This is a genomic window from Paenibacillus sp. RUD330, assembly GCF_002243345.2.
In the GTDB taxonomy this organism is placed as follows: Bacteria; Bacillota; Bacilli; order Paenibacillales; family Paenibacillaceae; genus Paenibacillus_O.
Genome location: NZ_CP022655.2, coordinates 275,001 through 332,671, shown reverse-complemented (window position 1 = coordinate 332,671; position 57,671 = coordinate 275,001). Strand labels below are relative to the sequence as shown.

Here is a 57,671-nt window from a genome sequence, read left to right as displayed (position 1 = left end):
CGACGCCAACCGCAAGCTTCCGCCTGATCACTTCTTCAAGAGCCCTGCGACTTCCGCCGTGATCTCATCCCCGCCTTGAGCCTTCCAGTCCTTCACGAATTTGTCGAAGGAATCGATAGGCGCCTGGCCAAGGATGATTTTCAGCACCGTCTCATCCTCCATTTTCTTGAGGTTGGCCCACTTCGTTTCCATGGTAGGGGTCTGGTTGTAGGTGACGCTGAAAACCTTCTTATCGATGGGAATCGTCGTGAACGGTCGATCGCCGATCAGGATGGAATACAAGCGCTGGAAGTCGCCGAAGTTGGATGTGTTGAAGTTCCCGACATTCAGCTCCTCATACGGAGGCTTGATGACGCTCTGCACCTTTTTCGCATCCGCATACATCAATTTGTACAGGCTGTTGGGCTTATTGTAATCCTCGGGCTTGGTCTCGCCCTTCAGCACTTTCAGAAGCTCGGCATACTCGTACTCCGTCTCGTTGGCCGCAGCCAGCACGTTGCGAAGCGGATACCAGCCCACGCTGACCGACAAGTCAAATGTCGCTTCGTCGCGCACGAGGGCATTGTTCATGATGAGGATGGCCTTGACGACATCCGGCTTGGCGTTTTTGCTGATTACGGTGTAGGTGCTTCCCGTCGTTTTCATATGCGCATTCCACTTGCTGTCGTCGGTGTAGACCGGATAGGCCTGCCAGTTCGCAGTCGGATCGTTCTTGAAGGAGTCCCCGTTGCCGTAACCGCCGTTCCACCATGGACCGAAGAATATTCCCGTCTGGTTCGCGTTGATGGGATCTCCTACGTTGTCGCGGGTGCCCACCTCGGGATCGATAAGCCCTTTTTTGTACCAGTCCGCCAGCAATGCCAACGTTTTTTTCGTCGTATCCGTCGTCGTTCCGTACGTGACCGAGCCGTCGCCATTGTCGAGCCAGTATCCCGGGTACGCATCCATTGCGCCAAAGATAGGATCAAAACCTCCCATATTGTTGGAGGATACGAGGAAGGTGGAATACGGGTAGGTGTTTTTGGAAGGACCGGCAATGCCGATCGTTTTGTTGCCGCCAAGCTTGCTGTCCATGAAAGCCTTTGCCGTCTTTTCGATATCCGCCACCGTCTTCGGCACAGGCAGCTGCAGCTTGTCGAGCCAATCCTTGCGGATCCATAGGACGTGGACGCCGTCCGTATCCACCGTAATATTCGGAATCGAAACCATCTTGCCTTTATAGCTGGCGTTCTCCAATGCGCGGCCGTCGGTGCTTGCCATAATGTCCTTCACCTGCGAGGACTGGTACTGCTGGAACAGATCGGTGATATCATACAGCAGCCCCGAGCTGGCCGCCTTCGTCATGAAGGAGCGGTCGTCGACGACCATGCCGTCCGGCAGCTTGCCGGATGCGATCGTCAAGCTGACCTTCTGCTTGAAATCATTGCCGGTAGCCGCGGTCCAATCCACAATCACGTTGATGTTGTACTTGTCCTTGAGGTAGCGCGTGTACTGGTTGTTGCTCACACTGTCGCCTTCAGGCAGCGTTTTGTCTGTCGGATCCACCATCATGCCGATGTGGACGTCAACAGGCTTGGGGAATTTGGAGAAGGCGAGGTCGTCTCCGGAAAGTGCCGGGGCTGCAGAATTTGTTCCCGGATCTGAAGACGCTTTCAAATCATCCGACGAAGAATTGGAGCTACATGCGGCTACGCTTAGGCCAAGCATTGCGACGGAAAGCAGCTTTGCCATATTCCTTTTCATCCTGGTCCCTCCCCGTGGTTCCTTGCCCTCTCATTGTACCTGTGAAGCGGGGAAAAAAAGTCGGACGGATGTGCCGTGTTTTGCGGCGGATACGGGGATGAGGCAGGCATTTGTGCGATAGATTGCCATCATTCATCCCCCTTATGGAATTGGGCCCGGAATTCGGAAGGCAGAAGACGGGTCTGTTCATAGAAGAGCTGGGAGAAATACTTGGAGTCGTTGTAGCCTACGGCATGAGCGACCCAAGCGATCGATTGGTTGGTCTCGCAGAGCAGCCGTTCCGCCGCTCTTATCCGCTCTTGTCTCAAGTATTCGTTGAACGTCGACCCGGTCAGCTTCTTGAAGCATTGGCTGAAATAGCTTCGGCTCATGTGGACATGATCGGCTACGTCCTCGGCATGCAGCGTACTCGAAGCCTGCTCGCGGATGAACAGCGCCGCCTTCAGAATGCTGATGGTCGTATTGGCAAGATCGGCGGAAGCCGCGACCTGCTCATGGACACGTTTCCTGAAATCGCGCAGCCATTCAATCGCCGACCGGACATCGTTGACATCCGACCGAAGCTCGGCACTCAAGGCGAAAGCAGACTCCAGCTGCGACAGCACGCGCATCCACAGCCCTTCCAGACGGCGAAAGGAAACCTTGGCTTCTGCGGTCTGCTTGCATAGGCGCTGGAAGACCGATTCGTTATAGAGCCAGTAGAGAGAGCGCCATTCCTGCTCCAATGCGCTCCATGCTTCCTCCTCCTGTGAGCCGTTGTTTTGCTCGGGGGCAGGCGCTGGCGAGGCTGACGCCGAAGGCTTGGATGAACGATGCGGCATTTCTCCCGCCATTTGCAGCCGGATCCGCTTCAATATCTGCTCGTCGTCCTCCGATTCCAGACGCACCTTGGATATATAATCGAGCACGCCCATGCGGTAGGCCGTCTGCACATTCTCAAACTCTTCATGAAAGGATAAAATCACGGAGCGCAGCCCCGGGAATCTTTGTCTCGTTACTTGAAGCAGCTCCATTCCCGACATGACCGGCATCGAGAGATCCACGAACATGAGATCCACCTCATGCCTGTCCATGAACTCCAGCGCCTTCGCGCCGTTCGCCGCTTCTCCAACAACAATCATATCGTGATCGGACCAAGGCATGATTGAGATCAGGCCTTTGCGGGCAAGCTTGTCATCGTCGACAATCAATACACGGATCAAACCGCACTCTCCTTTCTGGGATGGAGAAAAGGAAGCTCCAAAGTGACCGTCGTGCCTTGGTTCGGCGTGCTTTCTATCGCCATGCGGGCTTTATAGCCATAAAAGGATTCCAGCATGGACCGAACATAACGAAGCCCGATCCCCCAGCCCGTCTGCTGCTGATCCGGCGTGTCGCGCTGCAGCAAGGCCAGCGTCTCCTGGCTCAGGCCTTTGCCGTCGTCGCGGATGACGATGCGCACCATCTGCGCCGTTTCATCCGGCCATATGCCGATTTCCAGCTTGCCGTGGTCGTCAAGGCCGTGGCAGACGGCATTTTCCACGATGGGCTGCAGAATGAATCTCGCCACAGGGCTGTCGAGGTAGGGACCTTCCGCAACAGCCAGCTCGACCTCGAAATCATGCCGCATCTGCTGCAGCTCCAGATAGGTCCGCATGACCTCTATTTCCGACCGGAACGTAGCCCTCTCCTCCGACTTGCCCAGGTTGTAGCTCAATAAAAAAATGAGCGAGGAAACAAATCTCTCGATCTCCGCCTGCTTATGCATGACCGCCAGCCAGCGGACCGAATTGAGCGTATTCATCAGAAAATGCGGATTGATCTGATAGGCGAGCTTTTCGATTTCCAGCTGATGGCGGCGCTTCTCCTTCTGCTCGACATCCAGGAGCAGCTGTTGAATTTGCCGTTTCATGACATTGAACTGATCGAATATTCGGTCAAATTCATCGATTCCCGTATGATAGTGGCTGGTGCCCATGTATCCCTTGCCCAACGTCCTCATTTCCTTCTCGATCAATAGAAACGGTCTGTTGATGAGGCGCCGCAACAGCAGGGTGAGCATGAACATCATGAGGAGAGCAACCGCGAGAATCCAATACATATGGTTTTTCCATGTATAGAGCTCGTGGTTGTAGCTGGAGACGGGAAGCAGCAGCGTGATGTCGTAGCCGTATTCTCCTTGCATCCGGTTCCACACATACCCGTCCGACATCCCGGATGGGCCGCTTAGGCGGAGCTGCTGCCCAACCGCATAAGCCGTTGAATTGCTGCTGTAGGTCACCGAACCCGTCCTGTCGGTGAATATAAGCGTGTAGGGGATATTCAAGCTTTCCGCCAGCGAATTCATATCGGTGATCATATCCGATCTGGCTTCGACATAAACGACCAGCTGCGTTCCGTCTGAAAACCGAATTTCCCGTGTCACCGACACAACCTGATCATCGCTGAATCGGCATAGGGATTTATGCGGGGACTGGTATCTCAACTCCCCCATGCCGGCGACATCAGGCAAGGATTCCCGCGTGAAGCCTCCGCGCAGCGGCAGATTCGAATAAGAAGCATTCCCGCTTGCAGGGTCGTAATACATCACCAGTTCCATGGCCGGGTTCGAAAACGTGATCAAGCCGATATTGTACGAAATATCCCGCGAGAGAAGACGCTGGCTGTACGTATCCGTGGCGGAGATATACGTCTCCATCAGGTTGCCGACCGTGCCTTCCGGCGTCATCTGCTGCGTGACCTGAAGCAGGCTGCTGTACATCTGGTTCACCTTCGACGTTTGCTGGTGCAGATCAAAAGCCATGGAGGTCTTGATTTTATCGCGCTGCATCGTGTAGATCGCATTATAGGACACAGACGCCATCAAGACGGCGCATCCCACAAGGCCGACGGTCAGAAGCATCATAATCCGCTTGCGAAGAGAGGAGAACATGAACCGGCTGCGCAGCATGCGCAAGAACCTTGTCTTCCTACGAGCAGGCTTCATCCAATCATCACCGCATCTCCAGCTCCTCCCGGCAAGTATGGGATCAATATTCGCTGTTCGGCATGATCATCCTTCTTCTCAGCAGCAAGGAAAGGAGTATGGGCGCATCATGGACGATCCGGGGAAAAGCAAACACCCACAGCCGATCGAGGCTGTGGATGTTCAGGATACGTCTTCATTAGTGGAGCTTTTATTGCTGCAGGCAGCATTTCTTATGTTTTTTCCCGCTGCCGCATGGACAGGGTTCGTTTCGCCCGATTTTCGAGGAGGCCGATCGAAATTGAACCCCGTTGCCGGCATTCCCGCTCCGGCTCGGCTTCGGGCTCAGCTCAGCAGGAGTAAAGCCGCGATTGGACCACATTCTCGTCGTATGGCGAACATCAACCATGAGCGGCATCATATCGGTCAGCTGCTTTTTGCTCAAGCGAATCTTGCGGTCCTCGAACGCTTCCATGATGACGTCAAGCGGCTCTTCCGTCGAGCATGCGAGCTGGATATCATCCACGATCGCGTCAGCCATCCGTTCTCCTTCGCCCAGCTGCCCCATGATATAGCTCTTCAATGCTTTCAGCTGAGGCGTCATCTCGAAATAATCCATTTCCGCGTAACGAAGCAGCTCTTCCTTGGGAGGGATGTAGTACGGCTTGTCGGACACACTCTCCAGGAATGCTTCATAATCGCCCAGGCTTTCTCCATCCAGCCCCTCGCTGTATAGAAATCCTTGCTGAATGTCCCAGGTCAACCGTTTATCCGAGACGGAGGATCGGATCCTATTGAATTGCTCCTCCGTCAAGCCGCCTCCGTTTTGGTCATTGATGATCTCGATTACTTTCGAAACGGGACAGATGCCGTACAGATTGGCCGCAGCTTCAATATACCGAAGCACTAGTTGGGTTCTGCTGCGTTCTTCCCGGAATGATTTCGGATCAAGCCCCTTGTATGCGGCCTTGACCTCCTCCGGCATGACAAAGAACAGCCGGTCCCGCTCCATGAAGCTGAACACCAAGCCTTTATCCATCAAAAACAAATAAGCATCCGCAAAAACAGCATTATCCTGAATATACGGGGCTTCCAGAAGCCGGCACACAAGCTCCCACTCCTGTTCTTCCGCTGTAAGGAAAGCCATACGCACTTGATTCCCATCCGCAATCCGCTCGCAAAGCGCATCCGCGAGCTCCTGCTTCTTCAGCTTGGAGCGCCCCGTCAGCGCGCAATTCGCAGCAATGAAATTCAATCGATCTTTGTTCAGCCGTGCAAGAATATCCTTCAACCTAGTCTCGACTGAACCTTTGATCGCATGGTTGATGTTCAGCTGCTGCATTTCTTTTTCCAAATCCAAATCCATTACATAACTCCTTTACATTCCAAGCCGTATGAATGAATTGTACCTTAACACGGCTCGCAATTGAACAACATGAACGTATTCCTTCGATATAGCGAACCTTCCCCTCCAACGGTTTTGTTTAACAGACTTCGTCCCTTTTGAGTTTACTCTTCATAGGATCGCCTTTAATAATGGTTAGTTGTGGAATAAATGTCTTAGCCGAGCGGAATGAATATAAGAAGACTCTTCGCAAGTAAACGAGGGCTGCTTCCCGGAGGTTCAATTTGTGCCTGGGGACAATTACATATGAAGTGAATTTACATTAGAATACAAGCTGTACCATCCACTCCATTCTGAATTTATCTATTCAATCATTCTAAGCAGCCTAACTAGAGGAGCTGGACAACCATGACCAAGGTGCTCGTAGTGGATGATGAAGGAAGCATTGCCAGCGCTGTGGCTTACGCGTTGCGTAGAGAAGGATATGCTGTGGAGACCGCCAGCGACGGAGAACAAGCGCTTGAGCGTGTAGAGACCTTTGATCCGGATGTCATGGTCCTCGATGTCATGATGCCTCGGCAAAATGGCTATGAAGTCTGCCGCAGACTGGCTGAACGACAGCGCCCCGCCATTCTTCTATTAACCGTCAAGAACGATATTGTCGACAAGGTGCTCGGTCTGGAGCTGGGAGCGGATGACTATATGACGAAACCCTTTGATATCCGTGAGCTTCTGGCAAGGGTGAAGGCATTGGCACGTAGATCCGGAACAGAGACTTCCCCCCCTGCCGCCTTCGATCCGGAAGTACTCCAATTAGCAGGACTTACGGTAGAGATGTTCAGCCGCACTGCTCGCATAGGGGATCAGACGCTCGATTTAACGCCGAAAGAATTCGATCTGCTCGCCTTGCTTGCACGCAATCCAGAACGAGTCTATTCGCGTGAGGCATTGCTGTCCCAAGTATGGGAAATGGACTTTGCCGGCGGCACACGCACCGTAGACATTCATGTACAGAGACTTCGGAAGAAGTTAGGCGACTTACAGGGATTTATTCAGACCGTGTATGGGATTGGGTACAAAAGCACGGGGAAATTCTGAGATGAACAAACCTATTCGTCTGGGCCTCAAGGGGAAAGTGGCTATTCTTCTAGCGTTGCTGCTAGCCTCCGTACTGGCTGTGCTCAGCTTTTTGGTGCTGACAGGGATCAAGGAAGATCAACGAAGACGGCTGGAACAGTCGTTCGCTCAGCAGACGGAAATGGCTAGCCTCAAAGTGCAGCAAGAATACTTGACGGGGCAGAAAATCCCTGTGAATGCGTTCATGGAACGCAGCGGACAGCGGCTAGCTGTAGATCTAGGGGCAGATGCTGGAATGGCCGTCACACTTTATCAAGCAGATGGCGGATTTGCAGGCAGCTCCCTGCCCGCTGAATCCAAATGGGACGCCGAGGATGCCTTGACCTATACCGCCAAAGGACAGGCGGCCTACATTACGCAAGGAGATCGCGTCTTGTATTTAGCACCGCTTTATTTGGATGGAACACGCGCAGGAACCATTCAATTTCATTCGTCGCTTGCCGAGCAGCATGCTTTTTATGACCATATCCAATCGTTATTCCTCGGTACAGGCGCTTTGGTGCTGATAGCGGGTTTTCTGATCGGCTATGGGTACGTATGGCGTCAGGTGAACGTGATTTCGAAGCTCAACATAGCTGCGCAGCAAATCGGCAGAGGACATTACTTGGCCTCCCCTCTTGTCCGCAGGTCTGATGAGCTTGGACAATTATCCGATGGAATTTATGAAATGAGCAGCAGCATTTCTTCCTCTGTGGCCCAGCTGACCGAAGAGAAACTCAAACTGCTGGAAGCCATTGCAAGGCTGCAGGAGTTAGAACAACAGCAAAAACAGTTCATTGGCAATATCAGTCACGAGCTGAAAACACCACTGACCTCAATTCGGGCCTACACCGAATTATTGCATATGTATCAAGACGACCCTCTTCTGCTGGAAGAAGCACGCACGCACATCGGAATCGAGTCCGAGCGTCTCTACGCTCTAATAGAGAAAGCCATTCAACTGTCGGCTATGGACATCTACGATTTCGAGACCCGTGCAGAGTCTGTTCCGATATCGGCCTTTATGGAGGAAGCCGTGAATCGCCTGCAGGTCAAAGCACAGCTGAGCGATGTCGCCTTGGAAGTCCGCGCCGCTGCAGGTTATGCCTGGGCAGATCCCGAGAATATCATGCATATGATCGTCAATTTAGTCGATAATGCCGTCAAATACAATAAGCCCGGCGGTACCGTGACGGTCTCCAATTATGTGGAGAAAGATGACTCCGGCCAATCCGGATGGATGGTGATTGAGGTGGCTGATACTGGCAAGGGGATCCCGGCAGAGTCCGCCGACAGGATCTTTGATCCCTTTTATACGGTCAGTGGAGATCGTTCCCGAGCATATGGGGGTACGGGTCTAGGGTTATCGCTTGTACGAAGCTTGGCGGAGAAACAACGAGGCTCCGTCCATCTCATAGAGTCTGGTCCTGAAGGATCAAGATTCGTTTTGCGTCTGCCCCTTCAAGATTCCGCTGTGGAAGGATCTTGATTGTTTACAACTTGGATACAGGATGGAGAAAGTTTCGAAATATTTTCATCCTATACTGAGTTCATACCAAAGAAATCTAACAGGAAAGGAAATTAAGGGAGCTGCATGAGAAAAGAGTATCGTATGTTGAGCGCTCTAACCATTACCTTGACTCTCGCCGCAGCCCTCTCCGGATGCCAGTCGGGCCAAGACCGGATTACTTTGGTGAAGCCGCCGTCTGACCAGGCACCCTCAAGCTCAGTGAACCCCTCCCATCCCTCCTCGAATAAAGGAGACCGTACGCTTACGGTTGTGGATGGAGCCGTACAAAGCGCCAATCCCGAGGCCATTGTAGACCGAATCCATCGTCTAGATGATGCACACATCGAGAAATGGATATCCGATAATGAGATTCAAGTGGAGGTAGTGAAGGTCACGAAGCCTGCGACCCGAACTGAGGAAGCCGAGTATTCGTATACCTCCGCGATCGTGGATTTGGCGCAGGATCAATTTCGGACTATTTCTGCGGGAGAAAACAAGGGACAACCCACGGTAAAGGAACAGCCTTCACCTGACGGCAAGCTCATCTTCATTCAGAAGTGGAAGGACAAATACACCGCCTCTAATTTTATCAAACAAGTCAGCACGGGGTCGCTAAGTGAGGTTCCGGGGGATAACTACATGGAAGTGGGCGACTGGCTGGATAACAGGACCTATGTGCTGGCAGCAGGTTCTACCCAAGGCAGAGGGGAAATTCGCCGCATCTCGTCGGATGGAACGTATACTCCGCTTGAACTGAATGATCCCGACACGGAGTTGTTATCCCAAATAGGAACCAGCGGAGGCCGTATTTATTACACGGATGTCCATCATCAACTCAAGGCCTTCGAGCCGGGAAACAGCATGCCGACTCTCATCGCCAAAAACGTAGGGGATTTCCAGATCTCGCCTGATGGACAGCGAATTGCCGCGGCGACTGCTGCCGCTAATGATCAAGGAAATACGCAGATTCTAATCTATGCCCCCTCCGGGCAGGTGCAAGGTTCCATGATTGGCAAAGGAGATATGATGCTCTATCTGGCCTGGTCTCCAAACTCGGCAAAATTGGCTTTTGCCCTCTACAGCGAAGAGAAGAGTGGAATGAACGGACTGTATATCTTTGATTCCAATACGGGCAGTGTCTCCCCTCTTGGCCCAACGTATTACCCGGTGTCCCCTCTGAGCTGGAGTCCTACGGGCAAGCGTCTCGGCGTAACCATGCAGAATGAGAGCAGTGGCATTGTGACTCAAATCCTGGATTTCAAATAAGAATGGAGAGCTAACGATGAAAAAGACAATGGTATCCATGATGGTATTAGGCATGACCGTAACAGGTGTAGGCGGAGTGTACGCCGGAACCAATATGCAGAAAATAACCGCATCTCTGAATCATAATATCGGCATTCAGGTCAACGGGTCAGCCTACACCCCTACCGATGGAAAAGGCAACAAGCTCGTCCCGATTACGTATAAGGACACCACGTACTTGCCTGTGCGTGCCGTAGCGGATGCGCTTAATGTTCCCGTATCCTACGACGCCGCCTCTCACCAGGTGAACATCGGCAGCGGCTCGTCCGCCACGTTGTCCAAAGTAACTTACAGCAGCGCTCAGGTTGCAGACATTCGCAAGGAATTTGCCAAGTTCAAATCATTTGAGACCGCGTATGCTCCTCAACTCATGACAAAAGGCGATGCTTACCAAAAAGCCGGAGCTTCGGATGACAGCGTATACCTCATGTTCAAGCATATGCGTGTCGGCATCTCGCCAAAAGATTACTCCGATGGATATACGAGCAAACCTGTGAAGCTGTCCAACGGCATTCAGGCCAAGTGGTATACGCCAGACAAGACTCCCCTGCTCGGCTTCAAGCTTGACGATCGTTACGTGACGATCAGCTCCGAGGATCATGCCTTGAGCCAGGCTCAAATCGAACAAGTGGCCGCGAGCGTAGCCAAGCTGAAGTAAAGACGATTGAATCAATCCTATCCTCGGCAATACAATGGTCTTTATCGTCGTTCTTCATAGAAAAATGATACGTTCAAACGACAGACACTGGCACTCCACCAGAAAGTGCTTGAAGGCGAAGCGGCAGCAAAAAAAGCAGTTGTGGCAGAGGATACTCTGCCACAACTGCTTTCTAAGTTAAACGAATGAAATGGAGGCGAGGGGATTTGAACCCCTGTCCGAAGGCAACGGCACACAGGCATCTACGGGTGTAGTCACGGATTTGATGTCACCCAGGCCGACGCCCCGTAACCGGCTGCGATCTGGGTCAGCCTGATTGTCTTCTTCAGCACACCCCAGGCGGAGATGTGACAGCGTAGCCTACTAAGGGTGAGCCCCTACATCCGGCACATAGGCGATGCTGGAGAGGAGCTTAGCGTGCAGTTTCTTAGGCTGCTGCTAAAGAAGTACGTTGGTTGCCATTTAATAGGCTTTAGCGTTGATAAAGCGGACGCGTCCCCACTACCCGCAACCCATGCTCGAACTACCCCCGTCGAATCCATAAACGCCCCCGAACAGATCCGTCCAGCCTTATCCTGCACCTAAGCTGCAGGGTAAGCGCGGCGGTCCGAAGCGCAAGGACTGTGACGAGACAAACGGCACAGCATTGCAACAATAATCAAAGACCAACGTATTGCTATGGACTTAGTATAACACAGATGACGCCGCAATTGCGAAGGAAGTGCTGGGAACAAGACTGATATCTGGTGATGGAGCCAATCCACGATCCAGCCGGTCATGAGACGACCGCCTTCTCAGCCTGATGGGCTGATCATGGTCATTGGCAAGCGAGTCTCATTGCTCCTTGCGTGAGCTTCCTGAGAGCAGTCCGCAGAAGGCAATCCAACGAATGGGCGCAGCGCCCTGGACAACCGGCTGCTACCTGGCCACCTTCTGCTTCTCGCGCAGAGCCCGCTGGATATCGCGCTGGGCATCCCTCTTCGCAGCCGTATCACGCTTGTCGTACTGCTTCTTGCCCTTGCCGAGCCCGATCAGAATCTTGGCGTAACCGTTGCGCACATAAATTTTAAGCGGCACGATGGAGTAGCCTTCCTGCTTGGACTGCCCGTAAAGCTTCGCGATCTGCGACTTGTGCAGCAGCAGCTTGCGGGCACGCGTCGGATCGGTCGGATTGTGCCGGTTGCCCTGCTCGAACGGACTGATATGCATGTTGTTCAGGAACATCTCGCCATTGCGGATCGTGGCGAACGCATCGTTGAGATTGGCGCGTCCGGTCCGCAGGGATTTGATTTCCGTACCCATGAGCACCATGCCGGCTTCGTAGGTTTCCTCGATGAAATAATCGTGGGAGGCCTTTTTGTTCTGAGCCAGCGGCTTCTGGGACTGGTCCTTCTTCGGAGCCATGGTGCTTCGCTCCCTTCTGTCGTCGGAATGGGTTGATTCACTGCTTTAAGTTCTATCGGATCTTATTGTAGCAAAGGAAATCGCCGCTCAGCAATCGCTATGACTTGTGCAGGAGCGTTCTTCTTGATGCCGATGGCTCAGGCAACGGCTACTCGGCGGATGCGAATGACATCGCTCGAGAAGGCCGAGCTGTTTATGCGCGGCTGCCGCCATCTTCTTCCGAGATGAAAAACCGGGGATTGCCGCATCGGCAATCCCCGTGTTCATACCCGCCATCGCGGGGTATCGAATCATTCACCTGACGGATAAGGCTTGTCCTGCGCCATAAGCGATACCTTAAGCTTCCGGCGTGCTGCCGCCCTCGTTCGCGCCGGCATCGCCGCCGCTCACAGGAGGAGCTCCCGCGCCGCCTTTGTTCTTCTTGCGGCGAGAACGGCTGCGCTTGGAAGGGCCGCCCTCGGCAGCGGCCGGAGCCGCCGCGGAGTCGCCTTCATTGCGGTCGAAGTCCGCGAAGATCTCTTGGATATCGACATCCGTCACTTGGCGGATGGAAGGCGCCGTGCTGCCGCCCTTGCGCTTCTTGCGGCGCTGGCGGCTGCCTGCGGACGTGCTGTCCTGCGGCGCTGCCGCCGTCTCCTGAGGAACGGCGGAAATGCTAGGTCCGCGTCCGCTCTTAGGAGGACGGGAGCCGCCGCGAGGAGCCTCTCCGCCGGCTGCCGGACCGCGGCCTTTGCCGCCGCCCGGAGCGCCTGCGCCCGGACGTCCGGCGGCACGGTTGCCCATGCTGCTCGGCGGAACCGGAAGGCCCCACATATCGGTGCGCTTCGAGCTCTCTGTCTTGCCGCCCTCGCGCACGCTCCACGGATTGTCATCCCGTACATTCGGGATGTCTTCCGGCATGCTGCCCCGCCAGCCATTCGGCCCGAACCCGCTGTCGCGGCGGCCTCTGCCGCCGCGATTGCGGTTGCCCCGCGCTCCGCCCTGCTGGGCTCCTGCGCGATTGCCGCTCTCGACCATGGCGAAATCGATCGTATGGTCATCCATATTTACACGCTCCACGCGCACTTTCACCTCGTCCCCGATGCGATACATGTTGGAGGTGCGCTCACCGATGAGGACCATTCTCTGATCGTCAAAGTGGTAATAGTCGTCGCTCAGATCGCTGAGTCGAATCAGACCTTCTACCGTGTTCGGCAGCTCCACGAAAATTCCGAAGCCGGTCACGCTGCTGATGATGCCCGTGAACTCTTCTCCTACTTTATCAAGCATAAATTCACATTTCTTGAGCTGATCGGTATCCCGCTCCGCGTCTACGGCGGCCCGCTCGCGCTCGGACGATTGCTGCGCAATCTCCGGCATCCGGGCGGTCAGCGTCTCCAGACGCGACTCGGATAGCGTACCGCCGCTCTCCAGCACCTCTCGGATCACCCGGTGGATGACCAGGTCGGGATAACGCCGGATCGGCGACGTAAAGTGGCTGTAGAACTCCGCGGCAAGGCCGTAATGGCCAAGGCTCTGGGCGTCGTAGCGCGCCTGCTTCATGGAACGGAGCATCATCGTCGAGAGGATGGTCTGTTCCTTCGTTCCCTTGATCTCTTCCAGCAGCGATTGAAGCGCCTTGGGATGGACCGCGTTGCCTTTGCCCTTGACGGCGTAGCCGAAGTTGGAAGCGATCGTGATGAAGGTCATCAGCTTCTCGTTGTCCGGGTTCTCATGGACCCGGTACAGGAACGGAACCTTGAGCCAGTAGAAATGCTCCGCTACCGTCTCGTTGGCCGCCAGCATGAATTCCTCGATGATCATCTCGGCGACGGAACGCTCGCGCTTCACGATGTCGATCGGCTTGCCCTCGTCGTCCACGATAATCTTGGACTCCTGGAAGTCGAAATCGACCGCGCCGCGCTTCATGCGCTGGCTGCGAAGCTTCATCGCCAGCTCCTCCATGAGGTGGAACATCGGCACGAGATCGGCATAACGCTCCGTCAGACGGACCTTCTCCTCGCGGCGCTCGGCGCGCTCCTGACGTTCGGCAGCTTCCCGAGCGGCCCGGTCCTCCTCGCTTTCTTGAGGAACGGAGGCTTCTCCGGCTGCAAAAGCATCCAGCTGGTCGAAGTCCTCCGGACTGCTCCGGACAACCTCACCCTTGCGGTTGCGGTTCCGGTTGCGGGTAGGCTCCGGCGTTTCCGACAGCCAAGGATTTTGCGGTCCGGGACCGGACTTGTCCAGCGCGGCGGAATCACCTGCAGCAGCCTGGCCTTCGTCCTGGGCATGGCCGTCCTCGTCGGAGGCGAACTCCGAATCCTCCGGCAGAGGACCGGCATCGCTGGTCTCGATGATGAGGCCCATGCCGCCCGGAGGCAGCTTCTCGGCCTGCAGCAGCTCGGCCGCATCCTCTTCGTCCTCCAGGTAGTCGGCCGAATGCTCGTCCGTCTCCTCTTCTTCGGGAATGCCGGCGTCTCCGCCTTCGACGATGAGACCCATTCCGCCATCAGGCAACCGCTCGGCATGGCCGCGCAGGCTCTCGTCCACTTCCGATTCCTCATCGGAACCGGCATGGCGGAAGTCCTCGCCCTCATCTTCTTGGGCGCGGCGATGGGATTCCTCCATCAGCGCGTTCGTGCTGACGACATCCTCCTCCGCCTCGTCCGGAGCCAGAATCTTGCGCACGTTCGTATAGGACATGCGCTCCGTGGTCCGGATGACGCTCGTGAAGATGTCATGGCGGACCCGCTTCAGCGTGCTGGCGTCGAACTCCATCTCGCAGGACATCGTCAGACGGTCCACCTGCGGATGCAGGGAACAGATGCCGTTGGACAGACGGTGCGGCAGCATCGGAATGACCCTGTCGGTCAAATAGACGCTTGTCCCGCGGCGGTAAGCTTCCTGATCCAGGGCGGACTTGTCCCGGACATAGTAACTGACATCGGCAATATGAACGCCGAGCAAATAATTGCCGTTGGGCAGCCGCTCGACTTGAACGGCATCGTCGAGGTCCTTGGCGTCCTCGCCGTCGATCGTGACGATCGTCTTGCCGCGCAGATCGCGGCGGCCCTGGCTGACGATCTCTTCCTCGGTAATGGCGTCCGGAGCCGCCTCGGCTTCCTCCATGACGTCATCGGGGAAGCTCTCCGGCAGCTGGTGCTTGCGGATGATGGAGAGGATGTCGACGCCGGGATCGTTCTTGTGCCCGAGCACCTCAACGATCTCGCCTTGAGCTGCCGCCCGGCCTTCCGGATAATTCGTAATGCGGGCTACGACCTTCATGCCGGTCACAGCGCCGCCGAAGGATCCCTGGGGCACGAATATGTCGCGGTTGATGCGCTTGTCGTCCGGCGTGACAAAACCGAACGTCTCATGGCTCTCGAACGTTCCGACGATCTGGGATACGGCGCGTTCCACGATCTGGACGACTTCGCCTTCCATGCGGCCTCCGCCAGGAGTCCGCTCCGTCACTTTGACGAGCAGAATATCGCCGTTCATGGCGGTGCCGAGGTCATTCGCGCCGATATACACGTCTGCATGGGTCTTGTCCTCCGGAATGAGGAAACCAAAGCCCTTGGCATGCGCCTGCAGACGTCCTTTCAACAAATTCAGATGCTGAGGCAATCCATAAGCCCCGCTGTCGGTGCGAAGCAAGGTGCCTTCGTCTTCCAGCTCATTGAGAAGCTTGAGAAAAGCTTTGAAATCGGAGGCATTGTCGATGCCCAGCTGTCTTTCGAGCTCTTGATACGTCATCGGCTTGTACGCCGGCTGGTTCATCAAGTCCAGCAAGTCTTGTTTCGTTGTCATCGTTCTCCTTCTCACCTCTTGCCGTCGGGCGCCCGTAGGTGCTGGCAGATCCAACCACTTTCTCTATACCATGTAGTATACACGAAATACGGCTTCATCAACCCACCTGCGCGACAATAAAAAGAAAAAGCGGGGATCTCCCCCGCTTTATCGATGCATTCGGCTTGCTATTTCAGGTAAGCGACCAGAAGCGCCAGGATGAAAAATCCGGCTGCCAGTCCAATCGTCAGGCGCTGCAGGAACAGATCCAGTCCGCGAGCTTTCTGCTTGCCGAACAGGTGCTCCGCTCCGCCGGAGATCGCTCCGGAGAGGCCTGCGCTCTTGCCCTTTTGCAGCAATACGACCGCAATCAAACCAAGGGAAAAAATCACGAGCAGAATTTTCAGAAATGTATCCATGCGTTTGTTACCTCCCAGCTTTCGTACAGCCTCCCGGCTGCCTGCCGCTAATGAATAGCTGAAGTTTTGCACATGCAGATCGCCTTCCACGCCGCGGAAAACGGTTTGCATGGGCAAAACCGTTCATGAACAGCACTCTGATTGTACCATAGGCATCCGCCCGAGAACAAGAGAAAGCCGCTGGACGCTTCCGGGCCGGAAGGTCGGGCGGCTATCGGCGCTTCTCTTAGTAGCCTTTGCTGCGCAGGTAGTCGAGGCTGAGCTTCGCGCTCTCGAGCGACGAGCTGGCGAACTCCTCCTGCTCCACGATGAAATACTCGACGCCGGCTTTCTCGGCAATGGCGAAGACGCTCTCGAAATCAACGACTCCGCTGCCCACTTCCGTATCGCGGCGGCCGTCCCCGAAGTCCTTCAGATGGATGACCGGAGTGCGCCCGGCATATCTCTTGACGTATTCCGCAGGCGATTGGCCGCCCATATGCACCCAGCCGAGGTCGAATTCCATGATCATCAGATCGGCGGGAATCTTGTCCAGCAGAATGTCGATGAGCGGCTTGCCGTCCACCAGCTTGAATTCAAAGTCATGGTTGTGGTAGCCGTACGTCAAGCCCGCTTCCTTCACCTGGCGAGCCGCCCGCTCGAGAGTCAGCGCGAGGCTTTCTACATCGGCCATTGTAGGGCTTTCAGGCAGCGGAGCCCACGGAGTAATCATATACTTGAGTCCGATTTCCTTGGCGAATTCAATCTGCTTGGCGAGATCGGCTTCGATCTTGTCCGGTTCGTTGAAGCTCAGGCCGACGTGGGCGGACACCGCCTTGATGCCGGTTTCCTCCATCACCTTCTTCAGGTCTGACGCGCTCGTGTTGAAATATCCGGCGAATTCCACGTACGCATAGCCCATTTCAGCTACCTTGCGAATCGTTCCGAGGAAGTCCTTTTCCGTCTGGTCGCGGAGCGTGTACAGCTGCAATCCGACTTGAGGTTTTGCCATCGTTCCTAACACCGCCTGTTCAATTGGGATAGGTACAGTATAGCGCTTTCAACAAGGGGCAGCTATGCCCGTTTTTGTGCCGTTTGTTTGTGATTTTGGCACGAGCGTCCTGAGCCTATACTCACGGTATGGCTGCGATTCCGGCACGATTGTCCCGAGCCTCCATTCAGGATCGCCGCTATTCAATGGGGTTCGGCGCTGTTTGGAGCCATTGATGTCGTTCCTTTTTTCGCCCCGCCGCATAGTCTTCGTCCCGAGCATCAAAGACACGTTTGAGGACATGACCTCCTTCATTTGTCCCGGTTTAGCTCTTTTCAAAACTTATCGGACATACGATCCGTTATTTGTTTCGATTCAGCTCTTTTCAGATCGTATCGGACATACGATCCGTTATTTGTGAACAATTATCCCTTTCCCGATTAAAGATGAGGAAATAACGGAACGTATGTCCGATAAAAATGAAATTCCGGGATATCCTCGAAAATAACGGATCCTATGTCCGATAGCTTGATCCAGCCTCGATTTTTCAGCTTATCCGCGTTGAAGCTACTCTGCGTCTATGTCCTCATTCTCATTCTATGCCTGATTCATTCCGCCCTTCATTCTACTCCGTTGTCTAGCCCAATTCCTACCCTTGCCGCTACCTTGGTTACCGCTGCCTTGCCGATGCCGCTAGCCTTGCCATTGTCGTTACCATTGCCGTCGCTGTTACCTTGCCGTTGCCCGCTATCTTGCCATTGCCGTTACCTTGTCGCTATCTTGGTTACCGCTGCCTTGCCGTTGCCGCTAACCTTGCCATTGTCGTTACCATTGCCGTCGCTGTTACCTTGCCATTGCCCGCTATCTTGCCCCGTTACCATTGCCGTTGCAGTTACCTTGCCGTTGCCGCTATCTTGCCATTGTCATTGCCTCGCCCTTGTCGTTACCATTGCCGTTACCTTTCCGGTTCCTTGCCGCTGCCTTCCCGATCCTCTTGCCGTTTCCCGGCCTTGACCAATCCCCCCCCCTTGCTCCACCGGTCCAAAAGAATGGTTCCGCCTCTTTCTCGGCTCGCTCAAGCCACTAAAAGGCTATTGCGCCCCATGACCGCCCTTGCCGTCATTCCCTAATCCAAACCCTTCACTCCCCGGCCGCTTAAAATGGCAAAAACCCAGCCAAATGCAAAAAATCCCCCGCGCTTCCACGCAGGGGATTCCGATGAACCTGACCGGCCGGCATCAAGCCAGCCCGAAATGTTCTTATTTCTTGAGGTTCTTGAGGTTGTAGAACGCGCTGCGGCCGGCGTATTGAGCCGTAGAGCCGAGCTGGTCCTCGATGCGGAGCAGTTGGTTGTACTTCGCTACGCGGTCCGTACGGGAAGGAGCGCCCGTTTTGATCTGGCCGGCGTTCGTCGCAACGGCGATGTCGGCGATCGTGCTGTCTTCGCTCTCGCCGGAACGGTGGGAGATGACAGCCGTGTAGCCGGCGCGTTTCGCCATTTCGATCGCGTCGAAAGTCTCGGTCAGGGAACCGATCTGGTTGACTTTGACGAGGATCGAGTTGCCCACGCCTTTGTCGATGCCGTCGGAGAGACGCTCGGTGTTGGTGACGAACAGGTCGTCGCCGACGAGCTGGACTTTGCCGCCGAGCTTATCGGTCAGCAGCTTCCAGCCTTCCCAGTCGTCTTCGGAGCAGCCGTCTTCGATCGTGAGGATCGGGTACTTGTCCGCCCAGCTTGCGAGCAGGTCCACGAATTCAGCCGAAGTGTAGGATTTGCCTTCGCCTTCGAGGTGGTACTTGCCGTCTTTGTAGAACTCGGTGGAAGCAACGTCCATGCCGAGGAAGACGTCGACGCCCGGCTTGTAGCCCGCGCGCTCGATTGCGGAGATGATCGTCGTGATCGCCTCTTCGTTGGAGCCGAGGTTCGGAGCGAAGCCGCCTTCGTCGCCTACAGCCGTGTTCAGGCCTTTGTCCTTGAGGACGGACTTCAGGTTGTGGAAGATTTCTGCGCCGATGCGCAGAGCTTCCTTGAAGCTTTCAGCACCGACAGGAAGAACCATGAACTCCTGCACGTCGACGTTGTTGTCGGCATGCTCGCCGCCGTTGATGATGTTCATCATCGGAACCGGCAGTACTTTGGCGTTGAATCCGCCGAGGTACGTGTAGAGCGGGATGTCCAGAGCGTCCGCAGCCGCGCGGGCTACAGCCATGGACACGGCCAGGATCGCGTTCGCGCCCAGCTTGCCTTTGTTGTGCGTGCCGTCGAGCTCGATCATCTTGCGGTCGATCAGCACTTGATCGAGAGCGTCGAGGCCGATGATTTCCGGAGCGATCAGCGTGTTTACATTTTCAACGGCTTTCAGAACGCCCTTGCCGAGGTAGCGGCCTTTGTCGCCGTCGCGAAGCTCTACAGCCTCGTAAGCGCCGGTGGATGCGCCGGACGGTACGATGGCGCGGCCCTTGCCGCCGGATTCCAGGGATACTTCCACTTCAACCGTAGGGTTGCCGCGGGAGTCGAGCACTTCGCGTGCGTATACGTCAACGATGATAGACATAATGTTTGAACACTCCTTATCGAATGTGGGGTTGCAGACAGATCCGTCCGCATGGCTGGCACTGAATACAGTATACCAGCCACAGCGCTTCGGGACGAGTTTCCGCCTTTGATTTTTGGCAAAAGGAGCGCGGAATATCCGATCGGGCCGGTTCGCTCCGGCTCCCTTTGCACTCTCTTGAGCATAAGCCGCCTGGCGGCCTATCCCTTGTTGGTCAGGCTATAACCGTCCATCCGCCATAAAACCGCCTGGCGGCTTGGCCCCGCTTGAAGGCGGCTTAAGTCTTGTTGATCAGGCTTTGGCCGGTCATTTCAACCGGCTGCGGCAGCTCGAGCAGATCGAGCAGCGTCGGCGCGATGTCGGCCAGAATGCCGTTCTCGCGAAGCGTGACGCCCTGCTTGGTGACGATCAGCGGCACTGGGTTGGTTGTATGCGCCGTGAACGGGCGTCCGTCCGGTCCGATGACCATGTCCGCGTTGCCGTGGTCGGCCGTGATGAGCACGACGCCGCCCTTGGCGAGCACGGCGTCGACGACGCGGCCCATGCACTCGTCCGTCGCCTCGACCGCCTTGATCGTCGGCTCCAGCATGCCGGAGTGGCCGACCATGTCGGGGTTCGCGAAGTTCAGGATGATCGCGTCATGCTTGTCGGAGTTGATCTCGCGCACGGCGGCGTCCGCCACCTCGTAGGCGCTCATCTCCGGCTGCAGGTCGTAGGTCGCGACCTTAGGGGAGTTGATCAGGACGCGGGTCTCGCCCGGCAGCTCCTGGTCGCGTCCGCCGCTGAAGAAGAACGTCACATGCGGGTATTTCTCCGTCTCGGCGATCCTCAGCTGCGTTTTGCCCTGCTGCACGAGCACCTCGCCGAACGTGTTGTCGAGGTTCTTCGGCTTGTAGGCGACAAAGCCCCCGACCGACTCGCTGAACAGCGTCAGGCAGACGAAGTACAGATCCTTCGGAGCCTTGTCGCCGCGGTCGAAGCCGCGGAAGTCTTCGTTCATGAACACTTGGGACAGCTGGATGGCGCGGTCCGGGCGGAAGTTGAAGAACACGACCGCGTCCTCGGACTCCACGAGCGAGACCGGCGAGCCGTCTCCTTCCGTGATGACCGTCGGCATGACGAATTCATCCATGACCGATTTCTCGTACGATTCCCGCACGGCGCGGATCGGATCGGTGTATTTCGGACCGTCTCCGTACACCATCGCGCGGTAGGACTTCTCCACGCGCTCCCAGCGCTTGTCGCGGTCCATCGCATAGTAGCGGCCTTGTACGGTCGCGATGCGGCCGATTCCGAGCTCCTCGATCTTCGCCTGCAGCTCGGTCAGATAGCCGACGGCGCTGTCCGGAGCGACGTCGCGTCCGTCGAGAAAGGCATGGATGTAAACCTGATCCAGCCCTTCCTTCTTGGCCAGCTCGAGCAGCGCGAACAGATGCTGGATATGGCTGTGCACGCCGCCGTCGCTGAGCAGGCCGTACAGATGCAGCTTCTTGCCGTTCAGCTTGGCATGGCGCACGGCGCCGAGCAGCGTATCGTTGTCGAAAAACTCGCCGTCGCGGATCGACTTCGTGATCCGGGTGAGGTCCTGATAGACGATGCGTCCCGCGCCGATATTGAGATGGCCGACCTCGGAGTTGCCCATCTGGCCTTCGGGAAGGCCGACAGCTTCGCCGCAGGCGGTCAGCGTCGTATGGGGGAACTGGGCCATGAAGCGGTCGTAGTTCGGCTTATTGGCCTGAGCGACCGCATTGCCCACGACATCATTGCGGAGGCCGAAGCCGTCCATGATGATCAGTGCGACCGGTTTGGGAGCCATGTTACTTCGCCCCCTCGACCAGAGCGATATAGGAAGCCGGTTCCAGACTTGCGCCGCCCACGAGAGCGCCGTCGATGTTCGCCTGGCCCATGTATTCCTTCACGTTGGCGGGCTTCACGCTGCCGCCGTATTGGATGCGGACCGCATCTGCCGTCGCTTGGCCGTACAGTCCGGCAACGACTTCACGGATGTAGGCAATGACATCCTCGGCGTCTTCGGCCGTGGAGGATTTGCCGGTTCCGATCGCCCAGATCGGCTCGTAGGCGATGACGACTTCCGCAGCTTGCTCGGCGGAGAGGCCTTGGAACGCGCCTTCCGTCTGCACTTTGCATACGTTTTTGGTCTCGCCGGCTTCGCGCTCTTCGAGCTTCTCGCCGACGCAGAGAATCGGGGTCAGGCCGTGCTTGAACGCGGCCGCGACTTTCTTGTTCACGATCTCGTCCGTCTCGCCGAAGTACGCGCGGCGCTCGGAGTGGCCGACGATGACGTATTTCACGCCCAGATCGGCCAGCATGAGACCGGAGATCTCACCCGTGAACGCGCCGTTGTCTTCGAAATGAAGGTTTTGCGCGCCGATGGCGATTTTCGTTCCTTTTGCCGCCTCGACGAGGGCAGGCAGCGTCGTGTACGGAGCGCAGATGACGCTCTCGACGCCGTCGACCTCGGCTCCGCCTTTCACTTCGCTGAAGAAGGATACGGCCTCGGATACCGTTTTGAACATCTTCCAGTTGCCTGCGATGATTGGAGTTCTTGCCATGACGATCATTCCTCTCCTGAAAGTCTCCGGGCGTGCTCCATATCCGGCTCCGCGTGCAGGAAGTCCCTCCGATCGCTGTTGAAGAAGGATTCCCTGATTCGATCCGCTCAGCGGTCGGAATCCATCTTCAAAGGCGAACGCCCACCCCGTTCCAGCTTCCATCGGGCATTGCCGATGAAAAGAAACGGGATGAGCTTCTACAGGACCATCCTGCCCTCTGCGCCTCCGGAGCATCGCCTAAAGCTTTTCCCTCGCTCCACTCGGGAGAAAGAGATGTTACTTATCGTTCAGGGCGACTACGCCCGGAAGAACCTTGCCTTCCATGAACTCCAGGGAAGCGCCGCCGCCCGTGGAGATATGGTCCATCTTGTCGGCCAGATGGAACTTCTCGGCTGCCGCAGCGGAATCGCCGCCGCCGATGACCGTGTAGCCTTCCGTCTCGGCGCAAGCTTGCGCAACGGCGCGGGTGCCGTGCGAGAACGGCTCGATCTCGAATACGCCCATCGGGCCGTTCCAGACGACCAGCTTGGATTCCTTGATGACTTTGGCATACAGCTCGCGGGTTTTCGGCCCGATGTCGATGCCTTCCCAGTCGGCCGGAATGCCGTCCACGTCGACGATCTTCGTGTTGGCGTCCTTGCTGAAGTCGTCGGATACGACGATATCGACCGGAATCAGGAAGTTCTTACCAAGCTTCTTGGCTTTCTCGATGAATTCCAGAGCAAGGTCCAGCTTGGAGTTGTCCACGAGGGATTGTCCGATTTCATGGCCTTGAGCCTTGAAGAACGTGTAGGACAGGCCGCCGCCGATGATGATGTTGTCGGCGATCTCGATCATCTTGTTGATGACGTCGATTTTGTCCTTGACCTTGGAGCCGCCGACGATAGCCGTGAACGGACGCTCCGGATTGTTCAGCGCCTTGCCGAGCACATCCAGCTCTTTCTCCATCAGAAGGCCGGATACGGCCGGAAGCAGATGGGCGATGCCTTCCGTAGAGGCATGGGCGCGGTGAGCGGCGCCGAAGGCGTCATTCACGAACAGGTCGGCCAGCGAAGCGAGCTGCTTGGCGAACTCCGGATCGTTCTTTTCCTCGCCCGGGTTGAAGCGGGTGTTCTCAAGCAGCAGCACGTCGCCGTCCTGCAGCGCGGCGGCTTTCGCCTGCGCATCGGGACCGGCGGTATCGTCGGCTTTGGCGACCGGCTTGCCGATCAGCTCGGCGAGGCGCGCAGCGACCGGAGTCAGGCGCAGCTCCTCCTTCAATTCGCCGCCAGGACGGCCGAAGTGAGCGGCCAGAATGACGCGGGCGCCCTTCTCGATCAGGTACTGGATCGTAGGCAGCGTTTCCCGGATCCGGGTGTCGTCGGTAATCGATCCATTTTCCATCGGCACGTTGAAATCGACGCGTACGAATACGCGCTTGCCCGCTACTTCCACATCACGAACGCTCTTCTTGTTCACAGCTGCTCGCCCTCCCGGTAGTGATTTCTATGGATAAAACATTGCTAAAGAGGAGAACGATCAATCGTCTCTCCTCTTTAGCTGTGGAATCGTCTATGCGATTAGGGACTTCTTACAGGCCTTTGGAAGCGATGTAAGCAGCCAGGTCGACGACACGGTTGGAGTAGCCCCACTCGTTGTCGTACCAGGAGATGACTTTGACCATGTTGCCTTCGACAACCATCGTCGACAGGGCGTCGATCGTGGAGGAAGCGGCATTGCCGTTGTAGTCGCTCGATACGAGCGGCTCTTCGGAGTAGAACAGGATGCCTTTCATGGAGCCTTCGGAAGCTTCCTTCAGGGCAGCGTTCACTTCTTCAACCGTCACATTCGATTTCACTTCGGCTACGAGGTCCGTTACGGAAACGTTTTTCGTAGGAACGCGCATAGCCATGCCGTTCAGCTTGCCTTTGAGCTCAGGCAGAACGAGGGATACGGCTTTGGCAGCGCCCGTGGAGGAAGGAATGATGTTTTCTGCGGCAGCGCGTGCGCGGCGCAGGTCCTTGTGAGGAACGTCCAGTACGGATTGGTCGTTCGTGTAGGAGTGGATCGTCGTCATCATGCCTTTTACGATGCCGAACTTGTCGTTCAGAACTTTGGCGAAAGGAGCCAGGCAGTTCGTCGTACAGGAAGCGTTGGAGATGACCGTGTGAGCGGAAGCGTCGTATTGGTCTTCGTTGACGCCCATGACGATCGTGATGTCTTCGTTTGTTGCCGGAGCGGAGATGATGACTTTTTTCGCTCCGCCTTTAAGGTGAAGCTCGGCTTTTTCTTTAGCCGTGAAGATGCCCGTCGACTCAACGACGATCTCGGCGCCTACGGAGCCCCAAGGCAGGTTTTCCGGGTTGCGCTCGGCAAAGACTTTGATCTCGCGGCCGTTGACGACAAGCGCGCCTTCTTTAGCTTCTACCGTAGCGTCCAGGACGCCGTGGGTGGTGTCATATTTCAGCAGGTGGGCCAGCGTTTTCGTGTCCGTCAGGTCGTTCACAGCGACGATTTGAACCTCGCTGTTGTTCAGTGCTGCGCGGAAGACGTTGCGTCCGATACGGCCAAATCCGTTAATACCAACTTTAACCATGGTTGATATTCCTCCTGTTAAATGAAGTTTGATGATGCATCTATCTCAAAGCAATTCGCATGCCCTGCCCCTGGCAGGCGCAGAGCCCGCGGATTGCCATGAAAACAAGTCTGTCCCCGCGGCGCCTGGAAGGACAAGAACCATTATCGCCTTGCGGCATGGCTCTTATTCCGTCAGCGCCGCGATTTCGAGGGCGGCCGCCTCGTCGGTGACGAGGATGTCCTCGTGGCCGAATCTCAGCACCGCCGAGATGGCCTCCGCCTTGGAGCGGCCGCCGGCCACCCCGATGACGACCTCGGTCGTCACGATGTCTTCGAGCCGGATGCCGGCGGTCTGCATCTTGTGCACGACGTTGCCGCTGCGGTCGAAATAGTAGCCCCAGGCTTCGGCAAGCGCGCCGTCGGCCTTGAGCGAGTCGACCAATCCGCCGTCGATCCGTCTGCGCCGGGCCATCACCATGGCGTCTCCGATGCCGTGGATGACGATGCGGGCGCTGCGGATGACCTCGACGATCTCCTTCACTCCGGGCTCCTGCATGAGGCTTGTGTAGGCCTCTTCGCTGAGATGGTCCGGGACGTGGAGCATCCGGTACTGCGCACCCGTCCGCTTGGCCATCGTCGAGACGATCGTGCTCGCCTGGTATTCCAGGCTCTCTCCGAGCCCTCCTCGCGCCGGCACGAACAGGTTGCTCCGGCGCGGCGAGCTCGAGGCGAGCTGCGAGGCGACGCCCGCAAGCGTCGTGCCCCCGGTCACCGCCACGACATCCCGCTCGCCCAGCACCTGCAGGAGCGCCGCGGCTCCGGCACGGCCAAGCTCCCGCTTGGAGCTGTCCGACTTCTCGGAATCGCCGGGCACGATGATGACCTTCTGCAGGCCGAAGCGCTGCTTGAGCTTCTCCTCCAGGTCGCTGAGGCCGAGCAGCCCTCCGAGCTCGGGCTCCATCTCCTCCAGCAGCCGCCGTCCGGCCGGGCTGATGGACATGCCGGAGGACTTGATCTCCAGCAAGCCCTGCTCCTTCAGGAAATCCGTCTCCGCCCTCAGCACCCTCTCTGTCATCGACAGGGAGGCAGCCAGCGTCCGGCGGCCGATCATATCCGAGAGCATGACTTGGTGCAGGATCGCATAACGGCGGCGGAGCGTATCGACGAGATCCGGAACGAGCTGACGCTGCAAATCAATAATGCTGCGCATGAGCGCCCCCACTCCACTCGTGCATGGCCGTCATGGGACATTTTTCGTCCCGGCCATTCATTTTACGTCCCACACCATTATTTTACCTCTTTTAGATAACCCCCGCAAGTGAGGAATACCCGATGAAAACGGTTGCCGACACCCAATTTTCGGATTTCTTTTCCTGGAAACCTTTAGTGTTGCTTTTTCCTGCCAGCTGTTATACAATCTTAGACGTTACGTTTTTACAAGCGCCCGTGGTCCAATGGATATGACGTAGGCCTCCGGAGCCTGAGATCTAGGTTCGATTCCTAGCGGGCGCGCCAATTTACACATATGGCTTCATTACATAGAAGGACCGGCATTCGTGCCGGTCCTTTTTTTGCATCCGGAGGAGATCGGCCTATGATCGGGAGAGCGCCTCGCCGCTCGTGCTGCCGGAGGCGGAAGATCCGGGTTTAGAGAATAAGGAAGCCGGTTAAAATGGGCTATTGAAGGCTGCCTCGACCTCTTTGACCAAATTTGACTTTAAAATCGCAATCCATTAAAATGAGAAAGCAGCACCCCGCATATCCACTATTTATGAAGGTTATAAGGAGGGACTCGCACTTGGACATGAATTTTGTGCCTATGGTCATCGAGCAAAGCAACCGCGGTGAGCGCGCCTATGATATTTATTCCCGGCTGCTCAAGGACCGCATCATCTTCCTCGGCACCGGCGTCAACGATGTGGTGGCCAACTCCATCATCGCCCAAATGCTGTTCCTTGCAGCGGACGATCCGGAGAAGGACATCTCGCTTTATATCAACAGCCCCGGCGGCTCCATCACGGCCGGCATGGCGATCTACGACACGATGCAGTTCATCAAGCCGGATGTCTCTACGATCTGCGTCGGCATGGCGGCTTCCATGGGCGCGTTCCTGCTGACAGCAGGCGCCAAGGGCAAGCGGTACGCGCTGCCGAACAGCGAGGTCATGATCCATCAGCCGCTCGGCGGAGCCGAAGGCCAGGCGAGCGACATCGAGATCCGTGCCCGCCGCATCCTCAAGATGCGCGACAAGCTGAACGCCATCCTGTCCGAGCGCACCGGCCAGCCGCTGGAGCGCATCGAGAAGGACACCGACCGCGACAACTTCATGAGCGCGGAAGAGGCGACGGCTTACGGCCTCGTCGACAAAGTCATCGAGAAGCTGTAAGCTCGGCAGAATAGACAAAAAAAGCAGCCCCCGGATTTTCTTGGGGGCTGCTTTTTTTCTATTTGAGCGAGAACAAAACCGTAATGTCGGAGGTGACGTCCACCTCGCCTGCATCCACGACGGTGTTGGCCGAGGAATCCGACGCTGCCGCCACTTTCATCTGTGCCCTCTCGAGGACCGGCTGCACGACCTGGGCCCCGTTCTCGGAGATCGAGACGACCTCGCCGAGCGTGCGGCCCGATGCCTGAGCCAGCGCCATCGCTTTGGCCTTGGCGGCCTCGACCGCCTTCTGCAGCGCCTGCTGCGTGTAGGCGTCTCCTTTTTCCGTTCCGAAGGAGATGTTGTTGATCCGATTGGCGCCCGCCGTTGCAAGACCGTCGACGAGATCGCCTGTCTTATCCATGTTGCGGTAGGAAATCTGGATGTCCTGCACCGCCGTGTATCCGGTCAGCACTTGGCCTTCCTTATCCGTATAGCGGTATTGCGGCTGCACCGAATAATTCGTCGTCTTCAGATCCTTCTCCGCGACTCCGTAAGTGCCTGTCAACGCCTTGCGCACGGCATCGTATTTCTTGGCCGCTCCAGCCTGCGCTTCCTTGGCCGTCTTGGCCGTCACCGACACGCCAGCCGATACATAGGCGATATCCGGCGCGACCGACACCTTGCCTGTTCCCGTTACCGCGACTGTGTTCAACACTGCATTCTCCGTTCCTGCGGCAAATGCCGGCTTGTTGAGCGGCTGACCGCCCAGTGCATTCCAGGCCATCAAAGATCCCGCTGTGATTCCCGCTGCAAGAAGCAGCACCTTGCTCTTATGCATCAGCCCGCCAGCCGCATTTCGTTTGTCCATTCCCAGCGCCTCCTTAGGTGTTGTCCTCTTGAAACGGCATGCAGATCCAAAAGGTTGCATTTACCATAAAGGATTGACGATATGGGTTACTTTGAGACCCGAAAGCGGACAGAGCCGAGTCTGAAGCCGGCTCAGTTTGAGAAGGGAAGGCCCGGCTTGCCGCAGATTTCAGCCTCAAGCCCGGTTCCATGCCGGGCATAACTTGCCGTATCGCCGGCTGCAGCACGGTTCGATTGACATCGGGCACACCTCCGCATCCGCCGCCTCCAGCAAGGGTTGATGTCGGAACCGCATTCAATTTCCGCCGGCTGCAGCACGGTTCGATTGACATCGGGCACACCTTCCGCATCCGCCGCCCCAGTTCAGTCCGATGCCGGGCATAACAGCCCGTATCAATAGCCTTCATTGCGATTGCATCGGACATGCCTTCGACATCCGCCTGCTCCAGCCCAATTCCATGTTATCGGACATACGATCCGCTATTTCAATGATTTCAGCCTATTTTGACTGTTATCGGACATACGATCCGCTATTTCAGGCCAAACATGTCCCTTCCATCCCTGTTAAAGAAAATAACGGATCTCATGTCCGTTAAATTTATTGTAATGGCAAAATTGAACCCAATAGCGGATCCTATGTCCGATACCGAATTCAATTTCGCCAAGGCCAATCCTGCGCCTCCAACGGCTATGCAGGATTGGATGCCCATGCCAGGATAGGCGTTGGCAACAAACCGTGACACCACCACCCGCCTATGCTCCAGTTCAACCGGCTATGCTCCAGTTCAACCGCCTATGCGCCAGTTCAACCCCCATGCTCCAGTTGACTGACTATGCGCCAGTTCAACCGACTAGCGCAGTGGCATACCTAGGGCGAGAAGCGATGCTACCCGAAAAACTGCGACTCCCCTGTCACCCCGCCCCACGCTCCCTTCCGACATTCCTAACGAGCATAACGATGGCGGATCAAAAGTTTCGCAACCCGCCAAAACCGCATTCAGCTCAAAACACTCCCGCGAATACCAGCCTGCGGAAATCAAAAAAAGCCCCCTGCGGGAGCTTTCGTGAAGACCGTCCGAGGCTGCGCATGCAGCGCCCGGAGGCTGATTTATTGGTTCTCGAGCTCTTCCTTGCTTACCAGGGAGACTAAAGCGTTTACAGCCTGCTCTGCATCCGAACCCTCGGCGCTGACGTAAACTTCCGTGCCGGAGCTGATCGCAAGGCTCATGATGCCCATGATGGACTTGGCGTTTACTTTCTTCTCGTCCTTTTCCACGAAAATCTCGGAAGAGAACTTGTTCGCTTCCTGCACGAAGAGTGCAGCCGGTCTTGCGTGAAGACCCGTCTTGAGTCTGACGACAACGGGTTGTCTGGTCATGAAATCTATACCCCCTAGTTCATTTTCACTGCTGCAACGGCGCTTCACGCGCTCGGTAACATCATCCGTTTCAGGTATGAGGAAATCTGGCCACGATTGCTACCATTATACCATCGGCCCGTGTAAGTTAAAAGTTCAGCTTCCACGCAATTTTTCGGCCAGCTCGTCGATCTTGCGAAGCCTGTGGTTCACGCCGGACTTGCTGACGGAGCCCTTCAGCATCTCGCCGACTTCCTTGAGGTTCATGTCGGGATGCAGAAGCCGGATCTCCGCCACCTCGCGGAGCTTCTCGGGCAGGTTCTCCAGCCCCATTTCCTTCTGCAGCAGACGGATGTTGTCGATCTGGCGCACAGCCGCCCCGATCGTCTTGTTGAGATTGGCCGTCTCGCAGTTGACGATGCGGTTGACGGAGTTCCTCATGTCGCGCATGATGCGGACATCCTCGAATTTGAACAAAGCCTGATGAGCGCCGATGATGTTCAGCAGCTCGATGATCTTCTCGCCTTCCTTGATGTAGAAGATGAATCCCTTCTTGCGCTCGATGCATCGGGCGTTCAGCCCGAACTTGTTGGCCAGCGCCACCAATGCCCCGCAATGCTCCTCGTACATGCAGGAAATCTCCAAATGATAAGAGGAGCCTTCGGGGTTGTTGACGGAGCCGCCGGCCAGAAAAGCGCCGCGCAGGTAAGCGCGCTTGCAGCAAGGACGTTTGATCATATCCTTATCTATGCCCTGATTGAACATGAATCCTTCGGAAACGATGTTCAGATCCTTGAGAATTTCCTGGACCTTGGCCGGAATCCGGACAATGTAGACATTGTTCTTCTTCAGCCTCATCTTCTTGCGGACAAGCAGTTCGGTATGGACGTCGAAAATCTTCTTGATCAGGCTGTAGATCCGGCGCGCGATGGCCGCATTCTCCGTCGAGATGTCGAGGATGATCTTGCGGCTGGCCAAGTGGACCGATCCGTTCATCCGGATCAGAGCGGACAGCTCCGCCCGTTCGCAGCAGGCATCCTGGTTGTCCACGAGCGTCAATTCTTTTTTGGTCTGGGCCGCAAAGCTCATCTCTTCACCCCTTTCTTTGCATCCAGCTCTCTACAAGCTGATAGATATGATGGCTCAGGCGCACGGCATCATGCCGTAAATAAGTGCGGAACAACACGAGGCGGTCCGCGATGACCTTGTATCCCCGGCGCGTGACTTCGTCCAGATCGAGCTGGACAGCCTTCGCTCCCAATTCCGCGTAACGGTCCTGGACCTGCGGCGGAATCTCGCCGTCGTTGACGATGACGTAATCGAACAGCTGGTGGCCGATATGGCGGTGCACCGCTTCGAGATGATCGCTCACCGCATAATCGTCCGTCTCGCCCGGCTGGGTCATGACGTTGCAGATGAAAATCTTGATCGCATTCGACTGGACGATGCATTCCGCCAGCTTAGGCACGAGCAGGTTGGGAATAATGCTCGTGTACAGGCTGCCGGGTCCGATCAGGATCGCATCCGCCTCCTGGATCGCCTGGCATGCCTCCTCGAGCGGCTCCACGTCGGGAGGCTCGATGAACACCCGCTTGATCGGCTGCCCGGCCAGCGGAATATTGGACTCGCCCTCGACGATCGTTCCGTCCTCCAGCTCGGCCTTGAGCACGATCGCCTGATCCGACGCCGGCAGCACCGTGCCGCGCACGGCGAGCACCCGGCTCAGCTCCCTGACCCCGGTCACGAAGTCGCCGGATATATCCGTCATCGCCGCCAGCATGAGATTGCCGAGGCTGTGGCCGGCAAGTCCGGTGCCGCTCGGGAACCGGTATTGGAGCATCTCCGATAAAAGCGGCTCGACATCCGCCAGCGCCATGAGCACGTTGCGGATGTCGCCCGGAGGAGGAATTTGGAGCTCGCTGCGAAGGACGCCGGAGCTGCCGCCGTCATCGGCGACGGTGACGATCGCCGTGATGTCGAGCGGCTTCTCCTTGAGACCGCGGAGCATGACGGACAACCCCGTGCCGCCGCCGATGACGACGATTTTCGGAAGTGGAGTCTTTGTTTTGCTGCTTGCCATATAAGCCCCGCCTTATGGACGGTCACGTCCGGCATCGCGATGGCTCACCCGGACCGACTCCGTCTCGCTGCTGCCGAGCATGCGCCCGAGATATTCCGAAATGGCGACGGAACGGTGCTTGCCGCCCGTGCAGCCGATTCCGATGACGACTTGACTCTTGCCCTCTTTGCGGTATAAAGGAATCAAAAATTGCAGCATGTCGAGGAGCTTGGTCAGAAACGCCTGGGTATCCGGCCACTTCATAACATAATCATATACATCCTGATCCTGTCCGGTGCGCGGACGCAGATGCTCGACGTAATGGGGATTCGGCAGGAAGCGGACGTCGTAGATCAGATCGGCGTCGATCGGAATGCCGTACTTGAAGCCGAACGAGGTGACATTGACCGAGAACGGCGCCTGCTTGGCATTCGTGAAGCGCGAAATGATGGACTCCTTGAGCTCGGCCGGCTTCAGCTTGCTCGTGTCGATTGTCTGCGTCGCCGAATTTTTGAGCTCCTCCAGCAGCTGTCTCTCCAGATGGATGCCTTCGAGCGGCAAGCCGTTGGGAGCGAGCGGATGCCGCCGCCGGCTTTCCTTGTAGCGGCGTACGAGAACGTCGTCGGTCGCGTCCAGGAACAGAATCTCATGCTGAAAGGTAAAGTGGTTCTTGATGTAGTCGAGCGACTCCGACAGGGCGGTGAAAAACTCGCGGCCGCGCAAATCGATGACGAGCGCTACTTTGGCGATTTTGCCGTTGGAGCCGTCGATCAGCTCGGCAAACTTCGGGATGAGCACCGGAGGCAGATTGTCGACGCAGAAGAACCCGAGATCCTCGAGGCTCTGAACTGCGATCGTCTTGCCTGCGCCGGACATGCCCGTAATGATGACCAGCTTGGGCGTATTCGTTTCCATATGCTGTTCCTCCCTAGGGGGGTGCCGGACTAAATCCGCCGATCCATATCCAGCCCCCGGGTTGGCTTCGCCTGCTAGGAGCGGAGAATGAGTCCGGCGGCGCCGACGACGCCCGCATCGTTGCCGAGTGTGGCGGCGACGATCTCCACGCCTTCCTTGGCTTGGTCCTGCGTATATTTGGCGAACACTTCACGGATCTGGTCGAACAGGAAATCGCCGGCCTTGGCGACGCCCCCGCCGATGATGAAGCGCTGCGGATTCAGGGTGACGGCGGTGGCCGCCATCGACCGGCCGAGGTAATAGGCGGCGCGGTTCACGATGCGCGATGCCACTTCGTCGCCTGCTTTGGCGGCGTCGATGACTTCCTTGGCCATGATGTTGGGCTCCAGAGACAGCGACGTGCGGTCGCCGCGCTCGACGGCATCCTTGGCCATGCGGATGATGCCGGTCGCGGAAGACACCGTCTCCAGGCAGCCGGTTTTGCCGCAGGTGCACTGGATCGCTTCCAGATCGGGCACGATCGACATGTGGCCGAGCTCTCCGGCCATGCCGCCGAAGCCTTCATAGATGCGGCCGTTGATGATGACTCCGCCTCCCACGCCGGTGCCGAGCGTGTAGCAGACGCAGTTCGGAATGCCGCGGCCCGCTCCGGCCCAAGCTTCGCCGAGAGCGGCGACATTGGCGTCGTTGTTGACCTTGACGGTCTTGTTCAGCTTCTCTTCAAGCAGCTGCTTGAGAGGCACGTTGCGTATATTCAAATTGTTGGAGAACTTCACGATGCCATTCGGGATGTCCAGGAAACCTGCGATCCCGACGCCGACTCCGCCTACTTGTTCCCAGGCAAAACCCGCCTCGCCGACGACATGGCGCACGTACGCCACGATGTTGTCCACGATGCGCTCTGCGCCCTGGGAAGCTTCCGTCGGGCCCTCATACGTCCGGAGCAGCTCGCCCACCGCGCTGCAAACTCCAACTTTGATGGCGGTGCCGCCGATATCCGCTCCAACGTAGATTGTTTCTGACATGTGTTAGCCACCTCAATTATAAGTTAACTTCTTTAAGTTACTATAAGGCAAGCCATAGTCCAGGTCAAGGTAACAACGCGGCCCGGCGAATCGCGCCGCCGCCGCATCCGCCGGTTCCGAGCTCAGCGGAGAAAATCCCGGAAAACCGCGGATCCGAGCCTCTAGAACTCTCTCTATCGGAGCCGAATGTTCCCGTCAAGGATAAAAAAAAGCCGCCACCCGGCCAACTGGCATCGATCGGGTAGCAGCCCTATGGGTGAGCTCGATTAAAGCGTCTGGCTCCAGTCATGCACCATGGAGCCTTCCAGGTACTTCTCGCAGTCCAGCGCCGCCATGCAGCCGCTGCCGGCGGCCGTAATGGCCTGGCGGTACTTCAAGTCCTGCACGTCTCCGCAAGCGAATACGCCCGGCACGTTCGTTTCCGTCGTTCCCGGCTTCACCATGATGTAGCCATGGTCGTCGGTGTCGATCTGGCCGCCCAGGAACTTCGTGTTCGGCGTGTGGCCGATGGCGACGAAGATGCCGTTCGTCTCGAGGATCTCCTCTTGTCCGCTCTCGTTGTTGCGGACCTTCAGGCCGGTCACGCCGAGCGGGCCTGCAACGACTTCAACCGGCGTGCGGTTGAGGGCGAAGCTGATCTTCTCGTTGTCGCGGGCGCGGTCCTGCATGATCTTGGAGGCGCGCATCTCGTCGCGGCGGTGGACCAGATCGACGTTGGTCGCAAAGCGGGTGAGGAAGTTGGCCTCCTCCATGGCGGAATCGCCGCCGCCGACCACGATGATCTTTTTGCCGCGGAAGAAAAAGCCGTCGCATGTAGCGCAAGTGCTGACTCCGCGGCCGACGTTCTCCTTCTCTCCGGGAATGCCGAGGTAACGCGCGGATGCGCCGGTCGAGATGATCAGGGATTCGGCGACAAGCTCGCCTTGGCCTTCCACCTGGATCTTGAACGGACGCTCCGACAGATCGACGCTGTTAACCCAGCCTGTGCGGAATTCAGCGCCGAAACGCTCGGCCTGCTTGCGCATGTTGGCCATGAGCTCAGGACCCATGATTCCATCCGGGAAGCCGGGGAAGTTCTCGACCTCCGTCGTCGTTGTCAGCTGGCCGCCCGGCTCCGGTCCTTCGATGACGAGAGGGTTGAGGTTGGCGCGGGCCAGATAGATCGCAGCGGTCAAGCCGGACGGGCCGGTACCGATGATAATGGACTTGTACATGGATGTTACCTCCTAAATTGCCTGCTTGATTATAATTATTCTTATTCTAATCCATGGCAGGGCAATCCGTCAAAGACGCCGCCGCTTCTTCATGAAACGTTCATGGTGCCAGGCGAGGCTTCCCTCAAGGAAGGAAGACCGCACGGATGCTCTTGGCCTTTTCCTTGATGCCGCATACTTCATCGATGCGCCTCGCGTTCTTGCTGACGGTGGCGACCGATGTTCCGTAGCGCTGCGCCACTTCTTGGTAAGAGATGGCGCGTCGGTGCATCTTGGCCGTCAAGTATTCCAGCGCGGCGGACCATCCTTCCGCCTTGCCCAGCTTCGGCACATCGGGATAGACGCGCGTCAGGAAGTCGACCCAGAGCGTCATCAGCTCGTATTGCTGGATCAAGCCGTACTGCTTGCCCATTTTCTCATAGGCCGCATCCAGCACGACCTGCCATTTCTCTTCCCATACCGGCAGCCTCGACGGCCCCGAGCCCGGGGCCAGCTGCCTGGCTTCTCCGCCCATCACCGCGGGAAGGGTATCCTCCACGCCGATGGAACGAAGAGCGAACAGCGCCATCCGCTTGAGGTCGTCATCCTCTTCCGGTTCGAGCAGGAGCGCCTGAAGGGCCTCCTTCACCTCATGGTCCGCAATCAAGGCGAGCGCCTGGATCACCTGAAGCTTCGTCTTGCGGTCTCCGTTGCGCAGCGCCCAGAAGAAGGAGGACCGCACGAGAGGATTCGTCTTCATCCCGTCCGGCATGCCGCCCGGCAGCTTCTCCCACATCCGGAACTGCTCCTCGAACGGAAGGTGGTAGTGGTAGCTGGCCGCGATCGGCTCCCCGGAAAGCTCTCCCAGCTGAAGTTGCTCCAGGTAATAAGGGGCGACATCGGACTGCGGGTCCCGCTTGAGCGCCTGGCGCCATAGCTGACGGGCTTCCTCCGGCCGGCCGACATGGAGCGCGGCAACGGCTGCATAGTGGTACAAGGAGCCGTCGTTCTCCGCCGAACCGTCCTTGATCAGGCGCTTGAAGTGGCGCAGCGCACACTCGTGCTCCCCTAGAATACCCATCGTAGTGGCCAATTTAAACACATGCTCCTGATGGAACGGCAGCGTACGGCTCAGCAAGCCGGCCAAAGGCGCGAGCTTATCCGCATCGCCGGCATGCTGGTAGAAGATAGCCAGATTGCAGAGAGCGTGGAGATTCCCTTCCTCCAGCTCGAGCACTTCGAGAATCGTTTCCATCGCCCTCTCGAATTGCCCCATATAATAGTAAGCCAGCGCCAGATTGTTGCGGGCGGCCAGAAAATCGGCATTGCCGGCAACGATCGATTCCAGCAGCTTGGCGGCCTGTGCGAACTTGCCTTCCTCCAGAAGAGCGCGGGCCTGGTCATGCTCGGCGGCTCCGCCGCGGGCTTTGATCGTGACGACCGGGGTCGGACGCTTCAGCTCGTACTGCAGCAGCTCCATCATTTCCTCGGAATCCTCCAGGTAATGCCCTTCCGCGTCTTCCTCCAGGTAGCGGACAAGCGCATGCTCCGCTTTTTCGTACTGCTCCATATTGGCGTAGTTATTGGCCAGATAGAAGTAACATTCCGTCATGCCCGAATCGACGGACTCCAAAATCTCGATCAGGATCCGGTTCGATTCCTCGTAGCTGCCCATCTCCGACAGGATGCCGGCCAGATTGCAGTGATTGACGGGATTCTCCGGTTCGTACTCGACGGCCCGGCGAAAATATTTCAGCGCCTTGTCGTAGTGATAGCGGTCCATCGAGCGCACGGCGCGCTCGAAGAAGAACGTTGCGTCCCACTGGATCGGTATAATCTTCGCTGCCTGGTCCGCAGCCGTTCTTTTCTCCTCTTCCACCCGGTCAAGGCACCTCCTTCTTCTATCTCCCAAAACTCGAATGCATCCGATTATACCATAACCGTTCCTTCCTTACACGGTAGAAAATGTGGAATGAGCCGCCGATTTCCCAGGAAAAAAAAGCGGAAGGCCGGGATCGGCCTTCCGCGTTGATGATGCCGGCTCTCCCCTCGCCGATTGGGAAGGGAGCCCGTCCGCCTCCGAGGCGGCTAGATGCCGGCGTTCTTGAACAGGGTGCTGATGGAGCCGCCCTGCATGATGATCTTGGTCGCATCCGCGAGCATCGGCGCGACGGAGAGAACCTTGAAGCGGTCGGAGCGGATCTCGGGAAGCGTAATCGAATCCGTCACGACAACCTCCTTGATCAGAGGATGGTCCAGTTTCTGGATGGCGTTGCCGGAGAAGAGCGGATGCGTCGCGCAGACGTACACGTCCTCGGCACCGCGCTCCTTGAGCCCCTCGACGACGTTGACGATCGTCGTGCCGGTATCGATCAGATCCTCGATGATGATCGGCGTCTGCCCTTCCACGTCCCCGATGACGTGGGTGATGACCGACTCGTTGTGGGCCGGGCGTTTTTTGATCATGATTGCGAATGGCGAGTCCAGGTAGTTGGCCAGCTTCTCAGCGGTAGATGCCCGGCCTGCATCCGGAGATACGACGACGGGATTCTTGATGTTCTTGCTCTTGAGATAATCGCTGATCAGGTCAAGAGCCGTGAGATGGTCCACCGGAATATTGAAGAAGCCTTGGATAGCCGGAGCATGAAGATCGATGGTGATGATGCGCGTCGCTCCGACGGTAGTCAGGATGTCCGCCAGCATCTTGGCCGAGATCGGCTCGCGCGGCGCGGACTTGCGCTCCTGGCGCGCATAGCCGTAGTACGGCATGATGATGTTGACGGTCTTGGCCGATGCGCGCTTGGCGGCATCGATCATGACGAGAAGCTCCACCAGATGCTCGTTGATGGGATACGAGAACGACTGCACCAGGAACACGTGGCAGTTCCGGATCGTCTCCTCGTAGTGGCAGTAAATCTCTCCGCTCTTGAACTTGGACAGCTTGATCGCCCCGAGCGGCAGTCCCAGTTCCCCGCTGATCTTTTTCGCCAGTTCCGGATTCGACGAACCCGAGAAAATTCGCAACTTGTCGCTAAACATGATACCCTCCTGAGCGTTCCAACCAAAAATTTGACATCATCCTGCTAAACCCCTGCATGTTCGACACGTCTATTATACATGGTATGCCGCAGAATTCAAAAATCGATAAGTAACCGTTTTCGGCTCTGGAACGTGGCAAGCTGCCCGTAACCGGCTTCTTTCAGCCTCATGCGCGCCTCCGGCAAGTATTGCTCCAGCCGCTCGGGCTGATGGCAGTCGGAGCCGAGCGTGACCGGAATGCCGAGCTCGCAGGCCTTTTTCAGCATCCGGGGTCCCGGGAACATCTCCGCGCAAGGCATTCTCAGTCCCGATGCGTTCAGCTCGATCGCCAGATCGGCCTCCCGGACCGCTTCCAGCGCCGCGTCCTCCAGACGGGTCACGTCGTCTTGCGGACGGAAGCCGAACCGCTTGATGACGTCGATATGCCCGATATAATCGTACAAGCCGCTTCGCGCGGCTTTGCCGACCGCATCGTAGTAGCGCTCGTAGACGGCCATAGGATCGCGCATCTCCCAGCCGCCCGTCTGCCGAAAGTCGGTAATGTCCCATGTGCCGAGGAAATGGACCGAGCCGATGACGTAATCCCATGGATAGGCATCGATCAGCTCCGCTATTTTCTCCTCGCAGCCCTCGATATAATCGCCTTCCATTCCGACCCGGATGTCGATGTCGCCCTTGTATTTCTCCTTGAGCGCAAGCGCCTCTTCGACATAACGGGGAAGCTCGTCCATCGCCATCGCCATTCCGGGATAATACTCATGCGGCTTGACGTGCAGCAGCGGCATGTGGTCGGACAGGCCGATCTGGTCCAGTCCGGTCGCGATCGCCTGGCGGACGTAGTCCTCCAGGCCGCCGACGGCATGGCCGCAGCGCTCGTGGTGGGTGTGGTAGTCGATGCGGATGCTCATTGGGTTCTCTCCTTCGCTTGGGTGGAATTCGCTTGAGCTTGTGGGCCGCTTCGCAGCCGGGTATGCGCAATCGGGGCGCTTTGCGGCTGGGGCATGCGCAATCGGGGCGCTTCGCGGATGGCGGCATGCGCAATCGGGGCGCTTCGCGGATGGCGGCATGCGCAATCGGGGCGCTTCGCGGCTGGGGCATGCGCAATCGGAACGCTTCGCGGCTGGCGGCATGCCCAATCGGGGCGCTTCGCGGCTGACCATTCTTCCGATCGCTGTTGAAGCCATATTCTCTTCATTAAAAGGTATTTATAGGTAAGAATATGTCTTCAAATGCGAACACTTCCGTTTCTTCAGAACGGTCAGTCCGCTTTCGCGGATATGTGCATCCAAACCCGAGCGCGCGCGGGCCCTGCTCCGCGGCGCGACGAGCGCGCGCGGGCCCTGCTCCGCGGCGCGACGAGCGCACGCGGGCTCCCGTAGTTTAGCGGCAGCGGACTGACCGTTCTGTAGAAGCGTAAGCGTTCGCCTTTGAAGGCGTATTCCAACCAAATATAATCCAATAAGAGGAATACGGCTTCAACAGCGATCGGAAGAATGGTCAGCCGCGGAGCGGTTTTCTACGGTATTCCCGCGGAGCGGTATTCGCGGTTTTCTACGGTATTCCCGCGGAGCGGTATTCTACGGTATTCCTGCCGAGCGGTTTTCTACGGCAATCCCGCGCAGCGATCATCTTCGGCATGCCCACGGTGCGACGCTCTCCCAGGTCAGCCGCGAAGCCGCCTTCACCTGCAACAGCAGCCCGCATCGCTAAAAGCGAGCGGGCTGAAGAGGTCAGCGGTTCATCTTGTTTGTCGTCGGCTTGCCGTGCCGCTCGCGCAGAACGTCCATGACGGAGTCCAACGGAAGCCCGCGCTCGCGGAGCAGAACCATCAAATGGAAGATCAAGTCGCCCGCCTCGGAGCCAAGCTCGGCATTGTCGCCGTTTTTGGCCGCGATGACCACCTCGATGCTCTCCTCGCCGAACTTCTTGAGGATCTTGTCCAGCCCCTTCTCGAACAGGTAGGACGTGTAAGCTCCTTCCGGCCGCTCCGCATGCCGCTCCGAGATCGTCCGCTCCAATTCGCCCAGCATGTCGAAGCGGCCCGCTTCAGCCGGCGCGGAATCTCCCGAAGCGCCGCCCGCCATAAGCGGATTGTGGAAGCAGCTGTATTTCCCCGTATGGCAGGCCGGCCCCTTCTGATCCACGAGGACCAGCAGAGTGTCCCCGTCGCAGTCGTAGCTCAGCGAGCGGATCCGCTGCGTATGGCCGCTCGTCGCGCCCTTATGCCACAGCTCGCTGCGGGAGCGGCTCCAGAACCAGGTCTCGCCGCTTTCCAGCGAAAGGCGCAGTGATTCCTCGTTCATGTAGGCGAGCATCAGCACTTCCTTGGATACCGCGTCCTGCACGATGGCGGGCACAAGCCCGGACGCGTCGTATTTGATCGCATCGAGATCGGCGGCACCCGCCGTCCCGCGCGCCATTTCCTTGCCGCTCATCGGACCTCGACTCCTTCCCGGCGCAGCTCTTCCTTGACTGCCGCGACCGTCAGCTCCTTATAATGGAAGATCGTCGCCGCCAGCCCCGCATCGGCGCGTCCTTCGCGGAACACCTCGCCGAAATGCTCCGTCCTCCCGGCGCCGCCGGAGGCGATGACCGGAATGCCTGCCGCATCCGAGACCGCCCGGGTCAGCGCGATGTCGAACCCGTCCTTCGTGCCGTCGGCGTCCATGCTGGTCAAAAGAAGCTCCCCCGCGCCGAGAGACTCCGCCTGCCGCACCCATTCCAGCGCACGGATGCCGGCAGCCTTGCGGCCGCCGTGTGTGTAGACTTCCCACTCTCCCCACTCCGGATTGAACTTGGCGTCGACCGCAACGACGATGCACTGGGAGCCAAAGCGCCGCGCTCCGTCCGAGATCAGCTGCGGATTGAGCACCGCCGCTGTATTGATGCCAATCTTGTCCGCTCCCGCGCGGAGAATCCGCTTCATGTCGTCGACCTGGGAGATTCCCCCGCCCACCGTGAACGGAATCGTAATTTCCCCGGCCGTACGGCGGACGACCTCGATCATCGTCGCTCTGCCTTCGACAGAGGCGGATATGTCGAGAAAGACGAGCTCGTCGGCGCCTTCACGGTCATAAAGCGCAGCCAGCTCGACCGGATCGCCCGCGTCGCGGAGATTGACGAAGTTGACGCCCTTGACGACGCGTCCGTCCTTCACGTCCAGGCAGGGGATGATGCGTTTGGCTAACATAGGCGCTACCTCTTTTCTGAAAATCGAACTCTTCGGCTAGTTCAGCTCGCGTACGGCACCGGATAGCGCGATCGCCCCGGTATACAGGGCTTTTCCGACGATGGCTCCGCTGATGCCCTCTTGCTTGTAGGCCGCCAGCGCGCGCAGATCCTCGATCCGGCTGACTCCGCCCGAAGCGATGACATCGGCTCCGGAATATGCAGCCAGCGAACGGATGGCCTCGACATTCGGCCCTTCCATCATTCCATCGCGGGAAATATCCGTGAAGATGAAGGTCGCCGCGCCTTTCGCCGCCAGATCCCGCGCCAGCTCCTCCGCCCGGACCTCGGACGTCTCCAGCCATCCGCGCGTCGCGACAAGTCCGTCGCGGGCATCGATGCCGATCGCTACCCGGTCTCCATGCAAGGCCAGCACTCTCTCCACAAAAGCCCGGTCCTCAATCGCCGCCGTGCCGAGGATGATCCGCTGGACCCCAAGCCCGAGCAGCCGCTCCACATCGGCCTCCGTGCGAAGGCCGCCGCCAAGCTGCACCGGAACGTCGACCGCGGCCGCGATCTGCCCGATCAGCTCCGCATTCACGGGATGTCCCGCCTTGGCTCCGTCCAGATCGACGAGATGTATCCAGGCAGCGCCCTGCGCCTGCCATTCCAGCGCCGCGTTCACGGGGCTGTCGTTGTAGACCGTCTCCTGGTTGTAGTCGCCTTGCACGAGGCGGACGGCGCGGCCGCCGCGGATATCGATGGCCGGGTAGATGGTGAACTTGGACATTAGGTTGATTCCTCCACAAATGAGATGGGCAAGCCGAAGGCTTGCCGGTACGCGGATGATGATTCCGGCCAGGCAGTCTGTCTCCAAGAGTCGGGCGGAGAATAATCGAGCAGCAGGTCCAGTCGGGCAGCCCGGCAGCTTCATCTCCGGCCGGCGGCTTATCCGCGAGCCAAGACGAGAAAATTGCGCAGCAGGCTCATGCCGAGCTCGCCGCTTTTTTCCGGATGGAACTGCATGCCGTATACGTTGCCGCGTCCTACGATAGCCGTAACCGGCTGATGGTAGTCGGCTGTCGCGATCAGATCGCTCTTTTCGCCGACTTGGACATGATAGGAATGGACGAAATAGACATGACCCTCCTCCAGGCCCGCCGTCAACGGACTGGGCTGCAGGAAGTCCAGGCGGTTCCAGCCCATATGAGGAATCTTGTAGTCCCCCTCGAAGCGCACGACCCGGCCCGGCAGCAAGCCAAGCCCTTCATGGCTGCCATGCTCCTCGCCTTCCGCGAACAGCAGCTGCATGCCGAGGCAGATGCCGAGCAGCGGCTTGCCCGAAGCCGCGTAAGCCCGCGCCGCCTCGTCCATGCCCGTCTCGCGCAGATAGGCCATCGCATCCCCGAAAGCGCCGACGCCGGGAAGGATGGCGGCATCCGCTCCAAGAATCTCGGCCCTGTCCGCGGTCACGACGGCTTCGAAACCAAGCCGCTCCACCGCTTTGCTGACGCTATGGAGATTGCCGAGGCCGTAATCGATGATCGCGATCATCTACAGCACACCCTTCGTCGAAGGCACTCCCTGCACGCGCGGGTCGATGGAGGTCGCCTCGTCCAAGGCGCGTCCAAGCGCCTTGAACACCGCTTCGATCATATGATGCGTGTTTTTGCCGTAATGGACGATGACGTGAAGGGTGAAGCGGCCCTCGAGCGCCAGCTTCCACAGGAATTCATGCACGAGCTCCGTGGAGAAGCTGCCCACCTGCTGGGAAGGATACTCGGCCCGATACTCGAAATGAGGCCTGTTGCTGAGATCAATGACAACCTGGGCAAGAGCTTCGTCCATCGGGACGAACACGCTCGCATAACGCTTGATTCCCCGCTTGTCCCCAAGCGCCTCCCGCAGCGTCTGTCCGAGGCAGATGCCGATGTCCTCCACCGTGTGATGATCGTCGATATCGACGTCGCCGCGCGCTTCGACCTTCAGGTCGAACTGCCCGTGCTTCGTGAACAGATCCAGCATATGATTCAGAAAAGGAACATCCGTCTCGATCTCCGAGCGGCCGCTTCCATCCACGCCGAACGCGAGCTTGATGTCGGTTTCGTTCGTCTTGCGCGCCACCTCGGCGCGGCGGTCTTGTTGCGGCTTGTTGTCGTCTTGTGCCATCTCTTATTCCCTCTTTCCGTCCGTAGCTTGGTTCGCCGCTCCTGCGGCGGGTACGGCCTCCCGCTCCAACCGCACTTCGATCGCGCGGGCGTGGCCTTCCAGCCCTTCATGCCGAGCCAGCGTCATGATCGCTTGGCCGTCCCGCAGCAGCGCCTCGCGGCTGTACGAGATCAGGCTGGATTTTTTGATGAAGTCGTCCACATTGACGGGAGAGCTGAATCTCGCCGTGCCGTTGGTCGGAATGATATGGTTCGGTCCCGCGTAGTAATCGCCGACGGGCTCCGAGCTGTACGGCCCGAGGAAGATCGCTCCGGCATTCTCGATGGAGCCGAGCAGGGCCATCGGGTCGGCGGTCAGCACCTCCAAATGCTCAGGCGCGAGCCGGTTGACGATGTCCACGCCGGCTGCGATGGAATCGACCAGCAGGATGGCTCCATGCCGGTCGATCGACTCCCTCGCGATCGCAGCGCGCGGGAGCAGCGCCAGCTGGCGCTCCACCTCCGCTGCTGTCGCTTCGGCAAGCTCTCTCGACGGCGTGATGAGAATGCTCGACGCCATCTCGTCATGCTCCGCCTGCGACAGCAGGTCGGCTGCGACATACGCCGGCTCGGCCGTATCGTCGGCCAGCACCGCGATTTCGCTCGGCCCGGCTATGCTGTCGATATCGACGGCGCCATAGACGGCGCGTTTGGCGAGGGCGACGTAGATGTTTCCGGGACCGCAGATTTTGTCCACCGGCGGGATGCTCTCCGTTCCGTAGGCAAGCGCGGCGATCGCCTGCGCTCCGCCGACGCGGTACATCTCCTTGACGCCGGCTTCGGCTGCCGCAACGAGGATGTACGGGTCGACGCCCGCTTTGCCTCCCGTCGCCGGAGGCGTGACCATGACGATCTCGGGAACGCCGGCGACCTGCGCCGGGATGACGTTCATCAGCACGGAAGAAGGATAGGCGGCTTTGCCTCCCGGCACGTATACGCCTACCCGCTTCAAGGGGCGCAGCACTTGGCCCAGCACGGTGCCGTCCGGCTGCACATCCATCCAGGACTGGCGCCGCTGGCGCTCATGGTAGCGGCGGATATTCGCAGCCGCGCCGCGGATGGCGTCCAGGAAATCCGGCTCCACCCAGCTGTAGGCGGACTGGATCTCCTCCTCCGTCACCCGCAGGTCCGACGCCGAGAGAGACACGCCGTCGTATTTTTCCGTCAGCTCCAGCAGCGCCTCGTCGCCGCGTGTCCGGAGGGCTTCCACCGTGCTCCGCACCGACTCATTCTGTTCCGGGGTTCCATATTCCACTTCCCGGGTCAACTTGAACTGCTCCGCCCGCATGATGCGCATGCAGCCTCCCCCTTTCGATCGTTGTCGCATTATCGAGATGTTTTGCGCCTCAAGCCCTGCCGGAAGCGGATCTCCTCCTAGCGCTGCGGCTCCAGACGCTCCAAAAGCAAATCCAGCGTCAGATCCGCCATGGACTCCAGCTGCAGGTCGGCTCCGCTGAACGTCAAATGCCGCGTGACGGAGTTCGGAATCACGACCGTCCGCATGCCGGCAGCGCGGGCGGCCGTGAAGCCGTTGAGCGAATCCTCGAACGATACCGCCTCATGCCCCTGGACGCCAAGCTCCGTCAGCGAGGCGAGGTAGAGCTCGGGATCCGGCTTGATCTGCTTCACTTTATCCTTCGTCTGGAAAGAGTCGAAGCGATCCAACAGTCCATGCCTCGCCAGCAAAGGCTCGATCCAGCCCCAGGAGGAGCTGGAGGCCAGGCCGACGGCAAGCCCCAGCTCGCGGGCGCGCGCCAAATTCTCCCGGACTCCCGGCAGGATGGAGGATTCCCGGACGATGGCCGAATAGATCTCCTTGTACCGGGTTTCGATGAGCTCCCTCTCCAGCGGCTTGCCCAGAATCTCTTCCAGATAAGCATAAGGGTCGAAAGCCGCAAAGGACGTTCCGACGCACCGGGCGTACATTTCCAGCGGAAGCTCTGCTCCATGCTCGCGGTATACCCGATTGAACGCCTCGTAGGAAGGCGTCTCCGTATCCAGAATCAGCCCGTCAAAATCGAAGACCACTGCCTTAATCGCCGTCATCGCCATTCCTCCGTCTGAATCGGTCCCGTGAAGGCTTCTTGGACCGCCGATTCTCATCTGATCTCTACGCCTTTGCGCCCAATGCCGCCTGAAGACGATCGCAAAGGCTCTGGATCGCATCGTTCTTCATGCGGTAGCTGACGCGGTTGGCGATCAGCCTGCTCGTGATGCTGAAGATTTCTTCCATCTCCACAAGCCCGTTGTCGCGCAGCGTCTGCCCGGTCTCCACCATGTCGACGATCCGGTCGGCAAGGCCGATCAGAGGAGCCAGCTCGATGGAGCCGTTCAGCTTGATGACCTCGACCTGCTGCCCGCGCTCCCGGAAATACTGGGAGGCTACCGCAGGATATTTCGTCGCGACGCGCGGATTGATGACCGGCTTCCAGTCCGGCAGCCCGATGACCGACATGCGGCAGCGGGCGATACCCAGATCGAGCAGCTCGTAGACGTCCTTGTTTTCCTCCATCAGCACGTCCTTGCCGACGACACCGATATCAGCGACTCCATATTCCACATACGTCGGCACATCGACCGGCTTGGCCATGATGAATTCCATGCGCGCCTCCGGCACTTCGACGATCAGCTTCCTCGATTCGTCGACCTCTTCGTTGATAAGGAGGCCCGCTTCCCGGAACAGCCGGGAGGCTTGCTTGTAAATGCGTCCTTTCGGCATTGCGACCTTGAGAATATCGCCATCTGCCCTGCCGTCCGTCCTCATCGCCCGTCTCCCTCCTCTTGGTTCCCGTCAAAGAAGGGCAGGAACGTCCCATACACCAAGCCGCCATATTTCACGGACTCGCCGTCGGCAAGACGCAGGGCGTTGCGCTCCGGCTCTTCGCTGCCCTGGGCTTCGCCATGGCGGATTCCCGGAGCCTCCATGCAGGCCGTCACGACTGCCGCTCCTTGCCCTCTCAGCCGGATCGCTTCGGCCAGAGCGCGCTCGCGCCCCTTGCCGTCATATCCGATCAGAATCCGGCGCGGAGCCTCCTGCTCCTCGCCGACCAGCTCCAGCACCCGGGTCGTCTTGACAGCGAAGCCGGTTGCCGGCGCCGGGCGCCCGAACTGCTGGAGGAGGTTGTCGTACCGCCCGCCTCCGACGACGGGAAATCCGAGATCCGCCGCATAACCCTCGAAGGTCATGCCCGTATAATACGAGAAATCTCCGATCATCGTCAGATCGATCAGCACATGCTCGCTTACGCCGTACGCCTCCAGCACATCCCATATCTCGCACAGATGGCGAATCGACTCTTGGGCCGTGGCGTTCGGGGTCAGGCTCATCGCCTGCGTGCAGATTTCCTGGCCGCCGCGAAGGCGGAGCAGCCCCTTCAGCTCCTGCTGGACCTGCTCGGTCAGCCCCAATCTTCCAAGCTGGTCCCGATACCCGACATGATCCCGGTTGAGCAGATAATCCTTGAGCTTGCCCTGGCATTCCGTCCGTCCCGGCAGCAGCTCTTCCAGCAATCCGTTCAGAAAGCCCACATGGCCGACCGCGATGCGGAATTTCTCTACCCCCGCGGCTTGTAGGGAGGCGATCGCAAGGGCGATGACCTCGGCATCCGCTTCTGCCGACGCGTCTCCGACCAGCTCGACGCCGGTCTGGAAAAACTCCGCATCCCGTCCCGCTTCGTTCTCGAACGCGCGGAATACGCTGGAATGATAGGAAAGGCGCAGCGGAAACGGCTGATCCCGCAGCAGAGAGGATACGACACGCGCGATCGGCGCGGTCATATCGGAACGAAGCACGAGCGTCGTGCCGCGGTTGTTCAGCAGCTTGAACAGCCGCTGATCGGACGTCGAGCTGGCGACGCCTACAGTATCGTAATATTCCAGCGTAGGGGTCATGATCTGATCGTAGCCCCATCGTTCCATGCAGCTCAGCACGCTGCTTTCGATCTGCCTGAGCTTGGATACGGCATGGGGGAGATAGTCCTTGACGCCTACCGGCTTTTCAAAAACTTTTGGTTTGGACATCGGTTTGGTCTCCTAATATAAACAGACGCTTGAAGCGAGCGGCTTCAAGCGTTCGCTTTAGTAAGTTAATGTGCTACCAAGTTACCATACTGCCAAAGTAAAGGTATTTGTAATCCTATCATGATTCGGTCTCTCCCGTCAACCGGACACGAGCCGCCAGAACCGCCTTGCTTGCGGGTTCGGGCGGCTCGTGCCATACCGTATGAGAGTGAAAGGAAGCCGTCCTTAGGAGGACCGCAGAGATCGCCATGGGCTGGCTCCGGTTCACCGGGGATGACGACAGCTCGTTGATTGGCTCTTAAGATGGTTCCGCCGGAAGCTGAGGCAGCTTCTTGCGGCGCAGAACGACGACCTCCCAAGCCGACCGCAGCCATAGGGCGCCGACAAACATGACAAGCAGAGGAAGCGCGAGCAGCAGGTAGGCCCGATCCGGGGGCTGATAGCGATTGTGGCCGATCAGACGGGGAGCCTGCTTCATGAGCTCGATCTGCAGCTCGGGATCGTTCTCCGCTCCGCCGGCATTGAGCCGGAATCCGTTCCCTCTCCCCGGACCGTTCATGCCCGGCTTCACCGTCAACGTCACGTTGATGCCGAGCTCCTTGCATGTGCGGAGCAGCGGCCGCGAGAAAGCTCCGTATGGAAAGGCGAGCACATCGTTGCGCACGCCGAGTTCCTTCTGCAGCTTCCGATTGGCGTGGTCCAGGTCGGCGCGGATGCGGCTTTCGTATTCTTTCTCGGTCTCGCGTCGGCCAAGGTCGCTCCGGTACACCCTTCCGGCCAGAAGAGGCACCAGCTTGTTTCCCTTCGCATTCTCCGGCGCATAGGCATGGGAATCGTACGTATGGCTGTAAAAATCCATTCCATGCTTGCGCATGGCTTTCATCTGTTCCCAGGTCAGCTTCGGCACGCCGGCATGCTTGGGGTTTCCGATCGTGCCGGCGATGACGAAGTTGGTCGCGGTCAGCCGGTTCTTGAGCAGGACGGGATATGCATACCGATAAAAGGATTCGTAGCCGTCATCGAACGTAAGCAGCACCGCGTTGTCGGGCACCGGCTTGCGCTTTAGGATGAAGGCCTTGTATTCATCCATGCTGATGACATGGAAGTTGTTTTCGCGCATCAGGTCGAGCTGCCGCTCCAGCTTGTCCAAGGCCAGCGCCTTCGTGTCGGAAGGGGTCGGCTGCACGTCATGGTACATCAGGACAATGACTTTATTGCGATAATAGATGCCCTTGGGCGTTCGTTCTCCGGGCTTCAGATCCTTGTATTCCCCTCCGGCTTCCTCCTCGCTCATCGCAGGGGCTTCCGACAGCAGGCGCTTGACGGCCGGGAAGTGTTCCCGGTAGCGAACGGCAGCCGCGCCGGCAGCCGTCAGGCACAGGACGAAGGCCAGGACAGCCGACAGCAGCCAAAACCGCTTGACGGTACTCAATCGCGTTCTCTCCTTGCAGGTTGGACTGGCATATTCAATAGAGGCCAATCCTGTAAACGAGTCCTGTCCGCAAAAAGTTGCCTCGGCTTCCCGTCTTCCATCCTAGATATGTCCTGCTTATGCCCGGTCTATGCCTGTCTATGTCCGGCTTCAATCCTGTTCGCGGATGATCCGGAACGGATTCCCCCCAACGAATGCGCCGGCAGGCACATCCCGATGGACCAGGGAACCGGCGGCGACGACAGCGCCGTCGCCGATCGTCACTCCGGGGAGGATCGTCGTATTGGCTCCGATCATGACGTTGGAGCCGATCACGACATCTCCCAGCCGGTATTCATGGATCAAATATTCGTGGGTCAGGATGGTCGTATTGTAGCCGATGATGCAGTTGTCCCCCACTGTGATCCGCTCGGGAAAAAAGACATCCACCATGACCATGAGCGCGAACGACGTCGTCTTGCCGACCCGCATGCCGAGAATCCGGCGATAGATCCAGTTTTTGACCGGCAGGGAGGGGCAATAGCGGGAGATCTGGATGGCGGCGAAGTTGCGAACCGCCTTGAATCGGCTTACCGTCCGGTATACCTGCCACAGCGCATTCGGCCCTTCGGTCGGATAACGCTCGACATTCCTCACCGGGCCTCCTGCTCCAATCCGAGCAGGGCATACAGATCCCTCATGTCCTGAAGCACATGGGCGGCGCCGTATTGACGCAGCAGCTCCTCGCCCTTGAGGGACCAGGCGACGCCGACCGGCACTGCTCCCGCCTCCAGAGCGGACTGGATGTCCACGGTGCTGTCGCCGACCATCATCGTCTCCTCCGGCTTCGCTCCCAGCATCTCCATGGCGCGCAGGACCGGCTCCGGGTGCGGCTTCGGGTTGTCTACGTCATCCAGCGTGACGATGGCATCCATATAGTCCAGCAGTCCCGTCAGGCGAAGCCCTTTTTCCGTGGACATGCGGATCTTCGTCGTGACGACGCCAAGCTTGAAGCCCGCGGCCTTGAGCCGCTCCAGCACCTCGGCCGTATGGGGGAACGGCACGACGAGATCGTCATGCAGCTTCATGTTCATTTCCCGGTACAGGGAAATGAGATGCGAGGTTTCTTCCTGGCCGGAGAAATGCTTCATCTGGTCGACCAGAGTAAGGCCCATATATGGAATCATCTGCTCCCTCCCGAAGTCTGCGGGGACAACTCCCTGCAGCGCGTGGAGGAAGGAGCGCATGATCAATTCATTCGTGTCGAGAATGGTGCCGTCCAAGTCAAACAGTAGGTTTTGTATGGGCGTTTTCATCGTGATGATTCTCCTTTGCTGCTTCGGAAACGGGCTGTGCCTCCTGCGGCTCCACGCCGGCGGGAAGTCCGGTCTTGCGGTTGATGACCGGGTCGGAATACCGCTCCGCGGCAAGTCCTGTCGAGCGGCGGACGATGATCATGACGATGCAGAACAGGATGGCGAGAACGGCGATCAGCTGAGAGCTGCGGACATTGCCATAGGCCGGATCCAGATAGCCCGGTTCGAACAGGATCTTCATCGGGGACCAAAGACCGTTCATCAGGGATTCGAGCCAAGCGGGACCTGCGAAGGCAAGGCTGTCCGTACGCAGCCCCTCAATGAAGAAGCGGCCGATCGAGTACCAGATCAGATAGGTGAAGAACATTTCTCCGGCGCGGACCCAGGGACGGCGGCGAAGGACAAAGATAAGCAGGATGCCGATGATGTTCCATACCGATTCGTACAGGAAAGTCGGATGATGGAACTGTCCGGTGCTTTCCACATACATCTGGTCCACGATCCAGTCCGGCAGATGCAGCTCGCCGCTCAGGAACCGGCGCGTGACGGGACCGCCATAGGCTTCCTGGTTGACGAAGTTGCCCCAGCGGCCGATAATCTGGCCGATCAGCAGAGACGGGGCGCATATATCGACGATGCGCCAGAAATTGAGGCCTTTGCGGCGCACATAGAAGATCGCGCAGATAATGGCGCCGATCAAGGCGCCGTAGATAGCGATGCCGCCGTTCCAGATCGCCAGGATCTCGCCTGGATGCTGGCGGTAATAATCCCATTTGAACAGGACGAAGTAGGCGCGGGCCGCTATGATCGCGGATGGGACCCCGAGCAGCAGCAGGTCCATGAAGAAATCGGACGAGATGCCGAAGCGCTTGCCCTCCCGGATCGCCAGCACCAGTCCCATCAACGCCCCCAGTCCGAGAATGATTCCATACCAGTGGACCGTTATCGGTCCAAGCTCGAAGGCTATGGGATTGATACGAAGAGAATATTCCGTCATCGTTGCCGACCTCTTTCCATAGGAAGATTGCCCTTATTCATAGTCGTCCATGTCATCTGCGATCGTTTCAGTAAGCTTGTTCGTGAACTGCAGCGCGGCGTTGTATCCCATCCGCTTCAAGCGGTAGTTCATCGCGGCGACCTCGATGATGACGGCAAGGTTGCGTCCAGGGCGGACGGGAACCGTCACGAGCGGAACATCCGTCTCGATGATGCGGGTCGTCTCCTCGTCCAGGCCGAGACGGTCGTACTGCTTCTCCGGCTGCCAGTTCTCGAGCTTGATGACCACGCTGATGCGCTTGTTGTTGCGGATGGCGCCCGCGCCGAACAGCGTCATCACATTGATGATGCCGAGACCCCGAATCTCCAGCAGATGCCGGATCAGCTCCGGAGCCGTTCCGTGCAGCTGCCCGTCCGATGTTTGCCTGATCTCGACGGCATCGTCCGCGACAAGCCGGTGGCCGCGCTTCACGAGCTCGAGCGCCGTCTCGCTTTTGCCGATGCCGCTGCCGCCTGTAATGAGGATGCCCATGCCGTACACATCCACGAGGACGCCATGGATCGTCGTTGTCGGCGCAAGCCGGCGCTCCAGGAAGTTGGTCAGGCGGCTGGAGAAGATCGTCGTTGATATCTGGCTTCGCAGCACCGGAATATGCTTCTCCGCCGCTTGCTCGATCAGCTCGAGCGGCGGTTCCAATCCGCGGGTGAGCATGATGCATGGCGTCTCATCGTTGCACAGCTTTTCCAGTCTTTCCTTGCGTTCCCGGCTGTCCAGCGTCTGGATGAACGCCAATTCCGTCTTGCCGAGCAATTGAACCCGCTCTTTCGGGTAATAATGGAAATAGCCGGCCATCTCCAGCGCAGGCCGGTACAGATCGTCGGTCGTTATGATTCGCTGCATGCCGTCCTCTCCTGCCAGAATCTCCAGTTGAAACGGCTGCACCAATTCGGATACCTTGACTTTTTTAGCCATGAGGGCCCTCCTGTATGTCTCCCTGTTCCAGGGCATATGTACGTTGCTTGCGGGCGATTCGTAGAGCCTTCTGCCTATTAGTTCCATCCTAAAGGAAAACGGGCATCAGCGCAACGTAGCGCGCGTCCACAACATTTACGCGATCCATTGCGTCTATTACAATGGATAAAGCAGACTACCGTCAAGCGAGGTGGAAAAATGCGCTCCAAACGAAATCAACGCGGAAGCCGGAGCCGTTTCGTCCGGCCCGCTCTCATTGCCGTTGCCCTTGCGGCTGCAGCTGCCGGCTCGGCATGGTCCGAGTACAGCCCCTCCCATCCAAGCTTCGCCTCGACGGCCGGACTGCAGCCTGCCGCGGCTGCGCCGGCCAAGATCCGGGCTGTGGACGAGTCGACCGTTTCCTGGCCGCCCGTAGCAGGCTTGACGAATGCCCAAAGCCAGGACATCGCCAGACGGATCGCATCCATGAGCACAGAGGAAAAGGTTGGACAATTGGTCATCGCAGGCGTGGAAGGAATCAAGCCGGACAAAGAAGCCGAAACGCTGGTCCGGGACTACCGCGTCGGGGGATTCATCCTTTTCCGTGACAATATGAAGACTCTGCAAGGAACCGTCGATTTTCTCAATAGCCTCAAGGCTCTGAACAAGGCGGCAGGAAATCTCCCGCTTATGCTCGGAGTCGATGAAGAAGGCGGCAAAGTAACCCGGATGCCGGCATCGGTAGAGAAAATACCGAGCAGCGGCATCATCGGCCAGTCAGGCAATGCCGCATACGCACGCGATGTCAGCCAATTGCTGGCAAGGAGAGTCAAAGCATTCGGCTTCTCCGTGGACTTTGCTCCCGTGCTCGACGTCAACAGCAATCCCGACAATCCGGTCATCGGCGACCGCTCTTACGGCAGCAACCCTCAGCTTGTATCCAAGCTTGGGACTGCCGCCATGCTGGGATTCAAGAAGGAGGGCATCCTCGGCGTCCTCAAGCATTTTCCGGGTCATGGAGATACTTCCGTCGATTCCCACAAGCAGCTTCCTGTCACCGGCAACGGTTTGAGCAGGCTGCAGGAGGTGGAGCTTCCTCCGTTCCAGGCCGCAATCGACCAGGGAGCGGACGCCGTGATGGTTGCCCATATTCTGCTGCCCAAGCTGGACGCCGAGTACCCGGCTTCGATGTCCAAGCCTGTCATTACCGGACTGCTGCGGGATAAGATGAAATTCAACGGCCTTGTGTTCAGCGACGATCTGACCATGGGGGCCATCCTGGAAAACTATGATGTCGGAGATGCGGCCGTCCGAACCATATCGGCCGGCGGAGATATCGTCATCGTCTCGCATGGCAACGACAATATCATCCATGTGCTGCAGAAGCTTCGGAAGGCTGCTGCCGACGGATCGATCACCGCCTCGCGGCTCAACGAAAGCGTCTACCGCATTATGGCTCGCAAGCTCCAATACCAGATGACAGACGGCAAGATAAGCTCCATTTCGGTCGATCAGCTCAATAGGGATGCACTCAAGGTGCTTGATGCCTATCGGAAGTAAGTCCGTTTGCTCTTTTAGAAAGCAGCTTCATGACAACGGGGACAGGGCCAATCGGCAAAAGTCGGCTGGCCTGGCCCCATAGGCAAAAAGGCTGCCGATCATGTTCCCATGATCGGCAGCCTTTTTTTATTGTAGGATTAGTTCTCGAACAGGTTCAGCTCAGTCGCTTTGTCGAAGACATGGACTTTGTTCATATCCAGAGCGAGCTTGACGCTCGTGCCGTCACGCATGCCGGAACGTCCGTCAACGCGGGCGATAACTGTATCGTTGCCGATTCCGTTCAGGTACAGGTACATTTCGTGGCCAAGGTTCTCCGCCACTTCGATGTTGGCGTTGACGATGCTGTTAGGCGAAGCTTCCAGGAAGACCGGCTCTTCGTGCAGGTCCTCAGGACGAACACCCAGAACGACTTCTTTGCCTACGAAGCCCTTGTCGCGCAGGACGTTGGCTTTGCCTTCTGGAAGGACAACATCCACACCCGCAGCCTTGAAGCGCATCGCGCCGCCTGCTTCGCTCAGCGTACCGGTGATGAAGTTCATCGCTGGCGCGCCGATGAATCCGGCAACGAAGATGTTCAGCGGGTGGTTGTAAAGCTCATCCGGGCTTGCGTTTTGCTGAATGAGGCCGTCCTTCATGACAACGATGCGGTCGCCCATGGTCATGGCTTCGATCTGGTCATGCGTTACGTAGATCGTCGTCGTTTCCAGACGTTTCGTCAGCTTGCTGATCTCAGCGCGCATTTGGCCGCGGAGCTTGGCGTCAAGGTTGGAAAGCGGTTCGTCCATCAGGAACACTTGCGGTTCGCGGACGATAGCGCGGCCCAGGGCGACACGCTGGCGTTGGCCGCCGGAGAGTGCTTTCGGCTTGCGCTCCAGAAGATGCTCGATATCAAGAATTTTTGCCGCTTCGCGAACGCGCTTATCGATGTCGGCTTTTTTGAACTTGCGCAGCTTCAGGCCGAAAGCCATGTTCTGGTACACGTTCATGTGCGGGTACAGGGCGTAGGATTGGAATACCATCGCGATGTCGCGGTCTTTAGGGGCGACATCGTTCACAAGGCGATCGCCGATGAACAGCTTGCCTTCGGAGATTTCCTCCAGACCAGCGATCATGCGGAGCGTCGTGGATTTGCCGCAGCCGGAAGGACCGACCAGGACGAGGAATTCCTTATCCTTGATGTCCAGGTTGATGTCTTTTACCGATGCGTTGTCGGATCCAGGGTATTTCTTGTAAACATGTTCTAAACGTACGCCTGCCATGTTTGTTTCCCCCTATGTGAGTGAGTAGGTGATACCTCTACGGTTGAATGATCTTATGAATCTATATTAACCGAAGATGTAAGCGTATGACTATGCACAAACCCTACAAAAAAACTAAGGTCTTTTCGTGACTTTATCCAATAGCAGAATGATCTTGACCATGACGGCGTCCCGGAAGAGCCTGACGTCCAGTCCCGTTTCCTGCTTCAGCTTGTCCAATCGGTAAAGAAGGGTATTCCGGTGGATATACAGCTTCTTCGCCGTCTCGCTTACATTGCAGTCCAAGGCGAAGAACGTCTCCAGCGTCGTGAGGATTTCCGGCTCCATGTAATAATCCGACCGGCTGAGCGTCTGCTCGATGAACTTGCTGCGCTCCCGTTCCGGGATGGAGCTGAGTAAGCTCTCGAGATGCAGCTGCCAAGGCAGATGGAGGTTCGAGCCGACATGGAACCGTCTTCCCAGCTCCACCGTCTCCTTCAGCAGAGCCGCGCTGTCGACAAGCGACTTCAGGGGCTGCATCGGCAGCGACAGCGCAAGATGGCATTCGCCCAGCCATTCGCTCGCCAGCATCTCATGAAGGCCGAGGCCGATGGACTTCAGGCTTTCTTCCTCCGATTCGTCCTCTTCGGTTCCTTCCAGCTGGGAATCCCTGAGCAGGGATACCGGACTGAGAATAAGCCATTCGTTGCGCTGAAGCGGAATCAGGAGCACTTCCTCCGGGAAGAAAGACAAGAGCAGCTTCTCCAGCTCACTGTAGGAATCGTCGGCTGCTCCGGGATACTCCCGCACGAGCAGAATCGGAATCATCTCGGCATACAGCCGGCCTCCCTCGGCAAGCGATGCCGGCAGCGGATCATGTCTCGAGCTGTCCAGCTGCCCATTGATCCAGCGGCCCAGTTCGGCTGCGGTCTTCTCCATGCCCGTCGCCGGCTTGACGTTCCAGGCACGATCCGGCCTGGCGTATTTCAGCGTCAAGCGAAGAAGCCGAATCTCGGTTTCCGATAGAGGCTCCGTGCGGTTGATCTCCAGGCATTCGACCTTCATCCCGTCTCCAGCCAGCCTCACCAATAATCGATCCTTGTCTACAATCCAATTACCGTTCTGCTCCGCCTTGATGCCGCCGCCTGCCATGTCCCGCCACTGCGCCGCGGAGAACTGGCGAATATCGAGATCCGTCCCTAGAATGCCGCGCAGCTCTTCCAGCCACTCTCCTGATGCCATCGTATGTCCCGCCTCCTGCGCACCAGCCCTTGCAAGCCGTATGCATCCATATAAGCAAGTTTACCATGAAGGCATTCCTGCCCGCCAACCTCGGCGCCGGCCGGAGCATGATTGCGATATTGAAATTGCCGGATTTCGGTTCACATCAGCCAACCCGTAAGATTGAGTTCAGCTCGGCTGACTTGCAGTTACCATCAAGCAGCTTTGGTTATAGCATCAAGCAGCTTTGCGAATACCATCAGCCAGCCAGAAATGCCGGTTCCATTTTTCGGTTGAAAAACAAAAAAACACAGACAGCGTCTGTGCTTGGAATGTTCAATTATTGGGGAAGAAGTGAGCCATGAAGGACTCGAACCTTCGACACCCTGATTAAAAGTCAGGTGCTCTACCAACTGAGCTAATGGCTCTTAAAAAATGAAGTGGTGGAGGGCGATGGATTCGAACCACCGAACTCGTCAGAGAACAGATTTACAGTCTGCTGCGTTTGGCCACTTCGCTAGCCCTCCACAATTGCTCTAAGATGCGCCTTATAGCTCACTTAGAAAACCAATGGTGGCTTGGGACGGAATCGAACCGCCGACACAAGGATTTTCAGTCCTTTGCTCTACCAACTGAGCTACCAAGCCTTGCTTACATAAAAAAAATGGCGGAGCTGACGGGATTCGAACCCGCGGTCTCCTGCGTGACAGGCAGGCATGTTAGGCCTCTACACCACAGCTCCAAGACAATATGGTGGAAGCTGAGGGGATCGAACCCCCGACCCTCTGCTTGTAAGGCAGATGCTCTCCCAGCTGAGCTAAGCTTCCATATGTGGTAGCGGCGAAGGGAATCGAACCCCCGACCTCACGGGTATGAACCGTACGCTCTAGCCAGCTGAGCTACACCGCCACATTTTTCAGGTAAGGCATCGCCAAATGCCCAAACAATTTTTCCCGCTTCAATGTACTTGACACTGGAAGCGCGAGGCAATTGCGCCCTGAAAACTGGATCGAACCAATAGGATGGATGCTGAGTCCATTTGCTTTTCTTACCATAGGATAAGCCCTCGACCGATTAGTATTCGTCAGCTGCACGCATTGCTGCGCTTCCACCCCGAACCTATCAACCTGGTCGTCTACCAGGGGTCTTACATACTGGGAAATCTCATCTTGAGGGGGGCTTCGCGCTTAGATGCTTTCAGCGCTTATCCCGTCCGTACGTAGCTACCCAGCGGTGCTCCTGGCGGAACAACTGGTACACCAGCGGTACGTCCATCCCGGTCCTCTCGTACTAAGGACAGCTCCTCTCAAATTTCCTGCGCCCACGACAGATAGGGACCGAACTGTCTCACGACGTTCTGAACCCAGCTCGCGTACCGCTTTAATGGGCGAACAGCCCAACCCTTGGGACCTACTTCAGCCCCAGGATGCGATGAGCCGACATCGAGGTGCCAAACCTCCCCGTCGATGTGGACTCTTGGGGGAGATAAGCCTGTTATCCCCAGGGTAGCTTTTATCCGTTGAGCGATGGCCCTTCCATTCGGTACCACCGGATCACTAAGCCCGACTTTCGTCCCTGCTCGACTTGTAGGTCTCGCAGTCAAGCTCCCTTATGCCTTTGCACGCTGCGAATGATTTCCAACCATTCTGAGGGAACCTTTGGGCGCCTCCGTTACATTTTAGGAGGCGACCGCCCCAGTCAAACTGCCCGCCTGACACGGTCCCTGTACCGGTTTCACGGTACCAGGTTAGAACTCCGATACGATCAGGGTGGTATCCCAACGGTGCCTCCACCGAAGCTGGCGCTCCGGCTTCTTAGGCTCCCACCTATCCTGTACAGATCGTACCAAAGTCCAATATCAAGCTGCAGTAAAGCTCCATGGGGTCTTTCCGT

General features: G+C 57.8%; 48 protein-coding genes, 7 tRNA genes, 1 rRNA gene and 1 other RNA gene (1 of these 57 only partly in view). 9 read left to right on the top strand and 48 right to left on the bottom strand.

Translation table 11 applies throughout. The features are described from left to right. Window positions 1–27 precede the first annotated feature (27 nt). The 4 genes from CIC07_RS01530 to CIC07_RS01515 form a co-directional block, all read right to left on the bottom strand. Window positions 28–1,506 (bottom strand): extracellular solute-binding protein, encoded by a 1,479-nt coding sequence (locus tag CIC07_RS01530; protein ID WP_234993063.1) that lies wholly within the window; start codon window positions 1,504–1,506, stop codon window positions 28–30. 365 nt (window positions 1,507–1,871) lie between these two features. After that, a complete protein-coding gene (locus CIC07_RS01525) occupies window positions 1,872–2,945 on the bottom strand; it encodes a response regulator (protein WP_076359085.1) in 1,074 nt (357 codons plus the stop codon). After that, window positions 2,942–4,672: a sensor histidine kinase gene (locus tag CIC07_RS01520; RefSeq protein ID WP_234993070.1), complete on the bottom strand. Its 1,731-nt coding sequence runs from the start codon at window positions 4,670–4,672 to the stop codon at window positions 2,942–2,944. The genes CIC07_RS01525 and CIC07_RS01520 overlap by 4 nt, the downstream gene beginning before the upstream one ends. A gap of 226 nt (window positions 4,673–4,898) precedes the next feature. Continuing rightward, window positions 4,899–6,053, bottom strand: coding sequence for a YecA family protein (locus CIC07_RS01515; protein WP_083688617.1), 1,155 nt, complete (start codon window positions 6,051–6,053; stop codon window positions 4,899–4,901). A 387-nt stretch (window positions 6,054–6,440) separates the two neighbouring features. Between CIC07_RS01515 and CIC07_RS01510 the strand changes: the two genes are divergently transcribed. The 4 genes from CIC07_RS01510 (at window position 6,441) to CIC07_RS01495 (ending at window position 10,621) form a co-directional block, all read left to right on the top strand. Beyond that, window positions 6,441–7,130 carry a response regulator transcription factor gene (locus tag CIC07_RS01510; protein ID WP_076359088.1) on the top strand — a complete coding sequence of 230 codons (690 nt, stop codon included), beginning with the start codon at window positions 6,441–6,443 and terminating at the stop codon, window positions 7,128–7,130. Window position 7,131: 1 nt separating this feature from the next. Beyond that, window positions 7,132–8,637 carry a sensor histidine kinase gene (locus CIC07_RS01505; protein ID WP_076359089.1) on the top strand — a complete coding sequence of 502 codons (1,506 nt, stop codon included), beginning with the start codon at window positions 7,132–7,134 and terminating at the stop codon, window positions 8,635–8,637. A gap of 105 nt (window positions 8,638–8,742) precedes the next feature. Continuing rightward, the gene (locus CIC07_RS01500; RefSeq protein WP_076359090.1) at window positions 8,743–9,924 is read left to right on the top strand and encodes a TolB family protein; all 1,182 of its coding nucleotides are present in this window, start codon (window positions 8,743–8,745) and stop codon (window positions 9,922–9,924) included. A 16-nt stretch (window positions 9,925–9,940) separates the two neighbouring features. After that, window positions 9,941–10,621 carry a stalk domain-containing protein gene (locus CIC07_RS01495; protein WP_076359091.1) on the top strand — a complete coding sequence of 227 codons (681 nt, stop codon included), beginning with the start codon at window positions 9,941–9,943 and terminating at the stop codon, window positions 10,619–10,621. Between the two features lie 188 nt (window positions 10,622–10,809). On the opposite strand, the gene ssrA is transcribed toward CIC07_RS01495, so the two are convergent. The 11 genes from ssrA to CIC07_RS01435 all read right to left on the bottom strand — a co-directional run bounded on the left by ssrA (window position 10,810) and on the right by CIC07_RS01435 (window position 26,076). Next, window positions 10,810–11,173, bottom strand: a transfer-messenger RNA (tmRNA) gene (gene ssrA, locus CIC07_RS01490). Window positions 11,174–11,539: 366 nt separating this feature from the next. After that, the gene (gene smpB, locus CIC07_RS01485) at window positions 11,540–12,025 is read right to left on the bottom strand and encodes an SsrA-binding protein SmpB (RefSeq protein WP_021878128.1); all 486 of its coding nucleotides are present in this window, start codon (window positions 12,023–12,025) and stop codon (window positions 11,540–11,542) included. Between the two features lie 336 nt (window positions 12,026–12,361). After that, a complete protein-coding gene (locus CIC07_RS25275; RefSeq protein ID WP_240923501.1) occupies window positions 12,362–15,814 on the bottom strand; it encodes a VacB/RNase II family 3'-5' exoribonuclease in 3,453 nt (1,150 codons plus the stop codon). Between the two features lie 167 nt (window positions 15,815–15,981). Next, a complete protein-coding gene (gene secG, locus CIC07_RS01470) occupies window positions 15,982–16,212 on the bottom strand; it encodes a preprotein translocase subunit SecG (protein ID WP_048744964.1) in 231 nt (76 codons plus the stop codon). Window positions 16,213–16,438: 226 nt separating this feature from the next. Continuing rightward, window positions 16,439–17,203 carry a sugar phosphate isomerase/epimerase family protein gene (locus CIC07_RS01465; protein WP_076359092.1) on the bottom strand — a complete coding sequence of 255 codons (765 nt, stop codon included), beginning with the start codon at window positions 17,201–17,203 and terminating at the stop codon, window positions 16,439–16,441. Window positions 17,204–18,441: 1,238 nt separating this feature from the next. Then, window positions 18,442–19,737: a phosphopyruvate hydratase gene (gene eno / locus CIC07_RS01460; protein WP_076359093.1), complete on the bottom strand. Its 1,296-nt coding sequence runs from the start codon at window positions 19,735–19,737 to the stop codon at window positions 18,442–18,444. Between the two features lie 277 nt (window positions 19,738–20,014). After that, the gene (gene gpmI, locus CIC07_RS01455) at window positions 20,015–21,553 is read right to left on the bottom strand and encodes a 2,3-bisphosphoglycerate-independent phosphoglycerate mutase (RefSeq protein WP_076359094.1); all 1,539 of its coding nucleotides are present in this window, start codon (window positions 21,551–21,553) and stop codon (window positions 20,015–20,017) included. Between the two features lies 1 nt (window position 21,554). Next, window positions 21,555–22,310, bottom strand: a complete 756-nt coding sequence (tpiA, locus tag CIC07_RS01450; RefSeq protein WP_076359146.1) for a triose-phosphate isomerase — start codon at window positions 22,308–22,310, stop codon at window positions 21,555–21,557. Window positions 22,311–22,586: 276 nt separating this feature from the next. Then, complete coding sequence (locus tag CIC07_RS01445; protein WP_076359095.1) at window positions 22,587–23,768, bottom strand: phosphoglycerate kinase; 1,182 nt, start codon at window positions 23,766–23,768, stop codon at window positions 22,587–22,589. A 112-nt stretch (window positions 23,769–23,880) separates the two neighbouring features. Continuing rightward, a complete protein-coding gene (gene gap / locus CIC07_RS01440) occupies window positions 23,881–24,885 on the bottom strand; it encodes a type I glyceraldehyde-3-phosphate dehydrogenase (protein WP_048745358.1) in 1,005 nt (334 codons plus the stop codon). A gap of 165 nt (window positions 24,886–25,050) precedes the next feature. Continuing rightward, window positions 25,051–26,076 carry a sugar-binding transcriptional regulator gene (locus CIC07_RS01435; RefSeq protein WP_076359096.1) on the bottom strand — a complete coding sequence of 342 codons (1,026 nt, stop codon included), beginning with the start codon at window positions 26,074–26,076 and terminating at the stop codon, window positions 25,051–25,053. Window positions 26,077–26,306: 230 nt separating this feature from the next. Here CIC07_RS01435 and CIC07_RS01430 point away from each other — a divergent pair. Continuing rightward, window positions 26,307–26,381: transfer RNA gene (locus CIC07_RS01430), tRNA-Arg, on the top strand. Between the two features lie 289 nt (window positions 26,382–26,670). After that, window positions 26,671–27,252 (top strand): ATP-dependent Clp endopeptidase proteolytic subunit ClpP, encoded by a 582-nt coding sequence (gene clpP, locus CIC07_RS01425; RefSeq protein WP_174806401.1) that lies wholly within the window; start codon window positions 26,671–26,673, stop codon window positions 27,250–27,252. 58 nt (window positions 27,253–27,310) lie between these two features. Here clpP and CIC07_RS01420 read toward each other — a convergent pair whose 3' ends face one another. From CIC07_RS01420 to hisJ, 10 genes are all read right to left on the bottom strand, one after another. Then, on the bottom strand, window positions 27,311–28,102 hold the full coding sequence (locus tag CIC07_RS01420) for an SIMPL domain-containing protein (RefSeq protein ID WP_076359097.1): 792 nt from the start codon (window positions 28,100–28,102) through the stop codon (window positions 27,311–27,313). 1,107 nt (window positions 28,103–29,209) lie between these two features. Beyond that, complete coding sequence (locus CIC07_RS01415) at window positions 29,210–29,479, bottom strand: HPr family phosphocarrier protein (protein WP_048745351.1); 270 nt, start codon at window positions 29,477–29,479, stop codon at window positions 29,210–29,212. Between the two features lie 135 nt (window positions 29,480–29,614). After that, the gene (gene whiA, locus CIC07_RS01410) at window positions 29,615–30,547 is read right to left on the bottom strand and encodes a DNA-binding protein WhiA (RefSeq protein WP_076359098.1); all 933 of its coding nucleotides are present in this window, start codon (window positions 30,545–30,547) and stop codon (window positions 29,615–29,617) included. Window positions 30,548–30,551: 4 nt separating this feature from the next. After that, window positions 30,552–31,538, bottom strand: a complete 987-nt coding sequence (locus CIC07_RS01405; protein WP_076359099.1) for a gluconeogenesis factor YvcK family protein — start codon at window positions 31,536–31,538, stop codon at window positions 30,552–30,554. Window positions 31,539–31,550: 12 nt separating this feature from the next. Then, a complete protein-coding gene (gene rapZ, locus CIC07_RS01400; RefSeq protein WP_076359100.1) occupies window positions 31,551–32,432 on the bottom strand; it encodes an RNase adapter RapZ in 882 nt (293 codons plus the stop codon). Window positions 32,433–32,506: 74 nt separating this feature from the next. Next, a complete protein-coding gene (locus CIC07_RS01395) occupies window positions 32,507–33,457 on the bottom strand; it encodes an ROK family glucokinase (protein WP_076359101.1) in 951 nt (316 codons plus the stop codon). Window positions 33,458–33,723: 266 nt separating this feature from the next. Further along, the gene (gene trxB / locus CIC07_RS01390) at window positions 33,724–34,671 is read right to left on the bottom strand and encodes a thioredoxin-disulfide reductase (RefSeq protein ID WP_076359102.1); all 948 of its coding nucleotides are present in this window, start codon (window positions 34,669–34,671) and stop codon (window positions 33,724–33,726) included. 124 nt (window positions 34,672–34,795) lie between these two features. Further along, complete coding sequence (locus tag CIC07_RS01385) at window positions 34,796–36,529, bottom strand: tetratricopeptide repeat protein (protein WP_076359103.1); 1,734 nt, start codon at window positions 36,527–36,529, stop codon at window positions 34,796–34,798. Window positions 36,530–36,738: 209 nt separating this feature from the next. After that, window positions 36,739–37,689, bottom strand: a complete 951-nt coding sequence (locus CIC07_RS01380; RefSeq protein WP_048745346.1) for a ribose-phosphate diphosphokinase — start codon at window positions 37,687–37,689, stop codon at window positions 36,739–36,741. A 95-nt stretch (window positions 37,690–37,784) separates the two neighbouring features. Next, complete coding sequence (gene hisJ / locus CIC07_RS01375; protein WP_076359147.1) at window positions 37,785–38,591, bottom strand: histidinol-phosphatase HisJ; 807 nt, start codon at window positions 38,589–38,591, stop codon at window positions 37,785–37,787. Between the two features lie 38 nt (window positions 38,592–38,629). On the opposite strand from hisJ, the gene CIC07_RS01370 reads away from it, so the two are divergent. Further along, entirely contained in the window at window positions 38,630–38,845 is a 216-nt protein-coding gene (locus tag CIC07_RS01370) for a hypothetical protein (protein ID WP_139334455.1), read from the top strand. Between the two features lie 574 nt (window positions 38,846–39,419). Here the strand turns inward: CIC07_RS01370 and hisIE are convergent. From hisIE to hprK, 14 genes are all read right to left on the bottom strand, one after another. Beyond that, window positions 39,420–40,124 (bottom strand): bifunctional phosphoribosyl-AMP cyclohydrolase/phosphoribosyl-ATP diphosphatase HisIE, encoded by a 705-nt coding sequence (gene hisIE, locus CIC07_RS01365; protein ID WP_076359104.1) that lies wholly within the window; start codon window positions 40,122–40,124, stop codon window positions 39,420–39,422. Continuing rightward, window positions 40,121–40,879 (bottom strand): imidazole glycerol phosphate synthase subunit HisF, encoded by a 759-nt coding sequence (gene hisF, locus CIC07_RS01360; protein WP_076359105.1) that lies wholly within the window; start codon window positions 40,877–40,879, stop codon window positions 40,121–40,123. The genes hisIE and hisF overlap by 4 nt, the downstream gene beginning before the upstream one ends. A 36-nt stretch (window positions 40,880–40,915) precedes the next feature. After that, window positions 40,916–41,647 (bottom strand): 1-(5-phosphoribosyl)-5-[(5-phosphoribosylamino)methylideneamino]imidazole-4-carboxamide isomerase, encoded by a 732-nt coding sequence (gene hisA / locus CIC07_RS01355; RefSeq protein ID WP_076359106.1) that lies wholly within the window; start codon window positions 41,645–41,647, stop codon window positions 40,916–40,918. A gap of 158 nt (window positions 41,648–41,805) precedes the next feature. Beyond that, the gene (hisH, locus tag CIC07_RS01350) at window positions 41,806–42,411 is read right to left on the bottom strand and encodes an imidazole glycerol phosphate synthase subunit HisH (RefSeq protein ID WP_076359107.1); all 606 of its coding nucleotides are present in this window, start codon (window positions 42,409–42,411) and stop codon (window positions 41,806–41,808) included. Then, complete coding sequence (hisB, locus tag CIC07_RS01345; RefSeq protein ID WP_076359108.1) at window positions 42,412–43,026, bottom strand: imidazoleglycerol-phosphate dehydratase HisB; 615 nt, start codon at window positions 43,024–43,026, stop codon at window positions 42,412–42,414. Window positions 43,027–43,029: 3 nt separating this feature from the next. Next, window positions 43,030–44,361, bottom strand: coding sequence for a histidinol dehydrogenase (hisD, locus tag CIC07_RS01340; protein ID WP_076359109.1), 1,332 nt, complete (start codon window positions 44,359–44,361; stop codon window positions 43,030–43,032). A 77-nt stretch (window positions 44,362–44,438) separates the two neighbouring features. Then, the gene (locus tag CIC07_RS01335; RefSeq protein ID WP_076359110.1) at window positions 44,439–45,110 is read right to left on the bottom strand and encodes an HAD family hydrolase; all 672 of its coding nucleotides are present in this window, start codon (window positions 45,108–45,110) and stop codon (window positions 44,439–44,441) included. Between the two features lie 64 nt (window positions 45,111–45,174). Continuing rightward, window positions 45,175–45,828 carry an ATP phosphoribosyltransferase gene (hisG, locus tag CIC07_RS01330; protein ID WP_076359111.1) on the bottom strand — a complete coding sequence of 218 codons (654 nt, stop codon included), beginning with the start codon at window positions 45,826–45,828 and terminating at the stop codon, window positions 45,175–45,177. Continuing rightward, complete coding sequence (locus CIC07_RS01325; RefSeq protein ID WP_083688619.1) at window positions 45,825–47,084, bottom strand: ATP phosphoribosyltransferase regulatory subunit; 1,260 nt, start codon at window positions 47,082–47,084, stop codon at window positions 45,825–45,827. Before CIC07_RS01325 ends, hisG begins: the two co-directional genes overlap by 4 nt. A gap of 298 nt (window positions 47,085–47,382) precedes the next feature. Beyond that, window positions 47,383–48,516: a polysaccharide deacetylase family protein gene (locus CIC07_RS01320; RefSeq protein WP_076359112.1), complete on the bottom strand. Its 1,134-nt coding sequence runs from the start codon at window positions 48,514–48,516 to the stop codon at window positions 47,383–47,385. A 150-nt stretch (window positions 48,517–48,666) separates the two neighbouring features. Next, window positions 48,667–49,152, bottom strand: coding sequence for an acyltransferase (locus tag CIC07_RS01315; RefSeq protein WP_076359113.1), 486 nt, complete (start codon window positions 49,150–49,152; stop codon window positions 48,667–48,669). Further along, on the bottom strand, window positions 49,149–49,811 hold the full coding sequence (ppaX, locus tag CIC07_RS01310; protein WP_076359114.1) for a pyrophosphatase PpaX: 663 nt from the start codon (window positions 49,809–49,811) through the stop codon (window positions 49,149–49,151). The genes CIC07_RS01315 and ppaX overlap by 4 nt, the downstream gene beginning before the upstream one ends. Then, the gene (lgt, locus tag CIC07_RS01305) at window positions 49,780–50,808 is read right to left on the bottom strand and encodes a prolipoprotein diacylglyceryl transferase (protein WP_076359115.1); all 1,029 of its coding nucleotides are present in this window, start codon (window positions 50,806–50,808) and stop codon (window positions 49,780–49,782) included. The genes ppaX and lgt overlap by 32 nt, the downstream gene beginning before the upstream one ends. 33 nt (window positions 50,809–50,841) lie before the next feature. Next, window positions 50,842–51,780: an HPr(Ser) kinase/phosphatase gene (gene hprK, locus CIC07_RS01300; RefSeq protein WP_048748380.1), complete on the bottom strand. Its 939-nt coding sequence runs from the start codon at window positions 51,778–51,780 to the stop codon at window positions 50,842–50,844. A 198-nt stretch (window positions 51,781–51,978) separates the two neighbouring features. On the opposite strand from hprK, the gene nagZ reads away from it, so the two are divergent. Further along, entirely contained in the window at window positions 51,979–53,319 is a 1,341-nt protein-coding gene (gene nagZ, locus CIC07_RS01295) for a beta-N-acetylhexosaminidase (RefSeq protein WP_076359116.1), read from the top strand. A gap of 137 nt (window positions 53,320–53,456) precedes the next feature. Here the strand turns inward: nagZ and CIC07_RS01290 are convergent, their stop codons facing one another. Then, a complete protein-coding gene (locus CIC07_RS01290; protein ID WP_076359117.1) occupies window positions 53,457–54,578 on the bottom strand; it encodes an ABC transporter ATP-binding protein in 1,122 nt (373 codons plus the stop codon). A gap of 114 nt (window positions 54,579–54,692) precedes the next feature. Then, window positions 54,693–55,799, bottom strand: a complete 1,107-nt coding sequence (locus CIC07_RS01285; protein ID WP_076359118.1) for a PucR family transcriptional regulator — start codon at window positions 55,797–55,799, stop codon at window positions 54,693–54,695. A gap of 65 nt (window positions 55,800–55,864) precedes the next feature. Here CIC07_RS01285 and CIC07_RS01280 point away from each other — a divergent pair, with 65 nt between their 5' ends. Continuing rightward, window positions 55,865–56,143, top strand: coding sequence for a hypothetical protein (locus CIC07_RS01280; protein WP_094248307.1), 279 nt, complete (start codon window positions 55,865–55,867; stop codon window positions 56,141–56,143). Here CIC07_RS01280 and CIC07_RS01275 read toward each other — a convergent pair. The 7 genes from CIC07_RS01275 to CIC07_RS01245 all read right to left on the bottom strand — a co-directional run. Next, a tRNA-Lys gene (locus tag CIC07_RS01275) sits at window positions 56,134–56,206 on the bottom strand. The two genes, CIC07_RS01280 and CIC07_RS01275, sit on opposite strands and share 10 nt — an antisense overlap. A gap of 13 nt (window positions 56,207–56,219) precedes the next feature. Continuing rightward, window positions 56,220–56,305 (bottom strand) — tRNA-Tyr (locus tag CIC07_RS01270). Between the two features lie 44 nt (window positions 56,306–56,349). After that, a tRNA-Phe gene (locus CIC07_RS01265) sits at window positions 56,350–56,425 on the bottom strand. A gap of 18 nt (window positions 56,426–56,443) precedes the next feature. Then, window positions 56,444–56,520: transfer RNA gene (locus CIC07_RS01260), tRNA-Asp, on the bottom strand. A gap of 9 nt (window positions 56,521–56,529) precedes the next feature. Continuing rightward, a tRNA-Val gene (locus CIC07_RS01255) sits at window positions 56,530–56,605 on the bottom strand. A 5-nt stretch (window positions 56,606–56,610) separates the two neighbouring features. Next, window positions 56,611–56,687, bottom strand: a tRNA-Met gene (locus CIC07_RS01250). 145 nt (window positions 56,688–56,832) lie between these two features. After that, window positions 56,833–57,671, bottom strand: a 23S ribosomal RNA gene (locus tag CIC07_RS01245) (it continues 2,090 nt past the right edge of the window).

Coding starts and splice junctions, on each gene's coding strand:
- CIC07_RS01520 (WP_234993070.1), bottom strand. CDS start 4,672: ATGCTGCGCAGCCGGTTCATGTTCTCCTCTCTTCGCAAGCGGATTATG.
- CIC07_RS01515 (WP_083688617.1), bottom strand. CDS start 6,053: ATGGATTTGGATTTGGAAAAAGAAATGCAGCAGCTGAACATCAACCAT.
- CIC07_RS01510 (WP_076359088.1), top strand. CDS start 6,441: ATGACCAAGGTGCTCGTAGTGGATGATGAAGGAAGCATTGCCAGCGCT.
- CIC07_RS01505 (WP_076359089.1), top strand. CDS start 7,132: ATGAACAAACCTATTCGTCTGGGCCTCAAGGGGAAAGTGGCTATTCTT.
- CIC07_RS01500 (WP_076359090.1), top strand. CDS start 8,743: ATGAGAAAAGAGTATCGTATGTTGAGCGCTCTAACCATTACCTTGACT.
- CIC07_RS01495 (WP_076359091.1), top strand. CDS start 9,941: ATGAAAAAGACAATGGTATCCATGATGGTATTAGGCATGACCGTAACA.
- smpB (WP_021878128.1), bottom strand. CDS start 12,025: ATGGCTCCGAAGAAGGACCAGTCCCAGAAGCCGCTGGCTCAGAACAAA.
- CIC07_RS25275 (WP_240923501.1), bottom strand. CDS start 15,814: ATGACAACGAAACAAGACTTGCTGGACTTGATGAACCAGCCGGCGTAC.
- secG (WP_048744964.1), bottom strand. CDS start 16,212: ATGGATACATTTCTGAAAATTCTGCTCGTGATTTTTTCCCTTGGTTTG.
- CIC07_RS01465 (WP_076359092.1), bottom strand. CDS start 17,203: ATGGCAAAACCTCAAGTCGGATTGCAGCTGTACACGCTCCGCGACCAG.
- eno (WP_076359093.1), bottom strand. CDS start 19,737: ATGTCTATCATCGTTGACGTATACGCACGCGAAGTGCTCGACTCCCGC.
- gpmI (WP_076359094.1), bottom strand. CDS start 21,553: ATGGCTCCCAAACCGGTCGCACTGATCATCATGGACGGCTTCGGCCTC.
- tpiA (WP_076359146.1), bottom strand. CDS start 22,310: ATGGCAAGAACTCCAATCATCGCAGGCAACTGGAAGATGTTCAAAACG.
- gap (WP_048745358.1), bottom strand. CDS start 24,885: ATGGTTAAAGTTGGTATTAACGGATTTGGCCGTATCGGACGCAACGTC.
- CIC07_RS01435 (WP_076359096.1), bottom strand. CDS start 26,076: ATGCGCAGCATTATTGATTTGCAGCGTCAGCTCGTTCCGGATCTCGTC.
- clpP (WP_174806401.1), top strand. CDS start 26,671: ATGAATTTTGTGCCTATGGTCATCGAGCAAAGCAACCGCGGTGAGCGC.
- CIC07_RS01420 (WP_076359097.1), bottom strand. CDS start 28,102: ATGGACAAACGAAATGCGGCTGGCGGGCTGATGCATAAGAGCAAGGTG.
- CIC07_RS01415 (WP_048745351.1), bottom strand. CDS start 29,479: ATGACCAGACAACCCGTTGTCGTCAGACTCAAGACGGGTCTTCACGCA.
- whiA (WP_076359098.1), bottom strand. CDS start 30,547: ATGAGCTTTGCGGCCCAGACCAAAAAAGAATTGACGCTCGTGGACAAC.
- CIC07_RS01405 (WP_076359099.1), bottom strand. CDS start 31,538: ATGGCAAGCAGCAAAACAAAGACTCCACTTCCGAAAATCGTCGTCATC.
- rapZ (WP_076359100.1), bottom strand. CDS start 32,432: ATGGAAACGAATACGCCCAAGCTGGTCATCATTACGGGCATGTCCGGC.
- CIC07_RS01395 (WP_076359101.1), bottom strand. CDS start 33,457: ATGTCAGAAACAATCTACGTTGGAGCGGATATCGGCGGCACCGCCATC.
- trxB (WP_076359102.1), bottom strand. CDS start 34,671: ATGTACAAGTCCATTATCATCGGTACCGGCCCGTCCGGCTTGACCGCT.
- CIC07_RS01380 (WP_048745346.1), bottom strand. CDS start 37,689: ATGTTTAGCGACAAGTTGCGAATTTTCTCGGGTTCGTCGAATCCGGAA.
- hisIE (WP_076359104.1), bottom strand. CDS start 40,124: ATGAGCGGCAAGGAAATGGCGCGCGGGACGGCGGGTGCCGCCGATCTC.
- hisF (WP_076359105.1), bottom strand. CDS start 40,879: ATGTTAGCCAAACGCATCATCCCCTGCCTGGACGTGAAGGACGGACGC.
- hisA (WP_076359106.1), bottom strand. CDS start 41,647: ATGTCCAAGTTCACCATCTACCCGGCCATCGATATCCGCGGCGGCCGC.
- hisH (WP_076359107.1), bottom strand. CDS start 42,411: ATGATCGCGATCATCGATTACGGCCTCGGCAATCTCCATAGCGTCAGC.
- hisB (WP_076359108.1), bottom strand. CDS start 43,026: ATGGCACAAGACGACAACAAGCCGCAACAAGACCGCCGCGCCGAGGTG.
- hisD (WP_076359109.1), bottom strand. CDS start 44,361: ATGCGCATCATGCGGGCGGAGCAGTTCAAGTTGACCCGGGAAGTGGAA.
- CIC07_RS01335 (WP_076359110.1), bottom strand. CDS start 45,110: ATGACGGCGATTAAGGCAGTGGTCTTCGATTTTGACGGGCTGATTCTG.
- hisG (WP_076359111.1), bottom strand. CDS start 45,828: ATGAGGACGGACGGCAGGGCAGATGGCGATATTCTCAAGGTCGCAATG.
- CIC07_RS01325 (WP_083688619.1), bottom strand. CDS start 47,084: ATGTCCAAACCAAAAGTTTTTGAAAAGCCGGTAGGCGTCAAGGACTAT.
- ppaX (WP_076359114.1), bottom strand. CDS start 49,811: ATGAAAACGCCCATACAAAACCTACTGTTTGACTTGGACGGCACCATT.
- lgt (WP_076359115.1), bottom strand. CDS start 50,808: ATGACGGAATATTCTCTTCGTATCAATCCCATAGCCTTCGAGCTTGGA.
- hprK (WP_048748380.1), bottom strand. CDS start 51,780: ATGGCTAAAAAAGTCAAGGTATCCGAATTGGTGCAGCCGTTTCAACTG.
- nagZ (WP_076359116.1), top strand. CDS start 51,979: ATGCGCTCCAAACGAAATCAACGCGGAAGCCGGAGCCGTTTCGTCCGG.
- CIC07_RS01290 (WP_076359117.1), bottom strand. CDS start 54,578: ATGGCAGGCGTACGTTTAGAACATGTTTACAAGAAATACCCTGGATCC.
- CIC07_RS01285 (WP_076359118.1), bottom strand. CDS start 55,799: ATGGCATCAGGAGAGTGGCTGGAAGAGCTGCGCGGCATTCTAGGGACG.
- CIC07_RS01280 (WP_094248307.1), top strand. CDS start 55,865: ATGAAGGCATTCCTGCCCGCCAACCTCGGCGCCGGCCGGAGCATGATT.